This window comes from Cryobacterium sp. TMN-39-2 (assembly GCF_004402745.1).
Classification (GTDB): Bacteria; Actinomycetota; Actinomycetes; order Actinomycetales; family Microbacteriaceae; genus Cryobacterium; species Cryobacterium zongtaii.
The window spans coordinates 1-57,208 of the sequence record NZ_SOFX01000006.1; the positions used below are offsets into that span (position 1 = coordinate 1).

The following is a 57,208-nucleotide window of genomic DNA, read 5'->3' on the forward strand; positions in this document are numbered from 1 at the left end:
GCGGCACCGTCGGCGAGCTGCCCGGTGCCGTCGGCGAGGGTGCCGGCTCCCGTGGCCAGCTGGCCGGTGCCGTCTGCGAGCCGGCCCGCCCCGTCGGCGAGGCTGCTGCCGCCGTCGACGGCGGTCGAGGCGCCATCCGTCAGCCGGGTGGCGCCGTCGGCGGCGTCGACCAGGCTCGAGCGGATGTCGGACAGGCCGATGAGCAGGGTGTCGGCGGCCTGCTCGTTGACCCGTTCGACGATGGCATCCCGAATGGTCTGGGCGGCCTGGCTGCCGATCGTGGAGGCGAGATAGCTGTTGGTGTCGTTGGTGGTGAGGGTGATCGTGGCCTGGTGCGGGGTATCGGATGAGGACGAGGCGATCGAGCTGGAGAAGTCGGCGGGAATCGTGACGCTGAAGTCGTAGGTGGCGTCGGCCACACCGGCCTTCGCGGTCGCCGCGGTCACGGTGTGCCAGTCGAAGGTGCCGTCCTCGATGAGCTGCTCGGCGACGTCGGTGCCGTAATTGGTGGCGGCGCCGTCCAGCTCCGAGCCGGTGTCGGACACGACCAGGGCCACGGGCACCCGGTCCAGGCCCGCGTACGGGTCCTGGTTGGCCCAGAGGTAGAGGCCGCCGTAGAGCACGGGCACCAGCATCAGCGCGACGAGTGCCACGCGGGACATGGTCGTGGCGGTCAGGCGCGCCAGCTCGGCACGGATCATGGCGAAGATCTTCACAGTTCGTCGGCTCCAGCGGTGGTGAGGGATGAGCGTACGAGTCCGGCGGGCAGTTCCCCGGCCGGCTCGAGGTTGGTCAGTTCCAGGTCGGCGATCGCGTGAGCGGAGGCGTCACCGGCGATCACGAGGACCGCATACCCCCGCGCGGCCAGGCCGCCCGCGACGTCCCACCAGCCCAACGGGTCGCCGCCGTGGCGGTCGGGCGAGGTGAGAACGAGGCCCAGAACGCCGTCGCGAAGCACAGCCAGCTCGGTGAGCAGGCGGATGCGGTCGTCGGGCGCGAGGTCGCCCATGTCGGAGCGTGCCTGGTCGGCGAGGCCGAGCTCGGTGAGCACCCGCGTGACCGTGCGGCGGCGGCCGAGGCGGCCGGCGAACATGAGCTCTTCGGCCACCACCTCGTCAACCTTGAGGTCCGCGGCCGGCTCCGAGACCCCGAGGGCGTCGACGAGGGCGATCTGGCGGCGCAGTCCCGCATAGTCGGTGTTGCCGTCCAGGGTGACCGTTCCGGCATCCGGCCGCATCCGCCCCGAGGCGATCAGGCCCAGAACAGTGGGGCGGCGTTCGGTCTCGGCGCGAGCAAACGTGACGGCGCCGCTGGCGAATTCCAGGGTCGTTTCCGGCAGGGCCGAGTTCTTCGGTCCTTTGGTGACAGCAGTGAGGTTAACGCGCATGCGAGCGCCTCCAGGGGGGAGAGGGGCCCGACCAGCGCCGGACCGAATTCTGGGGGAAAAGGGCACCGCGGCGCTGCGACAGGGTCACACTCTAATTCACCCACTCTGACTTGGGCTGACTGGTCAGTGTGAGTTCGAAAGCTCTCAGAGAACACCCAAGCCAGGGGTGCGCTTGCATCCGTTGAAAGAGCGGATCTATACTGACTAGTCGGTACAAAGATGCCGACGAGAGAGGAACGACGTGCAGGCGACACTGATAGCGGATGAACTGAGCGTGAGTCACAAGCGGGGCGTGGTCTTCGGGCCGCTGAGCTTCAGCGCCGACGACGGCCTCACCGTGATCTGCGGTCCGGCCGGCAGCGGCCGCACGAGCCTGCTCCTCACCCTGGCCGGGCGGATGAAGCCCAGCTCCGGCAGCCTGTTCGTGCTCGGGGAGGACCTGCCCCGTCACGCCAGGCGAATCCAGCGCCGCACGGGCGTGTCAGGGTTCCACGGCATCGACACCCTCGAGGAGTCGGTCAGCGTGGCCGCGGCCATCCGCGAACGCCACGCCTGGCTCGCCCCGTGGTGGTCCTTCATCCGCGCGGTCGACGATGCCGAGGTCGCCCGTGTCTGCGGCCCCGTCTTCGGTGACATCCCCGTGCCCGCCGCCAGCACCATGATCTGGGACCTCGACGAGGTGGAGATGGTGCTGCTGCGCGCGTCGCTGGCCATGATGAGCCGGCCCGACGTGCTGTTCTTCGACCAGGTCGAGCAGGTGCACTCCGCCGAGGCCCGCCGCCAGCTCTGGTACCGGCTCGGCGCGATCGTGCAGGCCGGCACCCCCGTGATCGCCTCGGCGATCGCACCGGACTTTGAAATGTGGGCGGAATTGGGCATCGACCCGACCGTCCTGTACATGAACCAGGAGATTCGCTAGATGTTCGCCTTCCTCTCTACGGGAACGGAGCTGCGCCGCTTCGGCAAGGGCACTCTGCCCAAGATCGCACTCGTCGTGCTGATGTTCATCCCCCTGATTTACGGCGCCCTGTACCTGTGGGCCTTCTGGGCGCCCGACAAGGAGCTCAGCCACCTGCCGGTCGCCCTGGTCAACACCGACACCGGCGCCACCCGCGACGGTGAGGAGTTCAGTGCCGGCGCCGACCTCGTCGACAAGCTCATCGACGGCAACGACCTGGGCTGGGTCGAAACCAGTGCCGCGGATGCCGCCACCGGCGTCATCGACGGCGACTACTACTTCTCCGTCACCATCCCCGCCGACTTCTCCACCGACGCGATCTCCGCCGGCACCGACACCCCCACCGCGGCCGAGGTGCAGGTCGACTACAACGACAGCAACAGCTTCCTCGCCTCCACCCTGGGCAAGCAGGCCATGGTGCAGCTGCGCGACGCCGTGTCGGTGAACATCGGCGACCAAACCGTCAGCGCGATGCTCGTGGCCGTGAACGAGGCCGGCGACGGCATCCGCAGCGCGGCAGACGGCGCCGGCACCCTCGCCGACGGCCTCACGACGGCCGAAACCGGCACCGGCACCCTCGTCGACGGGTTGGGCGACCTCTCCGCCGGCGCCGTGGAGCTCGACGACGGCGCCGCGCAGGTGGCCGACGGCTCCTCCACGTTGGCCACCGGGCTCGGCACGCTGTCCACCGGAGCGGCGACCCTGTCCGACTCCTCGGTGAAACTCGCCGACGGTGCCACCGCGGTCGCCGACGGATCCCAGAAGGTGTCCGACGGCTTCGCCAAGGCCGCCACCGGGGCAGCCACCCTCTCCGACTCCTCCGACCAGCTCGCCGCCGGGGCCACCTCCATCGCCACCGGTGCCGGGCAGCTCGCCACCGGGACGACCACGCTCTCCGATGGTCTGAAGAATCTCGAGGCGGCCATCGCTGCGGCCCCGGCCGGAACACCGGCCTCCGCCTTCCTGCCCTCGGTGACCAAGCTCGCCGGCGGCGCCGACACCCTCAACACCCAGACGCAGGGTGCCGCGACCCAGATCTCGGCCTACGCGACCTCCAGCGGGCAGTTCGCCGCCGGTCTGGGCCAGCTCTCCGACGCCCTCACCGGTGGTGCCCCCGGCGCCGCCCAGGTCGCATCCGGAGCCTCGGACGTCGCCGCCGGCGCCGGCGCCCTCTCTGCCGGGGCCGGCAAGCTCGCCACCGGCGCGGCGACCGCGGCCACCGGATCGGCGACCCTCGCCGACGGCGCTGACAGCCTGGCCGCCGGAACCGGCACCCTCGTCGACGGCAGCACCAAGCTGGTCGACGGCGGGACCGAATTGCAGTCCGGCACCGTGCAACTCGCCGATGGCGGCCACACCCTCGCCGATGCCCTTGCGACCGGCGCGGCAGCCGCGCCGGACGACAGTGACGCGCAGATCGCCACGAAGGCCTCGGTGATCGCGAACCCGGTCGACCTCAAGCAGACCTGGGAGAACGCCTCCGACAGCTTCGGAGAGGGGTTCGCGCCCTTCTTCCTCGCCCTGGCCACCTTCGTCGGTGCGCTGATCACCTGGCTGATCCTGCGGGCGCTGCCCACCCGGGCGCTGGCCAGCGCCGCCTCCGGGCTGCGCGCCACGATGACCGGGTTCCTGCCGGCCATGGCGATCGGCCTCAGCCAGGTCGTGATCATGGTCCTGGTGCTGGTCTACGGCATCGGGCTCACCCCGGCGCACTGGCTGGGCATGTCGGTCTTCATCTACCTCACCACTCTGGCGTTCCTGGCGCTGCAACAGATGTTCATCATCCTGTTGGGCACCGCGGCCGGCCGCGTGGTCAGCCTGGTGCTGCTCATGCTGCAACTGAGCTCGTCGGGCGGAACCTACCCGGTGGAGACCACGCCGGAGTTCTTCCAGATCCTGCACCCGTGGATGCCCGCCTCGTACGTGGTCACCGGGCTCCGGCAGCTCATCACCGGAGGAATCGACTCTAGACTGTGGCTCTCCGTGCTTGTGCTCGTGGGCATCCTGGTCGGCTCGATCGCCGTCAGCGCCTGGAGCGCGTCCCGGCAGCGGATGTGGACGATCACCCGGCTGCACCCCGAGATGACCATCTAGCCCTGAGCCCGCACCGAGTGCACTGAGAGGACCGGCCCATGCCCCGCGCGATCGGAACCAAACGAGCGATCCTGGATGCCGCGCTGGAGCTGGCCGCCACCCGCGGGATCACCGGCACCACGATGGATGACGTCGCGGAGCGCGCCGGGGTGGCCAAGGGCAGCCTGTATTACAACTTCAGCTCGAAGGACAACCTCTTCGAGGCGCTGTTGCAGGAGGGGGTCGGCGCGCTCGCCGATTCTCTCCGCGAGGCGCGCACCGGCCTGCACGGCCGGGCCGCGCTGGAAGCGTTGATCACGGTGCTGCTCGACCGGATCGAGGCCAACGCGGGCCTGGCCAAGCTGATGGCGGCCGAGATCTTCCGCACCGACCGGGCCTGGCAGAAGACCCTGTTCGCCCTGCGGCACGACGCCCTCGCGGTCTTCGCCGAGGCGATCGCCGAGACCAAGCCGGCCACCGCGGCGGCCGGCACCAGCGGGCTGATGGCGTCCAGCGTGTTCGGTGCCGTGCTCATGGCCGGCCTGGAATGGCTGGTCTTCGAGCCCGACCGGCACCGCGACGAGGTCTCCGCGGCCATCCTCGAGTCCCTCTCCGGCGGCCTGCTCGCCTGAGCCCCCTGTCGCGAACTGTGACCTGAGCCCCAGAATCGGGCGAATGTGGTGCTTAAGTCGCAGCTCGCGGGGCTGAATCGCGGGTCGCGGTAGTATCGAGTGTGACCGGCGCAAATCTGATCGACCAGCCCGAGACCCTCCTACCCGCGGAACCGGAGGTGACCGAAGCGCTCAGCCGAACCGCAACGCAGGATATTGCGACCGTGGTGGCGGCGCATCCGAAGTCATCGCTGGCCTGGTCGGCGCTTGCCGACTACACGCACAGCCAGGGTCGCCTGCTCGAGGCCTACGCCTATGCCCGGGTGGGCTACCACCGGGGCCTCGACGCCCTCCGTAAGGCCGGCTGGCGTGGCCAGGGCCCGATCCCGTGGGCGCACGAACCCAACCGGGGCGTGCTCCGCGCGCTGTTCGCCCTCCGCCGTGCCGCGGCCGAGATCGGCGAGACCGACGAGTTCGAGCGTCTCACCGCGTTCCTTACGGGCGCGGACCCCACCGTCATCACCCGGTTGCGCTCGCAGCACACCGAGACCCAGATGTTCCCGGCGATTCAGCCCGCCGTTTCGCCCGGCGACGACCCGGCCCCGCCGACCGCCGCCTTTGTTATTCGAGGAGACAACTAACCCATGCCAGCAATTGTTCTGATCGGCGCCCAGTGGGGCGACGAAGGTAAGGGTAAGGCCACCGACCTCCTCGGCAGCCGTGTCGACTACGTCGTCAAGTTCAACGGCGGCAACAACGCCGGCCACACCGTGGTCGTGGGTAACGAGAAGTATGCGCTACACCTGCTGCCCTCGGGCATCCTCACCCCCGGCGTGACCCCGGTGATCGCCAATGGCGTCGTCGTCGACATCGAGGTTCTCTTCGAGGAACTCGACGCGCTCAGCTCCCGCGGCGTGGACGTGTCGAAGCTGCGCGTGAGCGCCAACGCGCACGTCATCACGCAGTACCACCGCACCATGGACAAGGTCACCGAGCGGTTCCTGGGCAAGCGCCAGATCGGCACCACCGGCCGCGGCATCGGCCCGACCTACGCCGACAAGATCAACCGGGTCGGCATCCGCATCCAGGACCTGTTCGACGAGAACATCCTGCGCCAGAAGGTCGAGGGCGCCCTCGGCCAGAAGAACCACATGCTGGTCAAGGTCTACAACCGCCGCGCCATCACGGTCGACGAGATCGTCGACGACCTGCTCAGCTACGCCGAACGCCTGCGCCCCATGGTCGCCGACACCGCGCTGCTGCTGCACCAGGCGCTCACCGAGGGCAAGACCGTTCTGTTCGAGGGCGGCCAGGCCACGATGCTGGATGTCGACCACGGCACCTACCCGTTCGTCACCTCGTCGAATGCCACCTCCGGCGGCGCGGTGACCGGTTCCGGCATCGGCCCGAACCGGATCGACCGCATCATCGCGGTCGTCAAGGCGTACACGACCCGGGTCGGCGCCGGTCCGTTCCCCACCGAGCTGTTCGACGAGTCCGGCGAGTTCCTTCGCGCCAAGGGCTTCGAGTTCGGCACCACCACCGGCCGCCCGCGCCGGTGCGGCTGGTACGACGCCCCGATCGCCCGCTACACAGCCCGCATCAACGGTGTCACCGACTTCGTTCTCACCAAGCTCGACGTGCTCACGGGCCTGGAGACCATCCCGGTCTGCGTCGCCTACGAGGTCGACGGGGTGCGCTTCGACGAGGTGCCCGTGTCGCAGTCCGACTTCCACCACGCGAAGCCGGTCTACGAGGAGTACCCCGGTTGGACCGAGGACATCACCATGGTGCGTCACTTCGAGGACCTGCCCAAGAACGCCCAGGACTACGTGCTCGCCCTCGAAGCAATGAGCGGCGCCCGCATCTCCGCGATCGGCGTGGGCCCCGACCGCGAGGCCATCCTCACCCGTCACGACCTCATCGACTAACCCGCACCGCACGCGAACCGTGAGCACGGCCCCGACCCCGAGTTTTTGGGGCTCAGCTCACGGTTCGGCGAAGGGAGAACCCACGTGACCGCGTTTCCACCCCAGGCGAGGCTGCTGACGGGGCGCTTCGTGTGCCTGGAACCGCTCAGCCGGGCACACCTGCCCGAGCTGCATCGCGCCATCGCGCATCCGGCCGTCTTCGCCGGTGGTTACGGCGGCGGTCCGCACGGCCTACCCGCCGACCTCGATGATTTCGTGGCCTTCGCCCTCAATTACTACCAGTGGGATGCCCACCCCTACGCCGTTCGCGTCGTCTCCGGCCCACACGCCGGCAACCTGGTGGGCACCTCGACGCTGGGCGACATCGACCTGCCCAACGAGGCACTGCACCTGGGCTGGACCGCATACGCCCCGCAGGTCTGGGGCACCGCGGTGAACCCGGAGACCAAGCTGCTGATGCTCGGTGCCGCCTTCGACAGCGGCTTCGGCCGGGTCAAGATCCAGGCCGACGTGCTCAACTCGCGCTCCCGGGCCGCGATCCTGGGCATCGGCGCCCAGTTCGAGGGCATCAACCGGCGGGTGCAGCGCCGGGCGGACGGGTCCTGGCGGGATACCGCCGTGTACTCGGTTCTCGCCGACGAGTGGCCTGTCGTGCAGGCCGGGCTGCACAAACGACTCGACGTTTTCGGCGGCAAAGTCGTGGAGTACCGCGACCCGCGGGCACCCCGCCGTCGGGTCACACCCAGCTGATTTACGGTCATCCGCCCGCGATTTTCGGACATCACCGTCGGCGCGGGTCACGGTGCCCGCCGGGCACCGCGCCCGTGGGCTAGGGTCAGCGGGTGACTGATATTTCCAGCCCCAACAACCCCAGGGTGGCCCTGCAATTCCTCGGGATGGGGGTGGTCTGGGGCGCCAGCTTCCTGTTCATGAAGGTGGCACTCGACGGCGTGAGCTTCGGCCAGGTCGCCTGGTCACGCCTGGTCTTCGGGGGGCTCACGCTGGGCCTCATCGTGCTGGCCACCCGCCCGCGTCTGAACAACGGTCCGGTGCTGCCCCGGGAGGGCGTCGTCTGGCTGCATTTCCTGGTGATCGCGCTCACCGGATGCGTCGTGCCGCACCTGCTGTTCGCCTGGGCCGAGCAGTACGTGTCGTCGAGCCTGGCCAGCATCTACAACGCCGTCACGCCCATCATGACCGCGGTGATGGTCACCGCCGTGTTCAGGGTGGAGAAACTCGCCCGCGACCAGGTGATCGGCGTGCTGATCGGCATCATGGGTGTGGTCGTGATCATCGCGCCATGGCAGTATTCGGAGCTGAACGGTGACCTGTGGGGCCAACTCGCCTGCCTGGGCGCGGCGCTCTGCTACGGCTTCACCTTCGGGTACACCCGCAAGCACCTCAGCGGCCGGCCCATCGCGGGCACCACCTTCGCCTTCCTGAACATCGGCCTGGCCGGCGTCGTGATGCTCGTGCTCACGCCCGTGCTCGCCTGGCAGCCGGTGTCCCTGACCATGCCGATCGTGCTCAGCCTGCTCACCCTCGGGGTGCTCGGCACCGGATTCGCGTACATCTGGCACATCAACGTCCTGCGGGCCTGGGGGCCGACGACCACCTCCACGGTGACCTACGTCACCCCGGTGGTCGGTGTGCTGCTCGGGGTGCTGGTGTTGGCCGAAACGTTCTCCTGGCACGAACCGGCCGGGGCCGTGCTTGTGCTGCTCGGCATCCTGCTGACCCAGAAACGGCTGCGGCTGCCGCTGGCGGTGCCTCGAACCGCCTCGTGAGCGGCGCCGCCCGGCGCGGGCATCCGGGCCGGTGCAATATCGTAAGGACATGGCTGTAAACGAGGAATTGCCCGCTGAAGCGGGGCAGGACGCGATCAACGAGTTGCAGAGCATCCGCCAGAGCATCGACAACATCGATGCCGCGCTCATTCACCTGCTCGCCGAGCGGTTCAAGTTCACCCAGAGCGTGGGAAGGCTGAAGGCCGAGCACGGTCTGCCCCCGGCCGACCCGGCCCGGGAGTTCTTGCAGATCCAGCGCCTGCGCGGCCTGGCCGAGGACGCCAGACTGGACCCGGCGTTCGCCGAGAAGTTCCTCAATTTCATCATCGCCGAGGTCATCCACCACCACGAGAAGATCGCCGGCGACTCGTCCGGGGGCGCCAGGGCCGCGGGCGCAGCCGCGTCTCGCCCCGCCGACCCGGCCCACCCCTCCACCTCAGCGTGAGCTGGAACCCGCGCGCGCTGCCCGACCAGTCCGGGCGCACCTTCGTGGTCACGGGCGCCAACGCGGGCCTCGGTTACTTCACGAGCGAGCAGCTGGCCGGCGCCGGCGCCCACGTGGTGCTCGCCTGCCGCAACCCGGCCAAGGCCGCGGCCGCCATCGCCGCGATCCGCGGACGGGTGCCGGGAGCCTCCGTCTCCGCTCTCGCCCTCGACGTGGCCGATCTCGGCTCGGTGCGCGGCGCCGCCGACCGGATACTCGAATTCCCGCGGCTGGACGGCCTCATCCTCAACGCCGGCATCGTGCACCCGCCGCAGGACCGCTCCGTGAGCCTGGACGGTGCCGAACTGGTGCTCGCCACCAATTACACCGGGCACTTCCTGCTCACCAGCCTCGCGCTGCCCGCCCTGCAGCGCACCCCCGGCAGCCGGGTGGTGTCGCTCGGCTCGATGATCTCCCGGCTGATGGACTCGTCGCTGGATGACCTGCAGCTGGAGGTCACCTACAACGGCTGGAAGGCCTACGCGCAGTCCAAGATCGCCATGCAGGTGTTCGGCTTCGAGCTCGACCGTCGCCTGCGCGCTGCCGGCCAGGGCGGCCCCGACGGCGTGCAGAGCCTGGTGTCGCACCCCGGATACTCGATCTCTGGACTCACCCCCGGCATCCGCGGGGTCAACGAGGTCAGCCGGGCCAAACGCTTCGCCGACACCCTGCAGGGCTTCATCGGCGCCCAGAGCAAAGACGCCGGCGCCTGGCCCACGGTGCGCGCGGCGATCGACCCGGATGCCCGCGGTGGCCAGTACTACGGCCCGCGGTTCCTCACCCGGGGTGCGCCGGCCCTGCAGCACCCCACCCGCACCTCACTCGACCGTGGCATCGCCGAGCGCCTGTTCACCCGAACCGAGGCCCTCGTCGACCAGCCCTTCGCCCTGCCCGCACAACTCGGGCCGCTCTAGCCCTGCTATCTCGCGAGAGCGGCCGCGTGGCTACCTCAGCGGGCTGAGGCAGCCACCTTCCCGCTTTCGCGACCCTTGAGTTTCCGAGAAACGACCACGGGGCCGCTTTCGTGCCTCAGGGGCGCCAGCCTGCGGCTTCCAGAGCCGTGGTGATCTTCCGCAGGGCGGGTGAGGGCGACATCCTCAGGTGCGATTTGTTGACGCGGATGACGCGCCAGCCGGCCTCCATGATCGCGTCAAGACGGTCAACGTCCCAGTGATATTGCTCCTCGTCCGCACGGTGCTGCTCGCCGTCATACTCCACCAGGACCCGGTACCCGCGAAAGACCAGATCTCCGGTCGCGATCTTGCGGCCGCGCCTGTCGAAAATCTCACCGTTGACCTCCGGTTCGGGTAGCCCGGCCCGCACGATCATCAGCCTGGTCGCTGTCTCCTTGGCTGAGTCCGTGCGGGGACGCACCGACTCGAACGCTTCACGCAGCCTTTTCGCACCCCGTTGCCCGGTGTAGCGCAACACGCCAGCGCGCAGCTCAGCCATGGTTGCCAGCGGCCGCTTGCGTCTCACCAGCGCATCTCCCACCTCAATCAGGGTGTCCAACGCCAACAGAGTGGACAGCTGACACCAGGTGTCGACCGGAGCCGTCACCGGCACTCCGCTTACGACGACGACCCGAACACGGTCGCGCTGCACGTGGTGCCCCACCACCCCGCGGCCGCCGTGCCGCAACCCGGCGATGTGTGTCGACACGTGCACGCGTGGGTCGCGGGCAAGGCGCGGTGGCAGCGGCAAGCCGTGGATCAGTGCCGCACTGGAGTGGCTGAAAAACTGCTCACTGCTGAGATGGGGCAGGTATGCGCGGACATGGGCGAGCGGGTCAGTCGGGTCCAGGGGCGGGGAGCGGATCCCGTAGTACGGCGTGGCCAGGTCGTCGCCACGCATCCGCGCCCGCGTGACGCCTTCGGCCAACCCTTCTTGATGGCTGAATGCACGACCTCGTAGAGCCGTAGGTATCTCGGTGCGCCGCTTCATCTCCAGAGGATGGACCTAGGCTCCCTCGCCGCGCCGAACTTATCCCCAGCCCGCGCCCGGCATCCCGCGAGAGCGGTCGTGTGGCTGCTTCATCCCTGTGAGGCAGCCCTTTCGCCGCTCTCGCGGGAGGTGGGGGTAGGGGTGCTTTCGCGAGAGCGGTCGTGTGGCTGCTTCATCCCTGTGAGGCAGCCGTTTCGCCGCTTTCGCGGGATGCCGGACGCGGGCCGCCGCGTGCTCGGGGCATGCGGGCCTGGAATGCTGCGTTCTGCCGGGCGGGGCATTGCCCAGGCACCGCTCCGGGGGCAGGATGCCACCGTGCGGGGGTTCGTCGAACCGGTGGTCCGCCACGGGCGGTGCAACGGGACGGACGGGCATGGGCGATCGGCTTGCGATCATCGGCGGCGGAATCGTAGGGGTCGCTATCGCGCGGGCACTCGTATTACGCGGATTCGGCGACGTCACCGTGTTCGAGAAGGAAGACCGGCTTGCCGCGCACCAGACCGGGCGCAACTCGGGGGTGGTGCACGCCGGTCTCTACTATCAGCCGGGCACGCTCAAGGCGCGGTTGTGCGCCGCGGGCCGGATCAGCATCCGCGACTACTGTGCCGAGAAGAACCTGCCCTACCGGGAGGTGGGCAAGCTCGTCGTCGCGGTCGACGAGTCCGAGCTGGCCGCCCTGGCCGACATCGAGCGCCGGTCACTGGCCAACGGGGTGCCCGACCTGGCCCGCCTCGACGGGCTCGACCGCCTCCGTGAGATCGAACCATCCGTCGCGGGCATCGCCGCGGTGCACTCGCCGCACACCGCGGCAGTGGACTACGGCGCGATCACCGAGGCGATGGCCGAGGATGTCCGCAGCCACGGCGGCACCATCCTGACCGGCCACGAGGTCGTGGCGTTGCACATCGAAGGCCAGACCGTGCGGGTGCGCACGCGCGACTCCGAGTATCTCGTTGACCGAGTGATCGCCTGCGCCGGGCTGCAGTCCGACGTGGTGGCGCACCTGGTCGGCGCGGACCCGTCGCCGAAGATCCTGCCGTTCCGCGGTGAGTACTGGGCGCTGGCTGCCGCCCGCACCGACCTGGTGCGCGGCATGATCTACCCGGTGCCCGACCCTCGATTCCCGTTCCTCGGCGTGCACTTCACTCGCGGTGTCTACGATGACGTGCACGTGGGGCCCAACGCGGTGCCGGCGCTCGCCCGTGAGGGCTACGCCTGGCTGACCATCTCACCGAAAGACACCTGGGACTCGCTGCGCTGGCCGGGGGCCGGCACTCTCGCGAAACAGCACTGGCGGATGGGACTGGACGAGATCAGCGGCTCCCTGCTGAAACCGTTGTACTACCGCAAGGCCCGCCGGTTCATCCCCGAACTCAGGATGAACGACCTCACGAGCAAGACCGCCGCCGGGGTGCGCGCCCAGGCCTGGGGCCGGGACGGCGCCCTTCTGGACGATTTCGCGGTCGACCAGGTCGGCCCGGTCACCCTGCTGCGGAACGCCCCGTCACCGGCCGCGACGTCGTCGATGGCGATCGCCGATCACCTGATCGAACACTACGTTTTCGCCCGCACGACCGACTAGCCGACGGGGCGGGGCACCCTCGCCGGCGCTCGCTGCCCCTCTGCTGGCGCTACCCGCCACGGACGGGGCGGCAAAGACCTGCCTACTCGCTGAGGTTGTCGCTGAGGATCTCGAGCACGGCCGAGCGAGTCACCCGGGCGCGGTCGCCCAGGCGGGCCGCCACCACCTCCACCAGCGCTTCGATCAGGATCACATGCGGCACCCGCGACGTGTGCTCGAGTTCGTGCCGGAAGGTACCCCGGGCCGGCGCCACAACCAGGGCGACGTCGGCCAGGCTGACCAGCGGCGAGGTGGCGAACGATGTGATGATCAGCACCGTCGCTCCGGTCTGCCGGGCCGCACGCGCGGCCTTGAGGCTCGCCTCGCTCGCACCGCTGCCGCTGATGATCAGCACCGCATCGGCCCCGGTCAACTGCCGGGCAGCGATCTGCTGCCCGATCGGGTCGGCCACGAACTCGGTGGGCCGGCCGATCGCGGTGAGCCGCATGCCCACGTCCAGCGCCAGCGGTGAGGACAGCCCGCTGGCCAGCGCCAGCAACCGTCCCGCCCCCACGATGGTGCTCACGGCCCGCTCCACAGCATCCTCACCGAGCACACTCGCGATGCGCGGCAGCGTCGCGGCCAGCGCGTCGATATCCGCGCGGATGGCGCCCAGCGCGGATTCGCCGTAGTCCCGCTCGCTCACCAGCGTCTGCGCGAGCTCCCGGGTGAGGGCCACCCGCAGCTGGGCGAAACCGCGGTAGCCCAGCTTCTGGCAGGTGCGGATGACGCTCGACCGAGCCACCCCGGCCCGGTCGGAGAGGTCCTGCGCGGTCATCTCCACCACGCCCTCGGCGTCGGAGAGGATCAACCCGACCACGCTGAGCTCGCTGGGCTGCAGGGAATTTTGCACGGTGGCGATGCGGGTCGTCACAGTGGCGTCGTCGTTACCGGTCCAGCTCACGAACGGATGCTCCTTCGGTTATGCGCCGGCGCAGGGCGCCGGACACGGCATCGATGCTCATCGTCACGACAACCACCACGAGGAGCAGCATCCCCACCGTCGACCACTCGCGATACTGAGTGTACGAGGTGAGCATGTCGCCGATGCCGCCGACACCGATCAGGCCGAGTATTGCGGATGCGCGCACGTTGATCTCGAATCGGTACAACCAGAACGAGATGAAGTCGGGCATCGCCTGGGGCCAGACGCCCCAACGGATCACCTCCGGGGTCGACCCGCCCGCCGCGCGCACGGCCTCGAGGGGCCCGGGGTCGACACCCTCGATGGCCTCGTACCCCCACTTGCCCAGCGTGCCGACGCTGTTCACGGCCAGCGCGAGCGCCCCGGTAAGCGGTGTCAGGCCGGTCACCGACAGGATGGCGATGGCGATGATGATCTCCGGCACCGCCCGGATGACCGAGAACAAGAGGCGCAACGCGCCACGGGCCGGTGCGGGGGCGAAACCGCGCGCGGCGAGAAAGCTCAGCGGCAGCGAAATCACCAGGCCGATGACCGTGCCCACCCAGGCCATCTGCACGGAGCGCCAGGTCTGCAGCAGCGCCTCGCCGATTTTGTCCCAGTTCGGATTGGCGAACATCAGCCAGAGATAGCGCACGATCTCGCCGGGCAGGCTGCCCAGCCTGGCCCAGTTGATGTCGACCGACCAGAACGCGACGATCACGATGACCGTCACCACGACGGCGGCGGTCAGCCGGCCCCGCGAGCTGGGCTTGGCCGGCAACACGAGGGCGCGGGTGGCGGGCGGGGAGGAGATGAGAGCGGTCATACCAGCCTCCGTCGGATAGCGGCGCTGACCGAGTCGATGACGACGACCACCACGAGGATCTCGAGGATGATCAGCGACAGTTGGTCATAGCGGTAGAAGGTGCGCACGGCGTCGATGAGCAGGCCGAGCCCGCCCGCGCCCACGAGGCCGAGCACTGTCGAGGCGCGCACGTTGAGTTCGAGCACATACAGGGTTTGGTTCACGAACGCGGGCCAGGCATCCGTCAGCGCGATGGCGCGGTTGATCTGCAGCTGGCTGCCGCCGGCGGCGCGGCCGGCTTCGAGCGGTCCGGCGTCGTTCACCTCGATCGACTCCGACACCATTTTCACGATGATGCCCACGTTGAACAGCACCAGCGCGATAATGCCGGGCAGCGCGCCCACTCCCACCATCGCCACCAGCACGGATGCGTAGAGCAGGTCAGGAATCGACCGCACCGCGTTGAGCACGGTCTTGACCACACCGCGGGTGTACCGGTTCGGATTAGTCAGCCGCGCCGCCCAGAGGCTGAGCGGCAGCGAGACGACGGCCCCCACGAAGGTGGCGATCACGGCCATCTGCAGGGTCTCCACCAGGGGTGGAATGGTGCGCGGGAAGAACGTCCAGTCCGGTCGCAGCAGGGCGAGCACCTTGTCGGCGCCGTTCTGCCAGTTGCGCACTATCGCGTCGAAGCTGAACGCGATGCCCCACTGCGGACTCAGCGTGACTGCCGTGATGAGCAGCACCACGGCCAGGCCCAGCCAGGGTTTCCACCGTCCGCGCGGCTTCGGCGGTAGAACCAACGGTGCCAGGGCGCTCATCAGCCGAGCACATCCTCGTGTTGGATGGACCGGCCGTAGATGGTCTCGAACACGGCGTCGGAGGCGGTGGCGGCCGGGCCGTCGTAGACGACCTCGCCCGCGCGCAGCCCGATCAGCCGGGTGCCGTAGGTGCGGGCCAGGTCCAGCAGGTGCAGATTGGTGAGCACCGTGATGCCCAGGTCCTGGTTGATCCGGCGCAGGTCCCGCATCACGCCGTGCGCGGTGGGCGGGTCCAGGCTGGCGACGGGTTCGTCGGCGAGCACCAGCTTGGGCTGTTGGGCCAGGGCGCGGGCGATGGCCACCCGCTGCTGCTGACCGCCCGAGAGCGTGGACGCGCGGTCATATGCCTTCGCGAGAATACCGACGCTGTTCAGCGCCTCGTAGGCGATCTGCTTGTCGTCTGCCCGGTAGAGGCCGAGCAGGGTGCGCCAGGTGGGTGTGTGGGCGAGCCGGCCCACGAGCACGTTGTTCAGCACGCTCGCGCGCCGGGCCAGGTTGAAGCCCTGGAAAATCATGCCTATCTCGCCGCGCAGCTGCCGTAGTTCCCGGCCGCGGGCGGTCTCCAGGTGGCGTCCGCCTACCTCGAGGGTGCCGGAGCTGATCGGCACGAGCCCGTTGATGGTGCGGATCAGGCTGCTCTTACCGGAGCCTGACAGTCCCACCACGGAGACCATCTCGCCGGCTTCGATGTTGAGGGACACGTCCTTCAGCGCGACGACCCCGTTGGGGTAGCGCACGTTGACGTCCCGCATCCGGATCGACCACGGCGCGGCGGCCGGGGTGTGCACCCCGGCCGCCGCGCTTTCGTGAAGGTCAGTCATCGGCTACTGCAGTCCCAGCTTTGTGGCCGCGTCGGCGACGACGGTGAGCGTCGACGGGTCGGCGGGCGCGAGCTTGGTGATGGAGTAGATCGAGGTGAGAACGGCGGAACCCTCTTCGGTGCTGGAGTAGTCGGCCAGGGCGGTGGTGATCTTCTCCTGCAGCTCGGGGGAGAGGCTCTCGGTGAGGGCCACGCCGTCGTTGGGGATCTCGTCGGTCAGTGCGAACACGACGACCTTCTCGCCCACGTCGGGCTTGTCCTTGGCCACGATGGTGCGGGCATCCCAGAAGCTGAAGCCCACTTCGGCGTCACCGTTGTAGACGGCGAGCACGGATGCGTCGTTGGTGGTCACCGGGATCTGCTCGATGTCGGCGTCGGTGTCCAGGCCCGCGTTCTTCAGCGCGAGGACCGGGTAGATGTAGCCGGCGGGCGAGCCCGGGCCGAGCAGGGCCACCTTGGCGCCGGTGACCTTCTTGATGGAGTCCAGGCCGGCCGGGCCGGCGAGGGCGTCTGCGCCGTTGCAGAACAGCATGCCGTCGCGCTCCACCGGGGTGTCGTCGCAGTACTTGTCGGGGTTGTTGGTCATGAACTGCGCCGGGTAGGTGATGTTGCCGTTACGTTCGGTCTGCAACACCACGGATGCGCCGTACATGTCGCTGGCCTGCCAGAGCTGCAGGGACGGCAGGAAGCCGATCTGAGCCTGGTCGGCGCCCATCGCCTCGACGGCGGCCTGGTAGTCCTTGGAGACGACGCCGGTGACGGGGATGCCGAGGGCCTCGGTGAGCATGTCGGTGAGGGGCTTGGCGGTGTCGACGAGCCCGGCCTGGTCCTGCGAGGGCACCAGGGCCAGGGTGAGCGAGGCGGGGTCGGCGGCCGGGGCGGGCGTGCTGTCCGCGGCCGAGTCGCTGGTGGCGCAGCCGGTGAGGGCGACGGCGGCGAAGGATGCCGCGGCGATGAAGGAGAGTGCTTTCTTGGGGATCACTGGTCAGCCTTTTCTGTGGTGAGAACGGTGGAGGGAAGGGTGCTGGAAGCGGAGTCGAGCCAGCCGCGCAGAGCCGGGTACAGCTCGTGCAGGTGTTCGGCCCGGTAGGTCGGGGTGGCGGGGGAGGGCCGGTGGGCGCCGACGAGGGCGGTGGTCGCTCCGCGACGATAGGCAGGCGCGAGGTCGTTCTCCCAGACGTCGCCGATGCTGGCGAGGTTGGTCGAGTTCGCTCCGACGGGCAGCCTGGTGAGCAGGCTGTCCAGCAGCGGGTCGAATCCGGCGGGCTTGCCCACGTCGGTGTGCACGACGTCGAACGCCCCGGTCAGACCGAGCGCGGCGAGGGCTTCGTCGATGCGGATGGCGGGGGCGTTGGTCGCGAGCACCAGGTAGGCAGCCGGGCGCGCCTCGGCGAGGAAGTCCGCCAGGCCGGCCGGCGCGGTGACCGGAGCGGCGTTGGTGGCGAGCTGGTGCCTGCTGGCCAGGTACGCAGCGCTGCGGGCGCTCGCGCCAACGTCGTAATGCGCGGCCAGGAGGCGCACCAGGTCATACCCGTCGATCGGCTGCCCATCCGGGCAGGTTGTCGCCGAGGGGGTGCCGGAGATGCTGTCTTCGAAGCGACCCAGGAAGTCGACGGCGTGTGCGGTGGGCAGCCCGCCGGCGATGAATCGTGCGTAGGAACGAATCGGTCCGTGCCCGAGGGAGACAGTCCCATCGAAGTCGAAGACCAACACCCGTTCGCGAGAAGGCACGTTTTACTCAATCCTGTTCCAGCGCCCCGGTGGACGCATGGTTCATGTTAGGAGTGCTGTATGGACCAAATGACCGCGCCAGGTGAACACCATGTAAACCTTCGGTCCCGGCCGGTTGGCGAGCTGTGCCTACGATGGGCAGATGATGTTCGAGCAGATCGCCCGCGATGCCGAGACCGGCCGCTTCGACGACTGGGCGCTGTCCACGGTGATCGACGAAAACGTCCAGTCCCCCGTGATCTCTAAGGCCGAGTTCCTCAGGCTGCATGCTGCGGCAGGGCTTGCAGCGACCTGGCCGATCGGCAACGCCGGCCTATTACACGTCTACGGGTACCTCCTATCGACCGTGGTGACACCGTTCGGTCTCAAGGGCGACCGTTGGCGCAACGGAGAGCTGGCCGGCCATTTCAGTCTGGCGCCCACGGCATTCCTGCTCGACGCGGCGGATGCGGGAGGCCAGACGGTACTCGAGCGGGTGACGGATGCGGCGCTGCCGCACCTGGCGAACCCTGCGGGCGCCCGCGGCGACGTTCTGGTCATCGACGACGAGGTTCCCGGTGAGGCGACGTTCTTCCGCACGACCGTGGTGAGCGCACCCGGCCAGCCCGGCGCGGCCCTGATTTACGGCGTGAGTGAGGGCGACCGGATGCGCGTGGTCACGGCTTTCCCGCTGGCCCACCCGACCCCGGCGTCGCTGGACGCCCTCGCGGCGGAGCCGCCGCGGATGCGCTACAACGCCGCCCTGACCGCGCTTCCCCCGCGCACCCCGCTGCGCCGCCGTCCCTGAGGCGCGCACGGCCCCGCGCTCGCGGTTGCGGCTGCGCGCGAGAGCGGCCGATCGGTTGCCCAGCGGTGCCGAAGCAACCCTTCCCCCGCTTTCGCGGATGTCGCTCCCCACGAGAGCGGCCGTTCGGTTGCTTCAACTCTCCGAGGCGGCCACACGCCCGCTTTCGTGGATCTTGCCGCTCGCGAGAGGCGCAGCGGTTAGGCGAACGCGTTCGGCAGGGTGCTGCGGTGACGGGACTGCAGCTCGGTCAGCGGCACTGTGAAGTAGTCCTGAATCTCCAGGACCGGGGCGGTGGCATCCGTCACGCCGATGCGCAGCACCGGGTAGTCGCGGCCCTCGCAGAGACCCATGAACTTCACGTCGTCCTCACGCGGGACCGAGACCAGTACGCGGCCGGTCGACTCCGAGAACAGGGCCACGGCTGCGTCGACGCCGTCGCGCTCGAGGATGTCGCCGAGCCAGACCCGCGCGCCGACACCGAAGCGGAGCACGGCCTCGGCGAGGGCCTGCGCGAGGCCACCCGTCGAAAGGTCGTGCGCGCTGTCGATGAGGGCCTCGATCGACGCGGCGTGCAGCAGGCCGGCGAGGTCGGCTTCACGGCCGAGGTCCACCACCGGCGGCATGCCGCCGAGGTGGTCGTGCACCACTGCACTCCACGCGGAGCCGTCGAGCTCCTCGCGGGTGATGCCGAGCAGGTAGATGTTGTGTCCGTCGTCCTGCCAACCGCTGGGCACCCGGCGGGCCACGTCGTCGATCACGCCGAGCACGGCCACCACCGGCGTCGGGTGGATCGGCTGGTCGCCGGTCTGGTTGTAGAACGAGACGTTGCCGCCGGTGACCGGGATCTCCAGCTCGAGGCAGCCATCTGCGAGGCCCTCAACGGCCTGGGAGAACTGCCACATGACCTCGGGGTTCTCCGGCGAGCCGAAGTTGAGGCAGTCGCTGATGCCCACCGGCACCGCGCCGGTGACGGCCACGTTGCGGTACGCCTCGGCCAGGGCCAGCTGCGCGCCGCGGTACGGGTCGAGCTGGCAGTAACGGCCGTTGGCGTCGGTGGAGATGACGAAGCCGAGGCCGGACTCCTCGTCGATGCGGATCATGCCGGCGTCGTCGGGGAAGGACAGGGCGGTGTTGCCCATCACGTACCGGTCGTACTGGTCGGTGATCCAGCTCGGGTCGGCCAGGTTGGGCGAGCCGAGCAACGCGAGGAACTGTTCCTGCAGTGTCGCGGCATCCGTCGCCCGCGGCAGCGCAGACGCGGAGTCGGCCTGCAGGGCGTCGATCCAGCTGGGGTAGGCCACCGGGCGGTCGTAGACCGGGCCGTCGACGGCGACGGTGCGCGGGTCGACGTTGACGATCTCTTCACCGTGGAAGTCGATGATCAGGCGGCCGGAGTCGGTGACCTCGCCGAGCACGCTGGTCTCCACGTCCCACTTCTCCACCACGGCGAGGAAGCCGGCGAGCTTCTCCGGCGTGACGACGGCCATCATGCGTTCCTGGCTCTCGCTCATCAGGATCTCTTCGGCCGTGAGCGAAGGGTCGCGCAGCAGCACCTTCTCCAGCTGGATGTACATGCCGCCGTCGCCGTTGGAGGCAAGCTCGCTGGTGGCGCAGGAGATTCCCGCGGCGCCCAGGTCCTGGATGCCCTCGACGAGCTTCTCGCGGTACAGCTCGAGGCAGCACTCGATGAGTACCTTCTCGGCGAACGGGTCGCCCACCTGCACGGCGGGGCGCTTGGTCGGGCCGCCTTCGCTGAAGGTGTCCGAGGCCAGAATGGATGCGCCGCCGATGCCATCGCCGCCGGTGCGGGCTCCGAAAAGCACCACCTTGTTGCCGGCGCCCGAGGCGTTCGCCAGGTGCAGGTCCTCGTGGCGCAGCACGCCCACGGAAAGCGCGTTGACCAGCGGGTTGCCCTGATAGACCTTGTCGAACCAGGTTTCGCCGCCGATGTTGGGCAGGCCCAGGCAGTTGCCGTAGAAGCTGATGCCCGAGACCACACCGTGCACGACACGGGCGGTGTCGGGGTCGTTGATGTCGCCGAAGCGCAGCGCGTCCATCACGGCGACCGGGCGGGCGCCCATCGAGATGATGTCGCGCACGATGCCGCCGACGCCGGTGGCGGCGCCTTGGAACGGCTCGATGTAGGAGGGGTGGTTGTGCGACTCGATCTTGAACGTGACCGCCCAGCCTTCGCCCACGTCGAGCACGCCGGCGTTCTCGCCCATGCCCACCATTAGGTTCTTCTTCATGGCGGGGGAGACCTTGTCGCCGAACTGGCGCAGGTACTTCTTCGAGCTCTTGTATGAACAGTGCTCACTCCACATGACGGAGTACATGGCGAGCTCACCCGACGTCGGGCGGCGGCCCAGGATGGTGCGGATCTCGGCGTATTCGCCGGGCGTCAGCCCGAGGGCAGCGTACGGCTGCTCCTTCTCGGGAGTGTTGATCGCATTGGTCACGGTGTCAGCGACGCCGCGGGAGGATGTATTGGAAACAGCGGTCACGAGTGGCGTTCTCCCAGAGATAGCGGATGCTTGACCCGCTTAGTCTACCGGGCGGGGTGTGCTTCGATCCGGCTCCGAGCCCGCTCGGGCCTGGCTGCCAGCCCCGCTTGAGCCGGGCCCGGCAGCCCGCGCCCGCGGCTGCGGACAACGCGCGCTACCCTCGAGCCATGACATTCGCGAATGTAGGCACGCTTGAGACAGTTCCCGGCAAGCGCGACGATCTCGTCGCGCATCTCGTGCGCCGAAACGACAGCCTGGCTGTGGCCGGGTGCCTCTCCTACGAGGTCGGCGTAAACGACGACGACCCGAACACAGTGTTCGTCGTGGAGCTCTGGGAGAACGCGGCAGCACACCGGGCGTCACTGGCTCTGCCCGAGGTGCAAGCCTCGATCGGCGCAGCCCGCCCGCTGCTCACAGGCACGTTCGGCGGTTTCCGCTTCGACGTCGTCGGGTCGCCGCTGCGCGACTGACGTCAGCGCCGGCCGGCGAGGGGGAGCGCGGTTAGGCGCCGCCGCCGGGCGGGCCCATCACGAGCAGCGCCGTGAACACGGCAACCAGGCCCACCACGAGCACGGATGCCAGCAGTACCGGTCGCGCCAACCCGAACCGCAACATCCGGCTCACCACGGTGTGGTCACGGGGGTCGTCCGTGGCCTCCCGGCGCCAGGTGCCGTCGAGCAGGTCGCGGCGCTCGAGCCAGCGGTCGAACGGGATCGTCGCATACGGCACCACGGCGGTGGCCACGGCGAGCAACATCAGCCGGGGCCGCCAGCGCTGGTTCACGCCCACGAGCACGGCCGTGATCCCGTAGGCCAGGAACACCAGTCCGTGCACGAAGCCGCCCACCCGCACGGCGCCGTCACCGAAGTCGCCGGGGGTGAAGACGTACTTGAGCAGCATCGCGGTGATCAGGATGGTCCAGGTGATCGCCTCGGCGATGGACAGGATGCGGTAGAGCAGGCGGGGTGACACGGGGGAGGACTCCGTAAGACAGAGGTGGGCAGGTAGGGTCCCAGCCTGTCATCTTCGTCTGAGCGGAGCATCCGTCGAAGGTTTGACCCTTAGTCAGACCACTGTGCCAGCATGAGGAGATGACGTACCTTCCCGCAGACACCCGTTACGACTCCATGCCCTACCGCCGCACCGGGCAGAGCGGCCTCAAGCTGCCCGCGATCTCGATGGGCCTGTGGCAGAACTTCGGCGATGGCGCCCCGGTTGAGACGCAACGCGCCATCCTGCGCCGCGCCTTCGACCTCGGCATCACCCACTTCGACCTGGCCAACAACTACGGCCCGCCCTACGGCAGTGCCGAGACGAACTTCGGTCGCATCTTCGCCGAGGACTTCTCCGCCCACCGCGACGAGACCGTCATCTCCACCAAGGCCGGCTACGACATGTGGCCCGGACCGTACGGTGACTTCGGCTCGCGCAAGTACCTGCTGTCCAGCCTCGATGCGTCGCTGAACCGGATGGGCCTGGACTACGTCGACATCTTCTACTCCCACCGCGCCGACCCGGAGACCCCCCTCGAGGAGACCATGGGCGCGCTGCACACGGCCGTCACGAGCGGCCGGGCGCTGTACGCCGGCATCTCCTCGTACTCACCCGAGCGCACCCGGCAGGCCGCCGAGATCCTCGCCGACCTCGGCACGCCGCTGCTGATTCACCAGCCGTCCTACTCGATGTTCAACCGCTGGGTCGAAGACGGCCTGCTCGACACCCTCGACGACCTCGGCGTCGGCTGCATCGCCTTCTCCCCGCTGGCCCAGGGGCTGCTCACCGACCGTTACCTGAACGGGGTGCCGGAGGGCTCCCGCGCGTCGCAGGCCGGTTCGATGAGCCGCGACATGGTGAACGACGCGACGGTGGGGCGCATCCGTGCCCTGACCGAGATCGCGGATGCGCGTGGCCAGTCGCTCGCGCAGCTCGCGCTGTCGTGGGTACTCAGGCGCCAGACCGTCACCTCGGCCCTCGTGGGCGCCTCCTCGGTCTCGCAGCTGGAGGCCAACGTCGCGGCGATCGACAACCTCGTCTTCACCGACGAGGAGGTCGCCGCGATCGACGCACATGCCGTCGACCTGGGCATCAACCTCTGGGAGCCGTCCAGCGCCGTCTAGTCAGCGCCGTCTACTCCACCGAGTTGCCCCTTGACGGACGAATTGCCCCGGCGCACCGGGGCAACCCGTCCGAAACGGGGCAACTCGGCCCCGAGAAAACTACGCGTTGACCAACGAACGCTCGATCACCGAGGTGAAGAACGCGAGCCCGTCCACGCCGCTGCGCATCGCGGCAGCGGTGTCGGGGCCGAAGCCGGGCTCCACGGCGTGCTCGGGGTGCGGCATCAGGCCAACGACGTTGCCGCGGGCATTGCTGATGCCGGCGATCTCGTTGAGCGAGCCGTTCGGGTTCACGTCGAGGTAGCGGGCGATCACGCGGCCCTCGCCTTCGAGGCGGGCCAGGGTGTCGGCGGAGGCGATGAAGCCGCCCTCGCCGTTCTTCAGCGGAATGGTGATCTCCTGGTCGGCGGTGAAGCCGTTGGTCCAGGCGGTGTCGGTGTTCTCGATGCGCAGGCGCTGGTCGCGGCAGATGAACGCGCCGGCCTCGTTGCGGATCAGCCCGCCCTCGAGCAGGTGCGCCTCGGTGAGCATCTGGAAGCCGTTGCAGATGCCGAGCACGGGCATCCCCTTGTTCGCGGCGTCGATGACCTCGGCCATGATCGGCGACAGGCTGGCGATCGCACCGCAGCGCAGGTAGTCGCCGTAGCTGAACCCACCGGGCAGCACGAGGGCGTCCACGCCGTGCAGGTCGTGCTCGCCGTGCCACAGGGCCACCGGCGTCGCGCCGGCCAGGCGAATGGCGCGCTGGGCGTCGCGGTCGTCGAGCGAGCCCGGGAAGGTGACGACGCCGATGCGCATCAGTGCGTTTCCCCGGCGGCGACCTCGAGCACGAAGATGCTGGTGACGTCCTCGATCACGGAGTTGGACAGCACGGTGTCGGCGAGTTCCTGCACCTCGGCGAGCAGCGCGGCGTCCGCGGGGCCCTCCACGGTGAGTTCGAACCGCTTGCCGACGCGCACGCCGGTGAACTCGGTCTTGCCGAGGCGGCGGAGGGCGCCGGCGACGGCCTTGCCCTGGGGATCGAGCAGTTCTGCCTTGGGCATAACTTCTACGACGATGGTTGGCATGGCTCACTCCGTAAAACGTCGGGGGCGGATGCGTCGATTCTACAGGCCCGCAGGGGAGCCGAGTCCGGCCTGGCCGAGCAGGATGCCGCGCAGCACGTCACGCACGGCCGCGACGCCGTCATAGGTCTCCACGAAGCTGGTGCTCAGCGGCGACAGCCCGATCCGCAGGCCCTCCGGCGCGCGGAAGTCCGGTATCACGTCGTGCTCCCAAAGGATCCGAGTGACCTGGCGCATGGCGGGATGGTCCACGGTGATGTGGCCGCCGCGGTGGGTGTGCTCGCGTGGGGACGCCACGGTGACGCCCATCGGCACCAGCCAGGCATCCACCAGGTCCAGCGCGAACTCGGTCAGTGCCACCGACTTGGCGCGCACCTCGTCGATGCCCACCTCGTCGATCATGGCGATGGTGTCCTGCATGGCGAGCATGCCCACGATCGCGGGCGTGCCGCTCATGAAGCGGCGGATGCCTGCGGCCGGCACGTACTCCGGCCCCATCGCGAACACGTCGGCGGCGCCCATCCAGCCCTGGATCGGCTGGGTCAGGTCCGGTTGCAGCTCGGCGCGCACATAGCCGAACGCGGGGGCGCCGGGTCCGCCGTTGAGGTACTTGTAGCTGCAGCCCACGGCCAGGTCGACGCCGTCGAGGTCGAGATTCACCGGCACGGAGCCGGCCGAGTGGCAGAGGTCCCAGAGCACCAGGGCGCCGGCCTCGTGCACGGCGGCGGTGATCGCGGGCACGTCGGCGAGGTAGCCGGAGCGGTAGGCCACGTGGCTGAGCACCACGAGCGCGGTCTGCGGGCCCACCACGGCGCGCACCTGGTCCACGGTGACCCCGCCGGTGCTGCTCGACTCGATCCAGCGCAGGGTGAGGCCGCGCTCCGCGGCGATGCCGGCGAGCACGTACCGGTCGGTGGGGAAGTTGTCGGTGTCGAGCACGATCTCGCTGCGCTGCGGCAGCGAGTCGACGGCGGCCCGGGCGAGCTTGTAGAGGGTCACGGTGGTGGAGTCGCCGATGTACACCTGGCCGGGGCCGGCGCCGAGGGCGGCCGTGCCGAGCGCGTCGCCGATGGTCAGCGGCAGTGCCATCCACTCGTCGTCCCAGCCGCGGATCAGCCGGGTTCCCCAGGCGGTGCCGAGGAACTCGGTGATGCGCGCCACGCTGGCGATGGTGGGGCGGCCCAGGGAATTGCCGTCGAGGTAGACGATCGACGGGGCGTCGGGGCCGGCCGCTGCGGTGTCGTCCAGGCCCACGAACCGGCGGCGGTAGTGGCCGAGCCCGTCGATGCGGTCCATCCGCCGGGCGAACGCGAGGTGGGCGTCGAGGCCCTCGGCGACGGTGCTGTCGTGCTGGGTCATGTTCTGAGGTCCTCGAGGTCGGGCCGGGGGAGCGCGCGGGCGGCGAAGCGGCGGGGTGACTTCGGCCGGATCCCGCGACTAACGGTAACCCGCGAGGTCGGCATCGTGGGGGCGACCGGCGGTGTCATGCCGACCGGGGTCTTCAGCGGCCCACGATTCCGAGTCTGTAGGCGAGGATCACGGCCTCGACCCGGTCGCGGAGGCCCTGCTTGAACAACACCCGCCCCACGTGCGCCTTGACCGTCGATTCGCTGAGGTGAAGTTCCTCGGCGATCTCGCCGTTGGTCGCTCCCAGGCCGATGAGACGGAAGACCTCGCTCTCGCGCGCCGTGAGCGTGCTGAGAAGTGTTGCCGGTTCGGGGGCGACGACCGCGGCCAGGTGGGGGGCGGCGACCTCGATCAGCTTCGCGGTGATCCGCGGCGAGACGACGGCGTCGCCGTGGTGGACGGCGGTGATCGCTGCGACCAGGTCGGCCGGACGGGTGTCCTTCAGCAGGAACCCGGACGCTCCGGCCTGGAGGCCGCCGAAGGCATACTCGTCGAGGTCGAATGTCGTCAGCACCAGCACCCGGGTGTCGGGCACCAGTGACGTGATCCGCCGGGTGGCTTCGATCCCGCCGATGCCGGGCATCCGCACGTCCATCAGCACAACGTCTGGGCGCAGTCGTACGGCCGCATCCACGGCGGCCTCGCCGTCGCCGGCCTCGCCCACGACGATCAGGGTGGGCTCTGCCTCGAGCACCAGAGAGAACCCGTACCTGACGAGTTGCTGGTCGTCCACCAGGAGTACTCGGATGGCGTCGGTCATGCTCTCTCCTTCGTCCAGAACAGTCGCACGAGAACGCGCCAGCCGCCGCCGGCAGCCGGACCGGCCTCTACCGACCCGGCAAAGAGCGCGGCTCGTTCACGGATGCCGAGAATCCCACGACCCGGCGGCTGTCCGCCGGGCGCGGCCGGGGCATCATCCTGCACCACGATCGTGACCGACTCGGCCGACCACGTCACGCCCACCGTCACCTGCGTCGCGCCGCGCGCGTGCCGCAGTGCGTTCGTCAGCGACTCCTGCACGATCCGGTACACGGTCAGCCCCACGGCCGGGTCTGCGGATGCCGAGCCGGCCAGGTCCAGCCGCACCGGAAGCCCGGCTTGCCTGAACTGTGCGCCCAGGTCGGTCAGCTGGAGGGCCCCGGGTTGGGGAGCGTGCTCCAGCGTGGGCGTCTCTCCGTCGGTGCGTACCGCCCCGAGCAGCCTGCGGAGCTCGCCCAGGGTGTGCCGGCCGGTCTCGGCCACCTGCGCCATGGCCGCCATGGATTCCGTCGGACGTTCGGCTGCGGCCACCCGCGCCCCTTCCGAGAGAGCGACCATCACCGAGACGCTGTGCGCCATGACATCGTGCATCTCTCTGGCAATGCGTTCACGCTCCCTGGCGCGCGCGATCTCGGCCTGCTGATCCCGTTCCCGCTCGAGCTGAACGGCCCGGTCGACCAGCGCCGCGACGTATCGGCGTCGCTGTCCGGCGTTGACCCCGAACAGATGCGCGACCAGGAGCGGAACCAGCATCACGATCGCGGCGTTCAGCCAGTCGTTGAGCGGGTCCGCTGAAACGGGTGGTGCCGTGGGTTCCCAGAGTGGCAGGCCGTCCCTGGTGCGCTCGATCAGGATCCACGCGGCACCGCTGGCGACCACCGACGTCGCCAGGTAGCAGGCCCACGCCGTCACCGCGGAGCGGTAGGTGCCGACCGCGAACAGGGTGATGAGCGGGAGCACTGTTTCCGCACCAGTGCCTCCCGCCAACGACAGCACGCAGAGCACGGTGGCGGCCACGAGCATCAGGACCGGCCGGTGCCGGCGGAGCAGTACCGTGGCGATGCCCGCGAGGAGAAGCATCACCGTGAACCACGCCGGGGTGCGCAGCGGCGGGTTCGCGGAGATGAGGGCCAGCCCGGCGGCGAAGAGGCCGTAGAGACCGGCGGTGATGGCATCCGACAGCCACGGGAAGCGCAGCAGAGTCCGGCGCAGGGCGCCGGGCGGTGACGGCAGCACGAAACCGTTCGGCGGTGACGTCGCATCGCCGAACGGTCCTCTCCGTGTGGGTGTCAGGGTTCCTCCTTGCGAGGCAGCATCGCGCCGGTCTGCAGCGAAACGGCAGTCCACGCTAACACCACCAATCCGCTCGACACCGGGCTGAGTCTTCGTGCGGCGATCAGGCGTCCCGGCGACGTAGCCGGATGGCGCCCAGCACGATGAAGACACCAGCCCAGACAACGGCGACCGTCAAGCCGGCAGCCGGGCTGACATACCCGTCGACGAGATCCAGGAACACTCCATCGACATCAAGGGCGTTGCTCATGGCGTCGCCGGCCTTCGACATCGAGAGGAGGTGGAGGTTCCGCACCAGTGTTGACGCGGGGAGGACGGACAGCACCACCGGCAGCAGGAGGATCACCGAGAGGACTGTCGCGACGCTGGCAGCGACAGAGCGCAGCAACGTCCCGATGCCCAAGCCGAGGACAGCCGAGAGACCGACATACACGGATCCACCGATGAGGGCGAAGAACACCCCGGGGGCGGTCAACCCGATCTCGATCTCGAGGGCGGCGAACATCGGGTGCGTCACGGCCCACGAACCGAACAGGGCGACGAGCGCCGCGGACGTCGCGGTGCAAAACAGCACGATGGTCTTCGCGGCGAGCACGGTCACCCGGGAGGGAACGGCGATCAGCGTCGAGTGAATGGTTCCGCTCGAGTACTCCCCGCTGATCACGAGCACCCCGAGAATCCCGGCAATGAGCTGCCCGAACAAGACAGTGCCGATCGTGATCTGATCGAGCGTGAACCCCACCGAGGGCCCTGACGGCAATCCGGCGTCTTTCATGGTCATGGCCAAGAGGACGCTCACGCCGAGCCCGAAAACGATGATCGCGAGCACAAGCCCAACGGTCGAGCGAAGACTGGTGAGTTTGATGAACTCCGAACGCAGGACGCCGGCGAAACTCAGACTTTCCTGACCGGGGATGAAGGTCACACGCTGTTTGTCGATGGTGGTCATTGGTGGGCTCCTGTTGCTGCTGGATTCGACGAGCGGTATTCAACTTCTCCGGCGGTGAGGGCGATGTACGCCTCTTCGAGCGAACCCGACACCGATGCGACCTCGTGCAGCACGACGCCGGCCGTGGACGCTGCGACGGCGACCTCTTCGGCGGTCATCCCCGAGATCTCGATCGCACCATCCGTCAGCATCGAGACGACGACACCAGGGCCGGCGATAGTTTTCACCAGGCGTTCTGCGTCATGCGTGCGCACGCGGGTCACCGAACGGGTGGCTCCCGAGATGATGTCCCCGATAGCCCCCTCCGCCAGGATCCTGCCGCGTCCGATCACGATGAGCCGGTCGGCGGTCTGCGCCATCTCGCTCATCAGGTGCGAGGAGAGGAGCACGGTGCGCCCCTCCGCCGCCAGGCTTCGCATGAGCGTCCGCACCCAGCGGACGCCCTCGGGGTCCAGGCCGTTGACCGGTTCGTCGAGAATGATCGTCGCTGGGTCCCCCAGCAGGGCGGTGGCGATTCCCAGCCGTTGGCCCATCCCGAGCGAGAATCCGCCGACGCGTCTACCGGCAACGGAGTCCAGCCCGGCCAGGCCGATGACCTCGCGCACCCGGGCCGCACCGATGCCGTGCGTCGCCGCAATGGAGAGCAGGTGCTTGTAGGCCGAGCGGCCGCTGTGAGCGGCCTTCGCGTCGAGCAAGACGCCGACCTCCCGGAGCGGTGCGCGGTGCTCATGGTACGGGCGTCCGTTCACTTCGACGCTGCCGGCGGTCGGCCGGTCGAGACCGACGATCATCCGCATCGTCGTGGACTTCCCCGCCCCGTTCGGACCGAGGAACCCGGTCACTCTGCCGGGCAGCACCTGGAAGTCGATCCCATCGACGGCGGTTCGTTGGCCATAGCGTTTCGTGAGCGTGCGTGCCTCAATCATGTGTGTTCTTTCGCATGCCAATCACGCTAGGAGCCCGGCGCGCGCACCACATCGGCCCACGGTCCACAGTTCGTGGCCGGCGCCCGGTACCCCAGTACTGGGTGCAGCAGGGCGGGCCGACCCGCCAGGCCGCTGGGCGCCGCCCCGCCGGCCCGGGTTGCGGGGAGGCTTCCCTCCGCGACCTCGCAGGAAGGGGATCTAGAATCGACCCCATGACTACCTCTGCCCGGCCCCCGCAGGACGCGTCCCAACCGCGGCGCCGCGACGCCCGGCAGAACCGGGAACGCCTCATCGACGAAGCCCGCAGCATGATCGCCGAGCACGGCGTCGACGCCTCGCTCGAAGAGATCGCCCGCCGCGCCGATGTGGGCGTTGCCACCCTGTACCGCAACTTTCCCACCCGCGACGACCTGGTCAGGGCCCTGTACGACATCGCCCTCGCCGAACTGTTCGCCGTGCGCGGCGAGATCGAGGCGGCACCGTCGGCCTGGGCGGGTGTGGTGCTCTACACCGAGCGTCTGGCCGAATGGCTGGTGGCTGACCCGTCGCTGCCGCCGATCCTCAAGCGGATGGCGACCATCGATCCCACGGCGCGGCCGTCAGTTGAGCTCGAGAGCTTCATCGCCGCCCTCGTGCTGCAGGCCAAGAAAGACGGCGAGTTGCGCCCGGATGTCGACTCGATGGACCTGGCCGTGCTCGTCACCATGATCGGGTCGCTGGGCACCCTCGGCGGCGGTTACACCGGCCAGTGGCGCCGGCAGCTCTCCCTCGTTCTCGACGGGCTGCGGATGCCGGAGAAGCCCCGCCCCAAGCTGCCCGGGCGACCGCTGAGCGTCAAGGAGTTCCAGGCCACGGTGCACGGCCTCACCCGCCGCGCCAAACGCGCCGCCCGAGGCTCCCGCTCCGCCACCTGATCCACCCGCCCCGGTCGGGCCCATGCCCACTGGCGGCACGTGTTGGTGCCCGCGGCAGGTGTAGTGCCCCGCGGCCCGTGTCTCAACCCGTGCCACCGCGCACACCCCGTGCCGCCGGATCGACGGAGTGCCGCGAGGTCCCCGCTACGCGGCGGTCAGCAGCCCAAGCAGCTCCCGGTACCGGGCCGCGGTCTGCGCCACGATCTCGGCGGGCAGCTCCGGCGGGGTGCCGGTCTGGTCCCAGTTCGCGGCCAACCAGTCGCGCACGATCTGCTTGTCGAAGCTGGCCATGCGCTCACTGGGGGTGGTACCGTCCAGCCATCGCGCCGCATCCCAGTACCGGCTGGAGTCGCTGGTGAGCACCTCGTCGCCGAGAGTCAGCAGACCGGTGGCGCGGTCGGCGCCGAACTCGAACTTGGTGTCGGCCAGGATCACGCCGGCGGTTTCCGCGATCACGGAGGCCCGGTTGAAGATCTCCAGCGATGCGTCCCGCAGCGCCGCGGCCACGTCGGCGCCCACGAGCTCCACGGTGCGCTCGAACGAGATGTTCTCGTCGTGCTCGCCCATCGGGGCCTTCCACGCCGGCGTGTAGATCGGTTCGGGCAGCCTGTCGCCGTTCTGCAGGCCGTCGGGCAGCGGGATGCCGCAGACAGTCTGGCTGGCGACGTACTCGAGCCAGCCGGAGCCGGTGAGGTAGCCGCGCACGACGCACTCGATCGGGTACATGTCCAGGGTCTTGCAGAGCATCGCCCGGCCGGCGACGGCGGCGGGGATCAGGCTCGACGCATCAACCCGGTGGTCGGGCACGAGGTGGTTGGGAACGCCGTCGAGCTGGTCGAACCACCACAGGCTCAGGGTGGTGAGCAGTTCGCCCTTGCCGGGGATGCCCGGTTCGAGGACGTGGTCGAACGCGCTCACCCGGTCGCTGGCCACGACGAGGACCCGGTCGGCGTCGGCCAGGCCGGTCGCACCGTCCGGCACGTACAGGTCGCGCACCTTGCCCGAGTAGACGTGCTGCCAGCCCGCCAGGGCCAGAGCGGCCATCAGTTCGCGACCTTGGCGGCGATGTCTCCGCGGTGCTGAGAACCCTCGAGCCCGATCAACCCGACGGCCTCGTAGGCACGCGCGCGGGCCTCGGTGAAGTCGGCGCCAACGGCCACGACGCTGAGCACCCGGCCGCCGGTGGCGACCAGCGCCGAACCGTCCAGGGCGGTCGCGGCGTGCGCGATGGTCACACCGGTCACGGTCGCGGCCTCGGCCAGCCCGGTGATCACGCGGCCGGTCACGGGGGTCTCCGGGTAGTTCTCGCTGGCGATCACCACGGTCACGGCGGCGTCGGTGGAGAACTCCGGGCGGGGCAGCCCGGCCAGTTCCCCGGTCGAGGCGGCCAGCAGCAGGCCGGACAGCGGCGTCACCAGGCGCGGCAGCACCACCTGGGTCTCCGGGTCGCCGAAGCGTGCGTTGAATTCGATTACCCGGATGCCGGCATCCGTGAGAATCAGCCCGCAGTAGAGCAGCCCGATGAACGGGGTGTCCTCGGCGGCGAGCCGGCGTACGGTGGGCAGCGCGATCGTCTTGATGACCTCGTCGACGAAGGCGGTCTCGCTGCCGAAGCCGGCATCGAGCCAGGGCAGCGGCGAGTAGGCGCCCATGCCGCCGGTGTTGGGGCCCTCGTCATTGTCGGCGAGGCGCTTGTAGTCCTGGGCGGGGGAGAGCGGCAGCACGGTGTGGCCGTCGCTGAGGAAGAAGAGGGACACCTCCTGGCCGGAGAGGAACTCTTCGACGAGCACGGCGCCGTGCTGCAACCAACGCACCGCGTGGGCGAGGGCGTCATCACGGTCGGTGGTGACGAGCACACCCTTGCCGGCGGCCAGGCCGTCGGCCTTCACCACGTAGGGAGCACCGTACTCGTCGAGGGCGCCCTGCGCCTCGGCGAGGTTGCCTGCGCGCACGGCGCGGCCGGTGGGCACGCCGGCCTCGTCCATGATGCGCTTGGCGAAGGTCTTGCTGCCCTCGAGGGCGGCGGCGGCCTGGCCCGGGCCGAACACGGGGATACCGCGGGTGCGCAGGGCGTCGGCGACGCCGGCCACCAGCGGCGCCTCGGGCCCCACCACGACGAGGTCGATGTTGTGTTCCTGGGCGAAGTTCGTCACCACATCTGAGTCGGTGGGATCAAGATCGACCACGGGCACGTCGGCGGCGATGCCGGCGTTGCCGGGGGCGGCGATCACGTGGGGTCGCGGCTCCTCACGCAGGAGGGCAGTGACGATGGCGTGCTCGCGGGCACCGGAACCGAGGACCAATATTCTCACCGGATCAGGCTACCCGGCGAACACGGTCGTGCGCACCCGAGCGCCTGCGGGGCGTCACAGAACCGTCAGGAGGCGGCAGACTGGGAGCATGGCACGCGCGAGGATCGATGACGGGTTGGGCAGAACCGCCGTGAAGGCGTACCTGGCCGACGAAGCGGGCGCGACCCGCGATACCCGAGCGCTCGCCGTGCGGTACACCCTGCAACTCCTCGCCGAGCAGGCCGAGGGCAACACCGTCGAGGTGCGGGTTCCCCCGTTCGGCGCCACCCAGTGCATCGCCGGCCCCCGGCACACCCGCGGCACCCCGCCCAACGTCGTCGAAACGGATGTCGCCACCTGGCTCGGCCTGGCCACCGGCACCCTGGCCTGGAGCGACGGTCTCGCCTCCGGCCGCATCCACGCCTCCGGGCAGCGCGCCGACCTCAGCGCGGAGCTGCCGCTGTACCCCTAGCCGCACCCTGTGCCCCGGATCGGCAACAGTTGCGGTGCGCGGCTCAGGCCAGGACGGCGCTGACCTCGGCCAGCGACGGCATCGAGCTGGTGGCGCCGTGTCTGGTCACCGAGATCGACGACGCCACGGTGGCCCAGCGCACGGCGTCGATCATCCGCTCCTCGGTGATGCCGGCGGCGGACACGGCGCCGGGCGACTGCACCGCAGCCAGTCGCGCCACCAGCGCGCCCACGAAGGTGTCGCCCGCGGCGGTCGTGTCCACGGCCGTGACCGGTCGGGCGGGTGCCAGCCCCAACACCGTGCCGTCGTAGGCGAGGATGCATCCCTCGGCGCCGAGGGTCACGATCGCCCAGGTGCGGGCGTTACTGAGCACCTCGGCGGCGCGGGCCGGATCGCTCTCACCGGTGAGTTCGGCGGCCTCGATCTGGTTGGGCACGACCAGGTCCACCGACGCCAGGAAACCCGCGGGCAACTCAACGACGGGCGCGGGGGTGAGCACTGTGAAGACGCCGTTCGCCCGGGCGATCGTGATGGCCGCCGCCAGCGCCGCCACCGGAAGTTCGCACTGCATCACCAGGAACGAGGCCCGCTGAATCGTCGATTCCTGCTCCGCGGTCAGCGCGGTCACCGTGGCGTTGGCGCCGGACACCACGACGATCGAGTTCTCGCCGGAGTCCACGACGGAGATGTGCGCGGTGCCCGTCGGCGCCGACACCTCGGCCAGGCCGACCGCACCGATGCCCTCGCCGGCCACGAGGTCCCGCAGCTCGCGGCCGTAGCCGTCCGCGCCGATGGCGCCGATGAAATCGATGTCGCCGCCCTGCCGGGCCGCGGCCACGGCCTGGTTCAGGCCCTTGCCGCCGGGCACGGTGCTGAAGCCGGTGCCGAACATCGTCTCGCCGGGCTTCGGTAGGCGGGGCTGGCGCACCACGAGGTCCATGTTGGCGCTGCCGAGCACGGCGATCCGGTTGGTCCTGCTGAAATCGTTCACCGGCCCAGTCTGACGGATGCCGCGTGCGACAATAGAAGCGTGAGCTCCGCAGATCAGCACGACGACGCCGAGACGCGACAGCCCGGCAGCGTTCAGCCAGCCGCGATCCGGCCCGGCCCTGCCGTCGTCGCCGGAACCCCGGCACCCGTCGAACCCACCGAGACCGTCGTGTCGGAGGACACTCTCGTTGTGCGTCGGTCGCCCAGGTACACCAGCTTCATGATCGTCGGCGCCGTCGTCGGCGCCCTCCTGGCCCTGCTGCTCACCGTGATCTATCCGCGGAACGCCGACTTCGATCCGGCCCAGGTCTTCGGATTCCTGCTGCTGGGCGGCGTCGCGATCGGTGTCGCGGTCAGCTGCCTCGTCGCCATGGTGCTCGATCGAATCGTCGGTCGCTCCTCAACCACGGTCGTCGTCGATAGACTTGACGCGAACTCAACACGCGCCTTCGAGAATGCGGATCCTGGATCCGACCCCCAACCTTCCAACGAGAATTCCTAGTAAAGGGGCTGCGGCTTGCCCGGTGGCGACGGACGACTGAATCATGATCTTCTTCCTGGCGAGAAGGGTCCGCAGGATGCCTGTGGAGTCTTCGGCGTCTGGGCTCCGGGCGAAGAGGTAGCCAAGCTCAGCTACTTCGGCCTGTACGCCCTGCAGCACCGCGGCCAGGAATCGGCGGGTATCGCGACCAGCGACGGCTCGAAGATCCTCATCTACAAGGACATGGGCCTGGTCTCCCAGGTCTTCAACGAGGCCTCGCTCAGCACCCTGCTCGGCCATCTCGCGGTGGGGCACACCCGCTACTCCACGACCGGGTCGTCGAGCTGGCAGAACGCCCAGCCCACCCTCGGCCGCACCGCAGCCGGCACCGTCGCGCTCGGCCACAACGGCAACCTCACCAACACCGCCGAGCTCCTCGAGCTGGTGCGCGAGCGCTACCCCAAGGTTGACGGCGAACTGGCCCGCGGCAACACCACCGACACGGCGGTGATCACCGCCCTGCTCACCGGCGACCTCGACCACACCCTCGAAACCACCGCCATGGAGGTGCTCCCGCGCCTGCGCGGCGCCTTCTGCCTGGTCTTCATGGACGAAACCACCCTCTACGCCGCCCGCGACCCGCAGGGCGTGCGCCCGCTGGTGCTCGGCCGGCTCGAGCGCGGCTGGGTCGTCGCCTCCGAAACTGCCGCCCTCGACATCGTCGGCGCCAGCTTCGTGCGGGAGGTCGAACCCGGAGAGCTGATCACCATCGACGAGGACGGCCTGCGCAGCCAGCGATTCGCCCAGGTCAAGCGCGCCGGATGCGTGTTCGAGTACGTCTACCTCGCCCGGCCCGACACCACCATCGCCGGCCGCGGCGTGCACGAAGCCCGCGTCGAGATGGGCCGCCAGCTCGCCGCCGAGTATCCCGTCGAAGCCGACCTCGTCATCCCCACCCCCGAGTCCGGCACCCCCGCGGCAATCGGCTACGCCCAGGCATCCGGCATACCGTTCGGCCAGGGCCTGGTCAAGAACACCTACGTGGGGCGCACCTTCATCCAGCCGTCGGAAACCATCCGCCAGCGCGGCATCAAGCTCAAGCTCAACCCGCTCAAGGCCGTGATCAAGGGCAAGCGGTTGATCGTCGTCGACGACTCCATCGTGCGCGGCAACACCCAGCGCGCCCTGGTCAGCATGCTCCGCGAGGCCGGCGCCGCCGAGGTGCACGTGCGCATCTCCAGCCCGCCGATCACCTGGCCGTGCTTCTACGGCATCGACTTCGCCTCCCGTGCGGAACTCATCGCCACCGGCCTCGGCGTCGATGAGGTGCGGCAGGCCATCGGCGCCGACTCGCTCGGCTACCTCTCGGAGGACGGCATGATCGCCGCCACCGAGCAGCCGCGAGAGAGCCTGTGCACAGCCTGCTTCACCGGCGTGTACCCGATCAAGCTGCCCGAGACCCAGCACCTGGGCAAGAACCTCCTCGAGCGCGACTTCTCCACCTCCGACGGATGCGATCCAGGTCCCGACGCCGAGTTCGAGAGCGTGCTCACCCCTGACCCGGAGCGAGCCACCGTGCTCATCGAACACGGTCAGGTCCCGTTCGGCGATCCCGGAAGACCAGAATGAGCAACGCAAGCTACGCCGCCGCCGGAGTCGACACCCATGCGGGTGACCTCGCGGTGTCCCTGATGAAAACCGCCGTCTCGGCCACCCACGGTCCAGAGGTGCTCGGCGGCTTCGGCGGTTTCGCCGGTCTCTACGACGTGTCGTTCCTCACCGGCTTCACGCGCCCGCTGCTGGCCACCTCGACGGATGGCGTCGGCACCAAGGTCGCCATCGCCCAGGCGCTCGACAAGCACGACACCATCGGCCAGGACCTGGTGGGCATGGTCGTCGACGACATCATCGTCGTCGGCGCACGCCCCCTGTTCATGACCGACTACATCGCCTGCGGCAAGGTCGTCCCCGAGCGCATCGCGTCCATCGTCGAGGGCATCGCCAGGGCCTGCGCCGCCACCGGCACCGCCCTCGTCGGCGGGGAGACCGCCGAACACCCGGGCCTGCTCGGACCCGACGACTACGACGTGGCGGGAGCCGCGACGGGTGTCGTCGAGGCCGACCAGGTTCTCGGCGCCGAGCGCGTGCAGTCGGGCGACGTCGTCATCGCGATGGCCTCCTCCGGTCTGCACTCCAACGGTTTCTCCCTGGTGCGGCACATCCTCGCCCAGCGCGGCATCGGCTACACCGACACCTCCGCCGAGCTCGGCGGGGTCGTCGGTGAGGCGCTGCTCGAGCCCACCCGGCTCTACACCGGCCCGCTGCTCAGCGTGCTTTCCGACCCCGAACTGGCCGGCGTTGTGCACTCGCTCAGCCACGTCACCGGTGGCGGCATCGCCGCCAACCTGGCCCGGGTGCTGCCCGTGGGCAGCTGGGTCGAGGTCGACAGGTCCACCTGGTCACCTCCTGCGGTCTTCAGGGTGCTCGGCGACATGGCCGGCTCCACGCTGGAGAGCGCAGAAGGCACCTGGAACCTCGGCGTGGGCATGTTCGCCGTCGTCGCGGCACACGCCGCGTCATCCGTGATCGCCCGCCTGCAAAACGAAGGCATCCCGTCCTGGGTCGCCGGCCGAGTCTCGATGGCGCCGCACGACCTCACCGGCTTCGAGCAGGGAGCCAAGGGCGTCAACGGCGGGGCCGTTCGCCTGGTCGGCGGCTACGCCGCCTGACCCCGTCTCACCCGGCCGCCGGGCGCGACAACGGACCGCCCCGAGGCAACTGCCTGGGGGCGGAACCGACGCTGAGAGTTGCCCGGGAAGCGGTCGACGGGCGCGCCAACACGACAGCCGCGCACGAGAACGTGCGCGGCTGATCGAGTAACGGGCTAGGCGCGCTTCTTCTCGTCTTCGGTGTCGTAGTGGTCGACATAGTCGTCCGACTCGTCCGACGTCGTCTTGTTCGCTTCGTACTCCGGCCACTTGGCCAGGTCCTCGTCGAGCCGCGGGTCGGTCACCGGATGCCCGGTGAGCTCGCGTTCGAGCGCGTTGTAGTTGGTGTCCGGGCTGAAGTACTTCAGCTCGCGGGCAACCTTGGTGTGCTTTGCTTTTTGACGGCCGCGCCCCATGCGTGACCCCCTAACGATGCCAGGCCGGGTGAGTGATGAGTCACCCGGGAGTTGCCGAACGGAATAGTGAAATCTAGCCGCTAGTTTAGCATGGTGGGCCTCTCGCCCCGATGCCGCGGTTCCGCGGTCAGAACCCCAGGGAAGAGGACGCATGGTGAACGCCACGGCTGTGCCGGTGGTGATCATCGGTTCCGGCCAGGCCGGACTCTCCGTGGCGTACCACCTCAAGCGGTTCGGGCTCACGGCGGGGCGTGATTTCGTGATCTTCGACCGCGGTGCGGATGCCGGTGGCGCCTGGCAATACCGCTGGGAGTCCCTGCGCCTCGGCGCTGCACACAGGGTCAACGACCTCCCCGGCCTGAACGAGCTCGGCCTGAGCTTCGAGAACGCCGACCGTTCCCGGCCCGCGCGGGACGTGGTGAGCGAGTACTACCGACGCTTCGAGGAGCATTTTGAACTCAACGTCGTGCGCCCGGTCTCGGTTCAATCGGTGTTCAACCGACGAGCCGACCTCGTCGTGCGCACAACGTCCCCGGTCTACGGCGAGCGGGAGACCCTCGCCGGCTTGCTCGTCAATGCCACCGGCACCTGGGGCGCACCGTTTGTGCCGCACTACCCGGGCGCCGGGCGGTTCGCCGGCCGCCAGCTGCACACCGCGGGCTTCAGGGATGCCGCCGAATTCGCCGGTCAGCGGGTCGTTGTGGTCGGTGGCGGCACCTCCGCGATCGGCTTCATGCTCGAGTTGGAGGGTGTCGCGGCGAGCCTGACCTGGGCCTCGCGTCGCCCGATCGATTGGGTGCACACCGAGCATCTTGATCTCGAGGGGGCATCGGCCGCGGTGGCCATGCAGGACGACGCCGCCCGCAACGGCCGCGCGCTGCCGAGCATCGTCAGCGGCACCGGCGTACCGGTCAGCCGACGCATCCAGGGCGGTATCGACAGGGGCACCCTGGTGGCGCGGCCGATGTTCGTCGGCCTGGAGCCGACCGGGGTGCGGTGGGCCGACGGCTCCGTCACCGAAGCGGACGCGATCATCTGGGCCACCGGGTTCCGGCCGGAGCTGCGCCACCTGGCACCGCTCAAGCTGCGCGATCAGGCGGGCGGGCTCGTGGTCGGCGCCGGCTCCTCCTGGACGGACCCGCGGATCTTCCTGGCCGGCTACGGGCCACAGGCCAGCACCATCGGCGCCCGACGGGCCGGCCGGACCATCGCTCGGCAGGTCTTCGCCCTGCTCTGACGCGTGCTTACTTGCGCTTGCGCCGGTTCGGGTTGACCGGCCGGGGCCGCGGTTTCATGGGCGGGCTGGCCGGGCTCGACTTGGGGCCGACATCCTCTGTCTGCACTGCGACGCTCGTCGTGTCCATGCCCGCCGGAGCGAGGGGCTTACGCGGGATCGGGTGCGAGCGCACGGGCTCACCGCGACGCTCCTGGCCGGGGATCGGTCGGGACCTGCGCCCGTAGATGAGCTCAGAGGAGTCCAGCAGCCACGGCACCAGCGCTATGGTCACGCCGTGCACGAGCATCAGCTTCTGACGCAGTCGGCGGGCCTTGTGGTTGTGCAGCAGCGACTCCCACCAGTGCCCGACGATGTAGATCGGCGTGTACACGGTGACAACCTCGGAGCCGTACTCCTCGCGGCGGTCCTTGATGTAACAGATCAGCGGCCAGCTGATGTCGCGGTACGGCGACGCCACGATGTTCAGCGGCACCTGGATGTTCTGCTTGGCCCAGTCGATGATGAGGTCCTCGGTCTCCTCCTCGTCGATCGACACGTGCACGGCCTCCAGGCTCACGTGCCTGGCCGCGATGGCGTAGTCGAGGGCCTTGAGCACGGGCTTCTGCATCTTGCCCACGAGCACGATGGCGTGGTCGCCCTGCGAACCGAACGTTGTGATCGGGTCGACCTCGATCTCCTTGGCCACGTCGCGGTAGTACCGGTTCACGCCGATCATCAGCACGAACAGGATCGGCATCATCAGGAACACCAGCCAGGCGCCGTGGGTGAACTTGGTGATCGTGACGACGATCAGCACCACGCCGGTGAGCGCGGCCCCGAAACCGTTGATCGAGAGGCTCCGGATGATCGAACCCCGGTTGGGCGGATCCGTCTTCAACAGGGTCAGCCAGTGCTTCACCATGCCGGTCTGGCCGATGGTGAACGAAACGAAAACGCCGATGATGTAGAGCTGGATCAGCACCGTGAGGTTGGCCTGGTAGATCACGATGATCACGATGGCGGCCAGAGCGAGCAGCACAACGCCGTTCGAGTAGATCAGTCGGTCGCCGCGGGTGCTCAGCGACTTGGGCGCGTAGGAGTCGCGGGCCAGCACGCTGCCGAGCAGCGGGAACCCGTTGAAGGCCGTGTTCGCGGCCAGCAGCAGGATCAGGGCCGTTGCGCCCTGCAGGATGAAGAACATCAGCGAGTTGTTACCGAAGGTGGCCGCAGCGATCTGGGCGATCAGGCTGCGCTGGGGCTGGGTCTCGCACTCCGCCCAGCCGATCAGGTCGCAGGGGTTCTCCGCGTAGTGCACCTTGGAGAACAGCGCCAGCGCGGTGAGCCCCACGAACAGCACAATGGCGATGCCGCCCATCAGGGTCAGGGTGATCTGGGCGTTCTTGATCTTGGGGCGCTTGAAGGCCGGCACGCCGTTGGCGATGGCTTCTACGCCGGTCAGGGCGCTACATCCGCTGGCGAAGGAGCGCAGAAGTAGCAGGATGAACGCCGTCTGGGCGAGGTTGTGGGCCTCCACCTCGAATCCCGCCGACTCCGCGACCGGCGCGTCGCCCAGGGCCACACGGCCCAGGCCGACGACGATCATCAGCAGCACGCTGCCGATGAACAGGTAGGTGGGCAGAGCGAAGGCCTTGCTCGACTCGGCGACTCCCCGCAGGTTGACGGCGGCGAGCACGATGACAAAAAGCACGGCCAGTTCCACCCGTAGTGGTGCCAGCCCGGGCAGCGCCGAGATGATGTTGTCCACGCCGCTGGACACCGAGACCACGACGGTCATCACGTAGTCCACGAGCAGGGCGGATGCGACGACGAGGCCGGCCTTCTCGCCGAGGTTCTTGGAGGCGACTTCGTAGTCGCCACCACCGTTGGGATAGGCCTTGATGAGTTGCCGGTAGGAGGCCACCACCACCACCAGGAGCAGCACGACCACGGCCGCGACCCAGGGTGCGAAGCTCAGGAAGGCGAGCCCGCCGAGGGTCAGGATCATCAGCAGTTCCTGCGGAGCGTACGCGACGCTGGACAGCGGGTCGCTGGCGAAAATCGGCAGCGCCAGGTGCTTCGGAAGCAGCTGCCCGTCCAGGTGTTCGCTGGCGAGCGGTTCGCCGATTATCCACCGTTTCGGTGATCGGGCTTCGGGTGCTGGGGGGTTCCCCTCTGGTGTCACGAGGGACGACACTACTCCGATGCACCTCGCTGTCAAGTTGTCGGCACATTGACAGGATCAGCCGGGCGTTTTCGCAGCTGAAGTCCGGTCGTTCGTTCGCATCGTTCCGGCTGATGGGCCCGTAGTTCCGCACGCTGTGCCTGGAGAGTCCGGGCCTCCACCGTGCGTCCGGACTCTCCCAGCTGCCGCGCAGGTTACCGCGTGAGCGAGTCGCGGATGCTGGCGCGCACGGCGTCGAGCTGGCGCCGCAGTTCCGGCACGGTGTCGACCGGCATCGTCGAACGGTAGGCCTGGCGGCGCAGGTCGGCGCGCACCTGCTGCCGGAACTCGTTGAGCACCATGTCGGCCTCCCTCAGCGCCAGGTTCGCGTCGCCGGTGGGGCGGGCGTCCGCCGTGGACTTCGTCGGCTCTGGCGGCTTCTGGCGGGCGGCCGAGGCCAGGTCGGCGCGCAGGCTCTTCATGGCCTCGGTGACCCCCGTACGAACCTCGTCGGCGAGGCGACGCACCGAGTCGGTGACCTCGCTCTCGATATTGGCCAGGTCGTCGGCGCGGGCGGCGAGCTCGGCGCGGCCGGCGTCGGTGATCTCGTATACGGTCTTGCGGTCGCCGGCCGTCTTGGTGACCAGTCCCTCCTCCTCGAGCTTTGCCAGGCGCGGGTAGATGGTCCCGGCGCTCGGGCTGTAGGTGCCGCCGAAGCGGTCGCTCAGTGCCTGGATGAGCTCGTAACCGTGCCGAGGACGCTCGGCAAGCAGGCTCAGCAGGTAGAGGCGCAGGCTGCCGTGGGCGAAGATCGGGGTCATGATGACGCTCCGTCACCCGCGGTCTCGGTGCTGCCGGCCGTGCTGCCCGCGTCGTTGACGCCGGCGCCGTGGCGGCGGATGACCGAGATGTTTCCGGATACCGAGTTCGCGCGCAGGTCGAGCCAGGCACCGTCGAGGTTGCCGGTGCTGCCGTCGTACCCCTTGCCGAGGGTGCCGCGGATGGTCTGGTTGTCCAGCTGCAGGGTGCCGGAGACGGTGTTGATCTTGTAGCGGGTCGGCACGTCGGCGCCGATGCGCACGGTCAGGCTGCCGCTGACGAGGTTGGTGGAGACCTGGTCTGGTACGCCGTCGATATCGAGGAAGACAGCGCTCGTGACGCCGTCGACGGTGAACCGGCCGATGTCGCCGCTCGCGGTGACGTCGCCGGATACAGTGTGCGCCACGATGTTGCCGGTGTGATTGCGAACCGACATCTCCCCGTTCACGCCGTTGAGCTCGAGGTCGCCGATGATGTCGTCGACCACGAGGTCGCCGGAGACCGTGCTGAGCTTGGCGTCATTGCGCAGCCCCGTTACGAGGGCGTCAGCTGTGACGACGCCGAATTTCATGGCGACATCGCGGGGGACGGTGATGCTCACCTCGGCCTTGGCGCTGCCGCGGAAGGAGGCGAACACGTCGATGAAGTTGTCCCAGCGCAGCTGGGGGTGATCGATCTCGAGGGTGTCATCGACCACCGAGATCTTGAGGTCCTTGCCCGAGACGCTGTGCACCTCGATGCGCGCGCCCGGTTCGTCGCTGCCGATCACGTCCACTTTTCCACCGATCAGGCCCACTTTGAGCGAGCGAACCAGCTCAACATCGATGACCTTCGTCTGCCCGGGGGCGACGAGCCATTTTTCCTGCGTCATAGTCTTCTCCTTCGCGATATATCGCGTTCAATGCATCTCAAGATATATCGCGTCTTGACTCCCGGCAAGGCCCTCACGGCAAACCCGAAGGTAGTCCGGTCAGCCCGGTCAGCCCGGTCAGTCCGGTCAGCCCGGTCAGCCCGGTCAGTAGGGGAAGATCGTCAGCCAGTCGCGGTTGTGGGCGTGCACCAGCACGAGGAACACCGCGAGGTCGAAGAGCAGGTGCACGCAGACCACGTAGGTCAGCGATTTCGTGATCGAGAAGGTGTAGCCCTGCAGCAGGGCGAAAGGGATCGTCAGCAGCGGCCCCCAGCTGCGGTAGCCGAGTTCCCACAGGAACGAGACGAAGATCACCATCTGCAGGAGGTTCGCCGTCCAGAAGGAGAAGTGCCGCCTGAACAGGGCGAACACCGTGCAGATGAAGAACAGTTCGTCCCAGATGCCCACGAATCCCACGCCAACGAAGAGCCGGCCGAGCTCGTCGGGCGCGCTGATGCTCGGCCAATTCAAGTAGGCGCCGGAGCGGATGAAATAGCTCGGCAGAATGAGGTACCCCAGCAGCAGCACACCCACCAGGTACCAGCGTTCCAGAGTGGTCCAGCGCTGCCCGGTCTTGATCGGGAACCAGACCTGGCGGTCCCCGAAGGCGCGCCGTGAGATGAGGTAGGGCACGGCCACCGCGGCCGAGAGCACCACCCCCATCAGTGCCATGTTGGAATAACTGATGTCGGCCTCGACCGAGATGGTGCTGATGATCAGGAGCCCGACCGCTATGAGGAGCAGGTCGCGGAACAGCGCCCGGTCCACCAGCACGGCCACGAGCAGGGCCGCCGCGAGCGTGGCGTAGCCGGGCAGCGGCATCCGCAGTGCGAACAACAGCACCGCCGAGGTCGAAATCAGTGCCGCCGCCAGCAGGCGAAGCGGCGCGTTCGCGGATGCCCGCTCCGGCGTCGCCGGAGCATCCACGGCGGCTTCGTCTCCCATCATGCAATTCTGGCCGAAACCACCGCCAGGGTAAACAGTGCTCCGCCGGGCCGCCGGGGGAGGCCCCCTGCCGGACCGGGCCATCGGGCACTAGGTTCGGTGAATGGCGACGAACCCTTCTCACGAGCCGGGCCCGACCGGCGCCCTCGAACCCGGCTCACTCGAGCCTGGTGACAACGGTCACCTGGATCCCGTCGTGCTGGCCGCCCGCCTCATCGCAATCGATTCCACCAACCCCGACCTCTGCCCGGACGGCGCCGGCGAGGCCGAGATCGCCGACTGGTGCGCCCAGTGGCTGGCCGCGCGAGGTTTCGAGGTGCATCGGCTGGAGGAACGCACCGGCCGGCCGTCCATCGTCGGCATCAAGCGCGGCACCGGCGAGGGTGCCTCCCTGATGCTCAACGCCCACCTCGACACTGTCGGGGTCGACGGCTACGAGGGCGACCCGTTCTCCGGCGCCCGGCACTCCGACCGGGTGCACGGTCGCGGTGCCTTCGATACCAAGGGAGGCCTGGCCGCCGTCCTGGTCGCCGCGCACCGGGCCACCCTCACGCCGCTGGCCGGCGATCTGCTGGTGACGCTGGTGGCCGACGAAGAATTCGGCAGCCTGGGCACCGAGGAGGTGCTGCGGCGGTTCACCGCCAACGCGGCCATCGTCGTGGAGCCGAGCGAGCTCAGCCTCACCGTCTGCCACCGTGGTTTCGCCTGGTTCGAGCTCACCCTGCACGGGCGGGCGGCCCACGGGTCGATGCCCGGCCAGGGCGTCGACGCCATCCGGCATGCCGGCCTGGTGCTTCAGGGCCTCGATGAGCTCCGGGCCGGCATTGAGCAGAAACCCGCGCACCCGCTGCTCGGCCACGGCAGCGTCCGGGTCGCCACGATCACCGGCGGTACGGATGCCGCGACCGTCGCCGCGAGTGCCACCCTCACCATCGAGCGGCGCACGCTGCCCGGCGAGACCCCGGAGCGGATCGAGGCCGAGCTGCGGCACCTCCTCGATCGCCTGGCCCGTGACACCGCCGACTTCCGCTACGACCTCACCCGTCTCGTCGCCCGCGGCGCATTCGAGGCCGATCCAAACTGGCCCATCGTGCGCCTGCTCGACGAGCAGGCCGAACGGGTGCTCGGCCACGCTGTCGTGCAGAGGGGCGAGCCGTTCTGGACCGACGCCGGCCTGGTCCGGGAGGCCGGCATCCAGTGCCTGCTGTTCGGGGTCGACGGCGCCGGAGCGCACGCCCGTGTCGAGTGGGCCACGGAGTCGTCGATCCATCAGGTCGCCGAGATCCTCGAAGACACCATCGTCGCATTCTGCGGTTGACATTGACGCAGCGTCAAGAATTATCCTGGACGTCGTCGGGCGGCCCGCCCGACGCCGCTACCGAAAGGAGCGCGACACAGGTGGACCACTCGATCCAGGACATCGCCCGGCTGGCCGGAACCACGAGCCGCACCCTGCGCCACTACGGCGCCGAGGGGCTGCTCCCACCGAGCCGGATCGCAGCCAACGGCTACCGCTACTACGACGACCGGGCGCTCGTGCGGCTGCAACGCATCCTGTTGCTGCGCGCGCTGGGCCTCGGGCTGCCGGCGATTCGTGGTGTGCTCGACCGCGAGACCGACGAAGCGGCGGCCCTGCGATCGCACCTCGGCTGGCTCGAGCAGGAACAACACAGTTTGCAGCGTCAGATCCGGTCGGTGCGAACCACCATCACAGCTTTGGAGAGAAAGGACCAGCTCATGGCAGAGGCGATGTTCGACGGCTTCGACCACACCACTCATAAGGAGGAGGTCGAACAGCGCTGGGGAGCCGACGCCTACGCCGGCGGCGACAGGTGGTGGCGGGGCATGAGCCCCGCGCAACGTGCCCAGTGGCAGGCGACGACCGCCGCGCTCCAGGCCGACTGGCAGGAGGCCGCCGCACGACAGATCGCCCCCGCCGGTGCCGAGGCGCAGGAATTAGCCAGGCGGCATGTGGAGTGGCTCGATGGTGTGCCCGGCATACCGCGAGAGAACGGCCACCCGGCCGCCGCCTACGTGCGCGGGCTCGGCGAGATGTACGTCGCCGACGACAGATTCGCGGCCCACTACGGCGGCCAGGCCGGGGCCGGCTTCGTGCGTGACGCCCTCGCGGCCTACCTGGACCGCACCCTCTAACGAGGCGGCGTCCATCCCGCGAGAGCGGGAAAGTGGTCGCTTCCGCCGGCCGAGGTCGCCACAGGGCCGCTTTCGCGAGCTACGCGGGATCGAACGCGGGGGTCGGCGCCTCACGACGGCTGCGGTCCCTGGCGAACAGAGGCAGCGTCCACTGACAGAGCGGCCCCACCAGGAGGGCGAACAGCACGGTGCCCACCCCGACGTTGCCGCCGAGCACCCAGCCGGTCGCGAGAACCAGCCCCTCGATGCCGGTGCGCACCGTCCAGATCGGCCAGCCGGTGCGGGCGTGCAGCCCGGTCATCAGGCCGTCGCGCGGACCGGGGCCGAGTCCCGCACCGATGTAGATACCCGAGGCGATGGCCAGCAGCAGCAACCCGGCGGCGAACAGCAACACTCGCAGCCACAGGGCGAGGTCTGCCGGCACCAGCCACAGGCCCACATCCGCCGCCGGGCCCACAAGCACAGCGTTCAGGACGGTGCCGATGCCCAACCGCTGCTTGAGCGGGATCCACAGCAGCAACACGATGCCGCTGATGATCGTGGTGATGACTCCGAAACCGAGGTGCAGTTGCCCGTCGATGCCCTGGGTCAGTACGTCCCACGGGGCCACCCCGATCGCGCCGCGCACGATCAACGCGATACCGATCCCATAGAGGAAGAGGCCAATGATGAGCTGAATCACACGACGGGTCATAAGAGTCAATCCAATTGCATCAGCACCCTGTCCTCAAGTAGCCAATTTGCCTAGAGTGGCTTCATGTCGTCGAACCAGCTCACCGCCCGCGGCCTGGAGTCATTGCTGGGCGACTGGCGCACGGCGGGCAGCGCCTACCGGGCGTTGGCCGACCGCATCCGCCTGCTCACCCTCGACGGCCGCATCCCCACCGATAGCCGGCTGCCCGCGGAACGCGACCTCGGCATCAGGCTGGGGCTCAGCCGCACCACGGTCACGGCCGCGTACCGGCAGCTGCGCGAGGCCGGTTATCTGCACAGTGTGCAGGGCTCCGGCAGTGTCGTCCGTCTGCCCGGGGTGACCGTCGTGGCGGATGCCGCGGTGCCGGCCGGCGTGCTCGATCTCGGCCAGGCGGTGCTGCCCGCCTGGCCCGGCCTCGCCGAGGTGGCCGCGCTCGCCGCGGCGGACCTGCCGGCGCACCTGACCGGCTCTGGCTTCGACCCCGTCGGCCTGCCCGAACTGCGCCGGGCCATTGCCGACCGCTACCGGGCCAGGGGGCTGCCCACCGAGCCCGAACAGATCATGGTCACCGTCGGCGCCCAGCACGCCATCGCCCTGCTCGCGCGGGTGCTGATCAGCCGGGGCGACAGGGTCCTCGTCGAGACGCCGACCTACCCGCATGCCTACGAGGCGCTGCGGGCGGCCGGCGGTCGCCTGATGCCGGTGTCAGTCACCGCCGCGCTGCCCGGCGCGGACGCCGGCTGGGACGAGTCGGCGTTGTTGCAGACGATCCAGCGCAGCAATCCGGTGCTCGGCTACCTGATGCCCGACTTCCAGAATCCCACCGGGCAGACCATGCCCGTTGCCCAACGAGAACGGGTGCTGGCCGCGGCTGCCCGGCAGGGCACCGTGCTGATCAGCGACGAAACCATCGGCGAACTCGACATCGACCGGCCGGGGGAGTTCGGCCCGTTCGCCGCCTCGGCCGACCCCGACCGGCCCGACCTCGCCGTCACCGTCGGGTCGGTGGGTAAAACGGTCTGGGGCGGTCTGCGGGTGGGCTGGATCCGGGCCGACCCCGGCCTGATCCGCAAGCTGGCCGCGGCCCGGCTCGCCAACGATCTCGGCACCCCGGTGCTGGAGCAGCTCATCGTCACGCGGCTGCTGCGGGAGCTGCCCGAGATTCTCGAGTCCCGCCGGACGCTGTTGCGGGCGGGGCGGGACCGTCTCGTGACGGGTCTGAGCACGCGGTTTCCCGACTGGCAGGTGCCCCACGTGGACGGCGGCGTCACCCTGTGGGTCAACCTCGGCCGGCCGGTCAGCTCCCAGCTCGCCCTCGCGGCGCGCACCCAGGGGCTGCTGCTGCCGGCCGGCCCGCGCTTCGGCATCGACGGAGCGTTCGAGAGGTTCCTGCGCATCCCGTTCTGCTCCGGTCCCGACGAGATGCCGCGTGCCCTCGACGCCCTCGGGCTGGCCTGGGAGTCGCTGCTGCGGCATCCAATGCCCGACACCGGGTACCTCGCCGATGTGGTCTGACCGTAACCAGACCGTCACATCTCACGGCTGCCGGCCCCGCTGGTGGCTACTGTGCAATGGGATACTGATCGGGTGTATTTTCTCTCGGTCTTGAGCATGAAGAACCGGGCGCTCATCGCGCTCATCACCATCGTCGCGGCCGTTTTCGGCTCCCTCGCGCTGACCAGCCTCAAGCAGGAGCTGATCCCCTCCCTGCAGCTGCCGACGCTGCTGATCTCGACGAGCTACCCGGGTGCCTCGCCCGAGGTGGTCAACGATGACGTGTCCACGCCGATCGAGACCGCCATCCAGGGCATCGAGGGCCTGGAATCCACCTCCACCACCAGCAGCACCAACTCGTCGCTGGTCAACGCCACGTTCACCTACGGCACCGACCTGGTCAAGGCCGAATCCAAGATCAGCCAGGCCGTCAACCGCATCAAGACCACCCTGCCCGCCGACCTCGACCCCCAGGTGATCAGTGGCAGCATCGACGACTTCCCGGTGCTGTCGCTCGCCGTGTCCGGCGGCGACGCCGACACCATCGCCGACCAGCTCACCCGCGGCGTCCTCGGCGACATCCGCGACATCGACGGGGTGCGCGATGCCGCCCTCGTCGGCGACATCGGCCGGCGCGTCACCATCACGCCGGATGCCGCGGCCCTGGCCGCGCGCGGCCTCAGCGCGAGCGCTATCCGGGACGCTCTGCAGCAGAACGGGTCGCTCATCCCGGCCGGTTCCCTCACCGAGAACGACACCACCCTGTCTGTGCAGGCCGGCACCAAGCTCGGCTCCGCCGAGGAGATCGCCGCGCTGCCTCTGATCGCCGGCGCCGCAGCCGGCCTGTCGCCCGCGGCGGCCGGACCGGTCTCGATCGGCGACGTCGCCGCTGTCGCGGTGGTCGAGAACCCCGTCACCAGCATCTCCAGGGTCGACGGCGAACCAGCCCTCACCATCTCGGTGACCAAGGTGCCGGCCGCGAACACCGTCGACGTCTCGACCGCCGTGCGCGCCATCCTGCCGCAGCTCGAAGACGCCGTGCCCGGCACCACCATCACCGTGGTCTTCGACCAGGCCCCGTTCATCCAGGAGTCCATCGACGCGCTCACCCAGGAGGGCATCCTCGGCCTGGTCTTCGCGGTCCTGGTGATCCTGGTCTTCCTGTTGTCGGTGCGCGCCACCCTGGTCACCGCGATCTCCATCCCCACCTCGGTGCTCATCACGTTCATCGGCCTGCAGTCGGTGGGCTACTCGCTCAACATCCTCACGCTCGGCGCCCTCACCATCGCGATCGGCCGAGTCGTCGACGACTCCATCGTCGTCATCGAGAACATCAAACGGCACCTGGTCTGGGGCGCCGACCGCGCCGAGACCATCGTGCGCGCGGTCCGAGAAGTGGCCGGCGCCATCACCGCCTCCACCATCACCACCGTCACGGTATTCCTGCCGATCTCGTTCGTCGGCGGCTCCACGGGCGAGCTTTTCCGACCGTTCGCGCTCACGGTCACCATCGCCCTGCTCGCATCGCTGTTGGTCTCACTCACGATCGTTCCGGTGCTGGCCTACTGGTTCCTGCGCGCGCCGAAGCCCGCCGCCGCCGAGCCGTCCCCGGACGGTCAGGCAATCGCCGCGTCCGCCGCCATCAGCGCCGCGCCAGTCACCGCCCCGCCAGTCACAGCCATGCCAGTCGCAGCCGTGCCACTCACAGCCGCGCCGGTCAGCGCCGGGACCGCACCGGCCGCCGTCGCACCGACCACCTCGTCCACGCCGACCACCCGCAACCGGCACGCCGCGCCAGACGCCGACGGCTTCGACGAACGCGATGCCCGCGAACAGCCCAGTCGTCTGCAGCAGGGTTACCTGCCGGTCATCCACTGGACCCTCAGGCACTACGTGGCCACTCTCTTGCTCGCCGCACTGGTCCTGGTCGGCACCGTCGCCATGCTGCCCTTCATGAAGGTCAACTTCCTCGGCTCGACCGGCCAGTCCACCTTCCAGGTCAGCCAGGAGCTTCCGGTGGGCACCAGTCTCGCCGCCCAGGATGCCGCCTCCACCGCGGTCGAAGACACCGTCCGCGCCGTCGACGGGGTGAGCATCGTGCAGGTTTCCATCGGTGGCGGCAGTGCGTTCGCGGCCTTCGCCGGTGGAGGGTCGTCCTCCAGCACCGTCACCTACTCGGTGACCACCGACGATTCCGCGGATGCCGACGCGGTCCAGGTCGAGGTGCGCGAGCAGCTCGACACCCTCGACGACGCCGGCGAGATCACGGTCTCGTCCGGGGGCGGCTTCGGCGGCTCGTCGGACATCGAAATCGACATCACGGCGGCGTCCGGCGCCGACCTGCAGACCGCATCCGACGATATTCTCGCGGTCGTCGGCGAGCTCGACTCCCTCACCCAGGCCAGCAGCAACCTCGCCGCCTCCCGCCCGTACGTGGCCGTGACCATCGACCGCAGTGCGGCGGCCGCCGCCGGGCTCAGCGAATTGGCCCTCGGCACGCTGGTGTCACAGGCGATGCAGCCCAGCACGATCGGCTCGATCGTGATCGACGAGGCCACCCTGTCGGTCTACCTGCAGTCGGGCTCGTCCCCGACCACCACGGCGGAGCTCGCCGCCCTGCAGATCCCCACTCTCGCGGGGCTGGTCCCGCTCGACAGCCTGGCCGCCGTGCAGCAGGTCGACGGACCGTCCACCCTCACCACCACCAAGGGGCTGCGCACCGCGACGATCTCGGCCACGCCCAACAGCGACGACCTCGGTACCGCCACCGCCCAGGTCACGACGGCCCTGGCCGACACCGAGCTGCCCACCGGCGCCACGGCGAGTCTCGGCGGCGTCTCGGCCGACCAGACTGACGCGTTCCAGCAGCTGGGCATCGCGATGCTCGTCGCCATCCTGATCGTCTACATCGTCATGGTCGCCACCTTCCGGTCGCTGTTGCAGCCGCTGCTCCTGCTGGTATCGGTGCCGTTCGCGGCGACAGGGGCGATCGCGTTGCAGGTGGTCACGGGCATCCCGCTCGGCGTCGCCTCATTGATCGGCGTGCTGATGCTCATCGGCATCGTCGTGACCAACGCCATCGTGCTCGTCGACCTGGTCAACCAGTACCGGCGCCGGGGGCAGAGCGTCTACGACGCCCTGGTGCACGGCGCGTCTCGCCGGTTGCGGCCGATTCTGATGACGGCGCTCGCCACCATCTTCGCCCTGTTGCCCATGGCCGTCGGGCTCACCGGACACGGCGGCTTCATCTCGCAGCCGCTGGCGCTCGTCGTCATCGGCGGCCTGGTGTCATCGACGGTGCTGACCCTGGTGGTGCTGCCGGTGTTGTACCTGGTGGTCGAGGGCGGCCGGGAGAGCCGTCGGATGCGACGTTCACTGCGCTGATCTAGCCGATCCCGAGTCCGATCCCGCGGTCGGTGAAGAAGGGGAGTGGGTCGAGAGCTATGGCGTCGACGCGCACCTCGAGGTGCAGGTGGCAGCCGGTGGAGGAGCCGGTGCTGCCCACTCCGGCGATCACCTGACCGGCCGTGACCCTCTGGCCGGCAGCCACGAGGGTGGCGTCGTCTGCGATGTGGGCATAACCGGTGGTCACCCCGTCGCCGTGGTCGATCAGCACCCAGTTGCCGTAGGTCCCGAATCGGCCCGTCTGGGCGACGACACCGTTGCTGGCGGCGTACACCGGGGAGCCGCACGCGGTGGCGAGGTCGGCACCCGAGTGGAACGGCAGAACGCCGGGTAACGGCAGCTCAGGTCGGGGGCCGAATCCGTCGGTAAGGCTTCCCACAGCAGGAGTGGCCCAACCCTGGTCACTCAGCCGGGCACCGAGGGTGCCGGCCAGCTGGCTGACCGCCTGAGTAGCGCGGTCCGCAGAGGCCTGGACGGAATCGGCCAGCGCCGCCTCGGCGTTCGTGCTGGCGGTTGCGAAGGCCGCGGTGGCCTGGCTCAGCGACACCTCCGCGGTCGCGAGGGCGTCCTGCTGCTCGGTGACGGTAAAAGCCAGCGCCGCCGTCTGCGCGGTGGCGAGGTCGGCCTGCAGGGTGGCCGCACGTTGGCTGTCCCTGTCGACAAGGGCTCGGATCTCGCTCATATTGCCCGCCAGCATCGAGATCCGGTCGACGGTTCCCAGCCGGGAGAGCAGGTCCGCCGAGCCCCGATCGCTGAGCAAGGCGTCCAGTGCTGCCGTGCCGGAGCCCTCTTGCACCATCGTTCGCACCAGGTTGGCCATCGTGCGCGTCGATACCTCTGCGCGAAGTGCGGCCGCGTCGGCCAACACGCGAACCTCCTCGAGCCTGGTGAGGGCGGCGGTCTTATCGGCCATCGTCGCCGCGAGATCGAGTCTGGCGGCGTCGTAGGCCGACTGGGCGTTGGCGCGGGCGCCCTCCGCGGCCGCGAGAGCGGATGCTGCGCGGGCGGCATCGAGCGAGGGAGCCGCCACCGCGGTGCTCAGCGGCCTCGTCGCGCGGCCGGGCGAGCGTGGGGCCGGAGACGACGGCCTTGTTGATGTCGAGGGGATGTTTTCTGGGCTCGTGGGGGGCGTGAGTGGAGACGTCGGGGGCGTGGAGTCGGTGGGCGGATCCGTGGGTTGGGGGGTTGGCTGCGGGGTCGGCGTAGGCTCCGCCGTCGGCTCCGGGGTGGGCGTCGGCTCCGGGCTCGTCGGGTCACCCGGCGTTGGCGGACTGGTCGGGCTGGGGCTGAGCGGCGGCCCGGACGGCTCCGGGGACACGCCCGGCTCCGAAGGTTCGTCGATCGGTGACTCCGTCGGTTGCGGAGTCGGGGTCGGGGTGGGCGGTGGGGTGTCCGTGGGTGTGGGTGTGGGTGTGGGTGTGGGTGTGGGTGTCGGATTGTCGCTTGGCTGGCGCGTGCCGGTAGTCGTGCCCGTGGCAGCGGCGAGGGTTGACGCGGCGTCCATGCTTGTCGGCGCGCCCGCCGTGAGGACCGTGGAACCCAGCACGAGCAGACCCGCAATGGCGGTCGTTCGCAGTCGGCGTGCGCGCAGGACTCGGTGTGCAGCGCAGCCACGCGACGTCAGGGCCATGTCCGAATCGCAATCCCGAGCGGTAGAAAGTTGGCCGGTCAACCGGCAGTGGCGCCAGTATCGCACCGCGCCCTGGCGGCCGCTACGCGTCCGGCCGTACCGATGAATCGGCCGTTCCAGCGCTCCAGATCGAGCTGGAGTCGGATGACAGAACTGGCCTCACTGGCCCTACTGGGACTGCGGGTCCTACTGGTCCTACTCGCACTGCGAGGTCCTACGGGTTCAACTGGCGCTACTGGTATTTGCGGTGTCGTGACCCGCCGTCCGGTCAGGTCCTGTCGGTCGGCTCCTGTTTCCGATGTTGCTCCTGCGTGGCTGGGTTCTTGCTGGGCATTTCGATGAGTGTTTGGCCGGGGTCGATGGTTGCCGGTGGTCGTAGCCAGTATTGGTCCTGGTGTTCGAGGATTTGCCAGCCTTGGTTGTGTAGTAGTCGGTGGTGGGGGTTGCAGAGCAGGATGCCGAGCCGGAGGTCGGTGCTGCCGTGGTCACGGGCCCAGTGTTGGATGTGGTGGGCTTCGGTGAGGGTGGGTGGTTTGTCGCAGTCGCCCCATCGGCAGCCGCCGTCTCGGGCGGCTAGGGCGATGCGTTGTGCGGGGGTGAAGAGGCGTTCTTCGCGGCCGACGTCGAGGGGTTGGCCGGTGGGGTCGAAGGTGATGTCGATGGTGCCGGAGTCGCAGATGAGTCGGTCGATGGTTTGCTGGGACACGGGTGCGGGGTTGCCTTCGAGGTAGCCGTGTCCGGTGCCGTCCGGTAGTGGGGCGAGGATGTCGGCCGGGTCCTGCAGGTGCACCTGTTTCCCGGGCGGCGGTGTGGGGGTGGGGCTGAGGGTTGTGAGGATGCGGACGGCGGGTTTGCGGCCGCCGAGCATGCGGTGGGGGTTGGCCTTGGTGCCGGCTGTGAGCAGGTCGAGGAAGTTGTCAGCGGTGAGTTGGTCGGTGCTGCGGGGGTCATCGCGCACGGATTGGGCCCATTCGGCGCGGGCCGGGTCGACGAAGTGCACTCCGCCGCGGCGGGGGCTGGTGAGGCTGTCGAAGGTGGAGACGATGAATTCGCCCTGCTCGGGCGGGAACAACCCGTTGATGCAGACCTGCCCGGTGGGTAGTTTCCAGACTCGCAGGTAGCGGTCGTCCCAGGCTTTTTGTTCTCGGACCGCGATGCCGGCCTCGTCGAGGCTGTCGCGCATCCGGCGGGAGCGTTTGAGGAGGTGGTCCACGGTCATCGTGCGCGCTTGACCGAGCAGGGTGTGCACGGCGTCGGTGAGGGCTGGCCCGGTGACGACGGTGTCGACGTCGCCCAGCCCGGTGCGGATCGCGTGTGCCGCGGCCACCGACAGGGTGCCGTCGGCGATGGCGTGCGAGATGGGCGTGTACCAGGGCAGCAGGACCGGCTCGCCACCGGCGAAGGCCGCCTCGGGTTCGTCAGTCTCGGCGGGTTCGCCAGGCTCGCCGCCCTCGTCGGTCCCATCGACGAGCCGGCGGGCGGCTTCCTCCTCGGCCGCTGCTACGGCTTCGGCCTCGGCGGCTTCGGTGCGCGCGAGCATCCGGCCCACGTCGACCAGCTTGCGCGCATCGGTCTTCGTCGCCCCGGTCACCTTCTGAATCAACGCGTCGGGCGACAGGAAGCCTTGCTGAGCGGCCAGACCCTGCTGGCCCAGCTCCGGCCGGGACCGGTACGCGAGAGTCTTCGCCAGCCACACCGCCCGGGTCTCGACCAGGTTGCGCAACCGGGCCAGATCACGTTGACCGGTCAGAACCTGCGTATCCGACAGGGCGTCGTAATCGGCGCTGCAGCAGCCCAACCCCGACACGGCCTCGACCGCCACCGCCAGCGCATCCGCCGACCCGTCAGCACCGGCCACAGCACCGACCACAGCACCGACCACAGCACCGGCCACCGGTCCGGGCGGAGCGCCGGGACCAGGGGTGAATACATCTTCGATGGTGGACACGCAAGCAGAGTATCCCGACATCGAACCCGTGTGTGATAAAACCTCGAGTTGTGGATAACTCTTTTCGAGCCGTGCGCCGGGCTCAGTCCGTGTCGAGGTGCTCGTGCAAAAAGGCCGACACCGCACCGCGCATCGCCGCATCGAGGATGCCGATGGAGTGCAGGCTGCCCGGCACGGTGACGAGCTGGTTGACGATGCCGAGGGCGTTGAGCTCCGCGGCGAAGCCGGTGGACTGGCTCAGCGGAATGAACTCGTCAGTGGACGCCCCGACGAAGACGGGCGGGTCGGTGCGATCCAGCGACCTGACGGCCGACGCGTCCCGGGCCGCCCGACAGTCCAGCAGCGATTCGCAGTCCAGGTAGTCGAGCACGATCTGCTCAAGCCCAGAGGAGCCGCCGGCCACCACGATGCCGTCGTAGCTCAGGTCGACGGGCCCGGAGAGCTCGGCAACTGCCGCGACCCGGCTGCCGTCGGTGAGCGATCCACTGCCGCGGGCACCGAGCAGCGTGGCCAGGTTGCCGCCCGCCGAGCCGCCGAAGGCACCGATTCGGTCGGGGTCGACGCCGTAGCGCTCGGCATTGGCGCGCATCCACTCGACGGCGCGGCCCAGGTCTTCAATGGCAGCCGGAAAACTCACCGCCGGCACCAGCCTGTAGTTCACCGAGTACGCCACGAACCCCTCGGAGGCGAGCCATTCGCAGACATTGCGCCAGTCGCTGTTGCCTTTGTCGCCGCGAGCCCAGCTGCCGCCGTGGATGGAGAGCACCGCCGGCCGGAGGGTGGCTTGAGAGGGCGTCTCGGTGTCCGTGCCCGGTTCCATCGCGCCAGCGGTGGCCGGATCCGCGGATGCGTCGTCGGCGGGAGCCGCCGTCGGCTCGGGCTCAGCGGACGGATCGGGCGCGGCCGTTTGGCCGGCCGCCGCGTCCCCGGTGCCGCCGTCCACGTCAGCGGTTGACCCGGCATCCGCTTCCGGCGGCGAGCAGACGTCGAGGGTGAGCTGGGTGCCGTCAGGCTGGGTGGCGTAGACGACGTCCTCATCGATCACGGCGTCCCCGGGCGCGGTGAAGGTGCGGATGCCCACGATCGCCGTGGTGTCGACCTCGCTCGCGGTTCCGCCGGCCTGTGCGGGCGCCACCGGGCGCAGGTTCCAATGCAGGCCGCCGAGCAAGGCGGTGGCCACGACGGCCATGCCGCCGGCATAGGCGACGAAGAGAACGAGAAAGCGTCGGGAGCCGAGTCCGATGATGCGGCGACCGTTACTCACGGATGCTCCTGAAATGTGCTGGGTGCGGGTGCTTTCGAGAATAGATCGGTCGGGCCCGGCCCGCTAATCGGCGGGCGTCAAAACGCCGGCCGGGCGCGTCGCAGAGCGGCCCGACGGCGGCCTCAGCGGGGCGTCAGGCCTTCGCGGGGACGTCGCGGGTAATCCCCGGGCTCAGAGCGGCGAGCATCCGGGTGACGTCGAGGGCCGCCGCGCTGGCCGCGACGATGGCTTCCGCACCCAGGTCACGGTGCTCATGGATCGCCTGGGTCATGGCGGCTGCGGCATCCTCGGCCGCCCGCAGGGTGTCGAGACTCGGTTCCCCGGTGTCCCATTCATTGACCAGGGTGGCCGTCGCCCGCACCGCCGCACTCAGCGCCGGTCGCAGCGCCGCCGGCAGTTCCACGGGCACCGGTGTACCCCAGGCCGCCCCAGCGAGCACGTCGGTGAGGTCGCGCACATAGAAGGTCGCGTTCTCGAGCGCCGCCAGGTCGTCATAGTCGGTGCTGAGATCGTGCGGCCGGATGCGCGCCCGCGGGTTGATCCGGCGGCTCTCGTCGGCCTCCGCCAACGCGCGACGCACGGCGGTGCTGGTGCTCGCCAACGTGGCGCCCTG

54 protein-coding genes (1 of these 54 cut by a window edge) are annotated in these 57,208 nt (G+C 69.2%); 23 read left to right on the plus strand and 31 right to left on the minus strand.

Annotated features, from left to right (window positions below; all coding sequences use genetic code 11):
- Both E3O57_RS01225 and E3O57_RS01230 read right to left on the minus strand, forming a co-directional pair.
- On the minus strand, nt 1-716 hold a 716-nt coding region (locus E3O57_RS01225; protein WP_166804753.1), incomplete at its 3' end, for a YhgE/Pip family protein.
- Nucleotides 713-1,387 (minus strand): hypothetical protein, encoded by a 675-nt coding sequence (locus E3O57_RS01230; RefSeq protein ID WP_103478574.1) that lies wholly within the window; start codon nt 1,385-1,387, stop codon nt 713-715. The genes E3O57_RS01225 and E3O57_RS01230, both read right to left, overlap by 4 nt.
- A 241-nt stretch (nt 1,388-1,628) precedes the next feature.
- On the opposite strand from E3O57_RS01230, the gene E3O57_RS01235 reads away from it, so the two are divergent.
- From E3O57_RS01235 to E3O57_RS01275, 9 genes are all read left to right on the plus strand, one after another.
- Nucleotides 1,629-2,306: an ATP-binding cassette domain-containing protein gene (locus tag E3O57_RS01235; RefSeq protein WP_103430657.1), complete on the plus strand. Its 678-nt coding sequence runs from the start codon at nt 1,629-1,631 to the stop codon at nt 2,304-2,306.
- A complete protein-coding gene (locus E3O57_RS01240; protein ID WP_103478573.1) occupies nt 2,307-4,439 on the plus strand; it encodes a YhgE/Pip family protein in 2,133 nt (710 codons plus the stop codon).
- Nucleotides 4,440-4,477: 38 nt separating this feature from the next.
- A complete protein-coding gene (locus tag E3O57_RS01245) occupies nt 4,478-5,050 on the plus strand; it encodes a TetR/AcrR family transcriptional regulator (RefSeq protein ID WP_088457405.1) in 573 nt (190 codons plus the stop codon).
- 101 nt (nt 5,051-5,151) lie between these two features.
- A complete protein-coding gene (locus E3O57_RS01250; RefSeq protein WP_088457404.1) occupies nt 5,152-5,670 on the plus strand; it encodes a DUF3151 domain-containing protein in 519 nt (172 codons plus the stop codon).
- Nucleotides 5,671-5,673: 3 nt separating this feature from the next.
- A complete protein-coding gene (locus tag E3O57_RS01255) occupies nt 5,674-6,960 on the plus strand; it encodes an adenylosuccinate synthase (RefSeq protein WP_088457403.1) in 1,287 nt (428 codons plus the stop codon).
- Between the two features lie 84 nt (nt 6,961-7,044).
- A complete protein-coding gene (locus tag E3O57_RS01260; RefSeq protein ID WP_088457402.1) occupies nt 7,045-7,710 on the plus strand; it encodes a GNAT family N-acetyltransferase in 666 nt (221 codons plus the stop codon).
- 92 nt (nt 7,711-7,802) lie between these two features.
- Entirely contained in the window at nt 7,803-8,747 is a 945-nt protein-coding gene (locus tag E3O57_RS01265; RefSeq protein ID WP_341476109.1) for a DMT family transporter, read from the plus strand.
- Between the two features lie 49 nt (nt 8,748-8,796).
- Nucleotides 8,797-9,192, plus strand: a complete 396-nt coding sequence (locus tag E3O57_RS01270; protein WP_103478572.1) for a chorismate mutase — start codon at nt 8,797-8,799, stop codon at nt 9,190-9,192.
- Nucleotides 9,189-10,145 carry an SDR family NAD(P)-dependent oxidoreductase gene (locus E3O57_RS01275; protein WP_103478571.1) on the plus strand — a complete coding sequence of 319 codons (957 nt, stop codon included), beginning with the start codon at nt 9,189-9,191 and terminating at the stop codon, nt 10,143-10,145. The genes E3O57_RS01270 and E3O57_RS01275 overlap by 4 nt, the downstream gene beginning before the upstream one ends.
- Before the next feature lie 115 nt (nt 10,146-10,260).
- Here the strand turns inward: E3O57_RS01275 and E3O57_RS01280 are convergent, their stop codons facing one another.
- Nucleotides 10,261-11,175 (minus strand): endonuclease domain-containing protein, encoded by a 915-nt coding sequence (locus E3O57_RS01280; RefSeq protein ID WP_103478570.1) that lies wholly within the window; start codon nt 11,173-11,175, stop codon nt 10,261-10,263.
- A 373-nt stretch (nt 11,176-11,548) separates the two neighbouring features.
- Between E3O57_RS01280 and lhgO the strand changes: the two genes are divergently transcribed.
- Entirely contained in the window at nt 11,549-12,757 is a 1,209-nt protein-coding gene (lhgO, locus tag E3O57_RS01285) for an L-2-hydroxyglutarate oxidase (protein WP_103478569.1), read from the plus strand.
- An 82-nt stretch (nt 12,758-12,839) separates the two neighbouring features.
- Here lhgO and E3O57_RS01290 read toward each other — a convergent pair whose 3' ends face one another.
- From E3O57_RS01290 to E3O57_RS01315, 6 genes are read right to left on the minus strand one after another with little or no spacing between them, the layout of a single operon-like run.
- On the minus strand, nt 12,840-13,700 hold the full coding sequence (locus E3O57_RS01290) for a MurR/RpiR family transcriptional regulator (RefSeq protein WP_088457397.1): 861 nt from the start codon (nt 13,698-13,700) through the stop codon (nt 12,840-12,842).
- A complete protein-coding gene (gene phnE, locus E3O57_RS01295) occupies nt 13,684-14,526 on the minus strand; it encodes a phosphonate ABC transporter, permease protein PhnE (protein ID WP_103478568.1) in 843 nt (280 codons plus the stop codon). Before phnE (E3O57_RS01295) ends, E3O57_RS01290 begins: the two co-directional genes overlap by 17 nt.
- Complete coding sequence (gene phnE, locus E3O57_RS01300; protein ID WP_088457395.1) at nt 14,523-15,326, minus strand: phosphonate ABC transporter, permease protein PhnE; 804 nt, start codon at nt 15,324-15,326, stop codon at nt 14,523-14,525. Before phnE (E3O57_RS01300) ends, phnE (E3O57_RS01295) begins: the two co-directional genes overlap by 4 nt.
- Entirely contained in the window at nt 15,326-16,147 is an 822-nt protein-coding gene (phnC, locus tag E3O57_RS01305) for a phosphonate ABC transporter ATP-binding protein (protein WP_103478567.1), read from the minus strand. The genes phnE (E3O57_RS01300) and phnC overlap by 1 nt, the downstream gene beginning before the upstream one ends.
- A gap of 3 nt (nt 16,148-16,150) precedes the next feature.
- Complete coding sequence (gene phnD, locus E3O57_RS01310) at nt 16,151-17,125, minus strand: phosphate/phosphite/phosphonate ABC transporter substrate-binding protein (protein WP_103459405.1); 975 nt, start codon at nt 17,123-17,125, stop codon at nt 16,151-16,153.
- Entirely contained in the window at nt 17,125-17,877 is a 753-nt protein-coding gene (locus E3O57_RS01315; protein WP_174776294.1) for an HAD family hydrolase, read from the minus strand. Before E3O57_RS01315 ends, phnD begins: the two co-directional genes overlap by 1 nt.
- Nucleotides 17,878-18,019: 142 nt before the next feature.
- Here E3O57_RS01315 and E3O57_RS01320 point away from each other — a divergent pair, with 142 nt between their 5' ends.
- Nucleotides 18,020-18,664: an amino acid deaminase gene (locus E3O57_RS01320; protein ID WP_103478565.1), complete on the plus strand. Its 645-nt coding sequence runs from the start codon at nt 18,020-18,022 to the stop codon at nt 18,662-18,664.
- A 197-nt stretch (nt 18,665-18,861) separates the two neighbouring features.
- Here the strand turns inward: E3O57_RS01320 and purL are convergent, their stop codons facing one another.
- On the minus strand, nt 18,862-21,168 hold the full coding sequence (gene purL / locus E3O57_RS01325; RefSeq protein WP_103459388.1) for a phosphoribosylformylglycinamidine synthase subunit PurL: 2,307 nt from the start codon (nt 21,166-21,168) through the stop codon (nt 18,862-18,864).
- Nucleotides 21,169-21,335: 167 nt separating this feature from the next.
- Between purL and E3O57_RS01330 the strand changes: the two genes are divergently transcribed.
- Nucleotides 21,336-21,638, plus strand: a complete 303-nt coding sequence (locus E3O57_RS01330; RefSeq protein ID WP_103478564.1) for a putative quinol monooxygenase — start codon at nt 21,336-21,338, stop codon at nt 21,636-21,638.
- A 31-nt stretch (nt 21,639-21,669) separates the two neighbouring features.
- On the opposite strand, the gene E3O57_RS01335 is transcribed toward E3O57_RS01330, so the two are convergent.
- Nucleotides 21,670-22,140 (minus strand): DUF3817 domain-containing protein, encoded by a 471-nt coding sequence (locus tag E3O57_RS01335; RefSeq protein WP_103478563.1) that lies wholly within the window; start codon nt 22,138-22,140, stop codon nt 21,670-21,672.
- A 119-nt stretch (nt 22,141-22,259) separates the two neighbouring features.
- Here E3O57_RS01335 and mgrA point away from each other — a divergent pair, with 119 nt between their 5' ends.
- On the plus strand, nt 22,260-23,285 hold the full coding sequence (mgrA, locus tag E3O57_RS01340) for an L-glyceraldehyde 3-phosphate reductase (RefSeq protein ID WP_103478562.1): 1,026 nt from the start codon (nt 22,260-22,262) through the stop codon (nt 23,283-23,285).
- 99 nt (nt 23,286-23,384) lie between these two features.
- On the opposite strand, the gene purQ is transcribed toward mgrA, so the two are convergent.
- The 7 genes from purQ to E3O57_RS01375 form a co-directional block, all read right to left on the minus strand.
- Nucleotides 23,385-24,083 (minus strand): phosphoribosylformylglycinamidine synthase subunit PurQ, encoded by a 699-nt coding sequence (gene purQ, locus E3O57_RS01345; protein WP_088457386.1) that lies wholly within the window; start codon nt 24,081-24,083, stop codon nt 23,385-23,387.
- On the minus strand, nt 24,083-24,352 hold the full coding sequence (gene purS, locus E3O57_RS01350; protein ID WP_088457385.1) for a phosphoribosylformylglycinamidine synthase subunit PurS: 270 nt from the start codon (nt 24,350-24,352) through the stop codon (nt 24,083-24,085). Before purS ends, purQ begins: the two co-directional genes overlap by 1 nt.
- Before the next feature lie 39 nt (nt 24,353-24,391).
- Nucleotides 24,392-25,708, minus strand: a complete 1,317-nt coding sequence (locus E3O57_RS01355; RefSeq protein ID WP_103478561.1) for a kynureninase — start codon at nt 25,706-25,708, stop codon at nt 24,392-24,394.
- 142 nt (nt 25,709-25,850) lie between these two features.
- A complete protein-coding gene (locus tag E3O57_RS01360; RefSeq protein WP_103430642.1) occupies nt 25,851-26,516 on the minus strand; it encodes a response regulator transcription factor in 666 nt (221 codons plus the stop codon).
- A complete protein-coding gene (locus E3O57_RS01365; RefSeq protein WP_103478560.1) occupies nt 26,513-27,751 on the minus strand; it encodes a sensor histidine kinase in 1,239 nt (412 codons plus the stop codon). The genes E3O57_RS01360 and E3O57_RS01365 overlap by 4 nt, the downstream gene beginning before the upstream one ends.
- 160 nt (nt 27,752-27,911) lie before the next feature.
- A complete protein-coding gene (locus E3O57_RS01370) occupies nt 27,912-28,757 on the minus strand; it encodes an ABC transporter permease (protein ID WP_103478559.1) in 846 nt (281 codons plus the stop codon).
- On the minus strand, nt 28,754-29,683 hold the full coding sequence (locus E3O57_RS01375; protein WP_103478558.1) for an ATP-binding cassette domain-containing protein: 930 nt from the start codon (nt 29,681-29,683) through the stop codon (nt 28,754-28,756). The genes E3O57_RS01370 and E3O57_RS01375 overlap by 4 nt, the downstream gene beginning before the upstream one ends.
- Before the next feature lie 212 nt (nt 29,684-29,895).
- Between E3O57_RS01375 and E3O57_RS01380 the strand changes: the two genes are divergently transcribed.
- The gene (locus E3O57_RS01380; protein WP_088457383.1) at nt 29,896-30,597 is read left to right on the plus strand and encodes a TetR/AcrR family transcriptional regulator; all 702 of its coding nucleotides are present in this window, start codon (nt 29,896-29,898) and stop codon (nt 30,595-30,597) included.
- Nucleotides 30,598-30,741: 144 nt separating this feature from the next.
- Here E3O57_RS01380 and E3O57_RS01385 read toward each other — a convergent pair whose 3' ends face one another.
- Entirely contained in the window at nt 30,742-31,641 is a 900-nt protein-coding gene (locus tag E3O57_RS01385) for a phosphoribosylaminoimidazolesuccinocarboxamide synthase (RefSeq protein WP_103478556.1), read from the minus strand.
- A complete protein-coding gene (gene purD, locus E3O57_RS01390; RefSeq protein ID WP_103459379.1) occupies nt 31,641-32,909 on the minus strand; it encodes a phosphoribosylamine--glycine ligase in 1,269 nt (422 codons plus the stop codon). The genes E3O57_RS01385 and purD overlap by 1 nt, the downstream gene beginning before the upstream one ends.
- 88 nt (nt 32,910-32,997) lie before the next feature.
- On the opposite strand from purD, the gene E3O57_RS01395 reads away from it, so the two are divergent.
- Nucleotides 32,998-33,360 carry a sterol carrier family protein gene (locus tag E3O57_RS01395; protein WP_103459378.1) on the plus strand — a complete coding sequence of 121 codons (363 nt, stop codon included), beginning with the start codon at nt 32,998-33,000 and terminating at the stop codon, nt 33,358-33,360.
- Nucleotides 33,361-33,403: 43 nt separating this feature from the next.
- Here E3O57_RS01395 and E3O57_RS01400 read toward each other — a convergent pair whose 3' ends face one another.
- On the minus strand, nt 33,404-34,351 hold the full coding sequence (locus E3O57_RS01400) for a ribokinase (RefSeq protein WP_241990258.1): 948 nt from the start codon (nt 34,349-34,351) through the stop codon (nt 33,404-33,406).
- A 39-nt stretch (nt 34,352-34,390) separates the two neighbouring features.
- Between E3O57_RS01400 and E3O57_RS01405 the strand changes: the two genes are divergently transcribed.
- The 3 genes from E3O57_RS01405 to purM are packed head-to-tail and all read left to right on the plus strand — an operon-like array spanning nt 34,391 to nt 37,560.
- On the plus strand, nt 34,391-34,852 hold the full coding sequence (locus tag E3O57_RS01405; RefSeq protein ID WP_088457379.1) for a hypothetical protein: 462 nt from the start codon (nt 34,391-34,393) through the stop codon (nt 34,850-34,852).
- A gap of 15 nt (nt 34,853-34,867) precedes the next feature.
- The gene (gene purF / locus E3O57_RS01410) at nt 34,868-36,460 is read left to right on the plus strand and encodes an amidophosphoribosyltransferase (protein WP_088457378.1); all 1,593 of its coding nucleotides are present in this window, start codon (nt 34,868-34,870) and stop codon (nt 36,458-36,460) included.
- Nucleotides 36,457-37,560, plus strand: a complete 1,104-nt coding sequence (purM, locus tag E3O57_RS01415; RefSeq protein WP_088457377.1) for a phosphoribosylformylglycinamidine cyclo-ligase — start codon at nt 36,457-36,459, stop codon at nt 37,558-37,560. Before purF ends, purM begins: the two co-directional genes overlap by 4 nt.
- Nucleotides 37,561-37,715: 155 nt before the next feature.
- Here the strand turns inward: purM and E3O57_RS01420 are convergent, their stop codons facing one another.
- Nucleotides 37,716-37,955: a DUF3073 domain-containing protein gene (locus E3O57_RS01420; RefSeq protein ID WP_088457376.1), complete on the minus strand. Its 240-nt coding sequence runs from the start codon at nt 37,953-37,955 to the stop codon at nt 37,716-37,718.
- 151 nt (nt 37,956-38,106) lie between these two features.
- Here E3O57_RS01420 and E3O57_RS01425 point away from each other — a divergent pair, with 151 nt between their 5' ends.
- A complete protein-coding gene (locus tag E3O57_RS01425) occupies nt 38,107-39,192 on the plus strand; it encodes an NAD(P)-binding domain-containing protein (RefSeq protein WP_103478555.1) in 1,086 nt (361 codons plus the stop codon).
- Between the two features lie 7 nt (nt 39,193-39,199).
- Here the strand turns inward: E3O57_RS01425 and E3O57_RS01430 are convergent, their stop codons facing one another.
- The 4 genes from E3O57_RS01430 to E3O57_RS01445 all read right to left on the minus strand — a co-directional run bounded on the left by E3O57_RS01430 (nt 39,200) and on the right by E3O57_RS01445 (nt 44,009).
- A complete protein-coding gene (locus tag E3O57_RS01430; RefSeq protein ID WP_174776295.1) occupies nt 39,200-41,353 on the minus strand; it encodes an APC family permease in 2,154 nt (717 codons plus the stop codon).
- 194 nt (nt 41,354-41,547) lie between these two features.
- Nucleotides 41,548-42,153, minus strand: a complete 606-nt coding sequence (locus tag E3O57_RS01435) for a PadR family transcriptional regulator (RefSeq protein WP_088457374.1) — start codon at nt 42,151-42,153, stop codon at nt 41,548-41,550.
- The gene (locus tag E3O57_RS01440) at nt 42,150-43,022 is read right to left on the minus strand and encodes a DUF4097 family beta strand repeat-containing protein (RefSeq protein WP_103478554.1); all 873 of its coding nucleotides are present in this window, start codon (nt 43,020-43,022) and stop codon (nt 42,150-42,152) included. The genes E3O57_RS01435 and E3O57_RS01440 overlap by 4 nt, the downstream gene beginning before the upstream one ends.
- Nucleotides 43,023-43,166: 144 nt before the next feature.
- On the minus strand, nt 43,167-44,009 hold the full coding sequence (locus E3O57_RS01445; protein ID WP_370028185.1) for a CPBP family intramembrane glutamic endopeptidase: 843 nt from the start codon (nt 44,007-44,009) through the stop codon (nt 43,167-43,169).
- A 100-nt stretch (nt 44,010-44,109) separates the two neighbouring features.
- On the opposite strand from E3O57_RS01445, the gene E3O57_RS01450 reads away from it, so the two are divergent.
- Together E3O57_RS01450 and E3O57_RS01455 are read left to right on the plus strand one after the other, a co-directional pair.
- Nucleotides 44,110-45,324: a M20/M25/M40 family metallo-hydrolase gene (locus E3O57_RS01450; RefSeq protein ID WP_103478553.1), complete on the plus strand. Its 1,215-nt coding sequence runs from the start codon at nt 44,110-44,112 to the stop codon at nt 45,322-45,324.
- 80 nt (nt 45,325-45,404) lie between these two features.
- Complete coding sequence (locus E3O57_RS01455; RefSeq protein WP_103478552.1) at nt 45,405-46,160, plus strand: MerR family transcriptional regulator; 756 nt, start codon at nt 45,405-45,407, stop codon at nt 46,158-46,160.
- A 79-nt stretch (nt 46,161-46,239) separates the two neighbouring features.
- Here E3O57_RS01455 and E3O57_RS01460 read toward each other — a convergent pair whose 3' ends face one another.
- On the minus strand, nt 46,240-46,854 hold the full coding sequence (locus E3O57_RS01460) for a YitT family protein (RefSeq protein ID WP_088457370.1): 615 nt from the start codon (nt 46,852-46,854) through the stop codon (nt 46,240-46,242).
- 63 nt (nt 46,855-46,917) lie between these two features.
- Here E3O57_RS01460 and E3O57_RS01465 point away from each other — a divergent pair, with 63 nt between their 5' ends.
- Together E3O57_RS01465 and E3O57_RS01470 are read left to right on the plus strand one after the other, a co-directional pair.
- Nucleotides 46,918-48,369 carry a PLP-dependent aminotransferase family protein gene (locus E3O57_RS01465; RefSeq protein ID WP_103478551.1) on the plus strand — a complete coding sequence of 484 codons (1,452 nt, stop codon included), beginning with the start codon at nt 46,918-46,920 and terminating at the stop codon, nt 48,367-48,369.
- Between the two features lie 72 nt (nt 48,370-48,441).
- Nucleotides 48,442-51,732, plus strand: a complete 3,291-nt coding sequence (locus tag E3O57_RS01470; RefSeq protein WP_103478550.1) for an efflux RND transporter permease subunit — start codon at nt 48,442-48,444, stop codon at nt 51,730-51,732.
- 1 nt (nt 51,733) lies between these two features.
- On the opposite strand, the gene E3O57_RS01475 is transcribed toward E3O57_RS01470, so the two are convergent.
- The 4 genes from E3O57_RS01475 to E3O57_RS01490 all read right to left on the minus strand — a co-directional run.
- Nucleotides 51,734-52,783 carry a M23 family metallopeptidase gene (locus E3O57_RS01475; RefSeq protein ID WP_103478549.1) on the minus strand — a complete coding sequence of 350 codons (1,050 nt, stop codon included), beginning with the start codon at nt 52,781-52,783 and terminating at the stop codon, nt 51,734-51,736.
- 868 nt (nt 52,784-53,651) lie between these two features.
- Nucleotides 53,652-55,331, minus strand: coding sequence for an HNH endonuclease signature motif containing protein (locus E3O57_RS01480; protein WP_166804754.1), 1,680 nt, complete (start codon nt 55,329-55,331; stop codon nt 53,652-53,654).
- Nucleotides 55,332-55,413: 82 nt separating this feature from the next.
- Nucleotides 55,414-56,595: an alpha/beta hydrolase gene (locus E3O57_RS01485; protein WP_103459364.1), complete on the minus strand. Its 1,182-nt coding sequence runs from the start codon at nt 56,593-56,595 to the stop codon at nt 55,414-55,416.
- Between the two features lie 133 nt (nt 56,596-56,728).
- On the minus strand, nt 56,729-57,208 hold the end of the coding sequence (locus tag E3O57_RS01490; protein WP_103459363.1) for an aromatic acid exporter family protein. 627 nt of this gene lie beyond the right edge of the window; 480 of the gene's 1,107 nt are visible here — the last part of the coding sequence; its start codon lies beyond the right edge, outside the window — the gene reads right to left on this strand; the stop codon is at nt 56,729-56,731.

Bases quoted from the DNA above. Each gene is read 5' to 3' on its own strand.
- E3O57_RS01255 (WP_088457403.1), top strand. From the start codon at position 5,674: ATGCCAGCAATTGTTCTGATCGGCGCCCAGTGGGGCGACGAAGGTAAG.
- purS (WP_088457385.1), bottom strand. From the start codon at position 24,352: ATGCCAACCATCGTCGTAGAAGTTATGCCCAAGGCAGAACTGCTCGAT.
- E3O57_RS01240 (WP_103478573.1), top strand. From the start codon at position 2,307: ATGTTCGCCTTCCTCTCTACGGGAACGGAGCTGCGCCGCTTCGGCAAG.
- phnE (WP_103478568.1), bottom strand. From the start codon at position 14,526: ATGACCGCTCTCATCTCCTCCCCGCCCGCCACCCGCGCCCTCGTGTTG.
- E3O57_RS01460 (WP_088457370.1), bottom strand. From the start codon at position 46,854: ATGACCCGTCGTGTGATTCAGCTCATCATTGGCCTCTTCCTCTATGGG.
- E3O57_RS01450 (WP_103478553.1), top strand. From the start codon at position 44,110: ATGGCGACGAACCCTTCTCACGAGCCGGGCCCGACCGGCGCCCTCGAA.
- E3O57_RS01320 (WP_103478565.1), top strand. From the start codon at position 18,020: ATGATGTTCGAGCAGATCGCCCGCGATGCCGAGACCGGCCGCTTCGAC.
- E3O57_RS01280 (WP_103478570.1), bottom strand. From the start codon at position 11,175: ATGAAGCGGCGCACCGAGATACCTACGGCTCTACGAGGTCGTGCATTC.
- E3O57_RS01440 (WP_103478554.1), bottom strand. From the start codon at position 43,022: ATGACGCAGGAAAAATGGCTCGTCGCCCCCGGGCAGACGAAGGTCATC.
- E3O57_RS01360 (WP_103430642.1), bottom strand. From the start codon at position 26,516: ATGACCGACGCCATCCGAGTACTCCTGGTGGACGACCAGCAACTCGTC.
- E3O57_RS01385 (WP_103478556.1), bottom strand. From the start codon at position 31,641: ATGGCCGCTCTGGCCCTGGCGGGCTGGCAGCACGTCTACTCGGGCAAG.
- mgrA (WP_103478562.1), top strand. From the start codon at position 22,260: ATGACGTACCTTCCCGCAGACACCCGTTACGACTCCATGCCCTACCGC.
- phnE (WP_088457395.1), bottom strand. From the start codon at position 15,326: ATGAGCGCCCTGGCACCGTTGGTTCTACCGCCGAAGCCGCGCGGACGG.
- E3O57_RS01245 (WP_088457405.1), top strand. From the start codon at position 4,478: ATGCCCCGCGCGATCGGAACCAAACGAGCGATCCTGGATGCCGCGCTG.
- E3O57_RS01420 (WP_088457376.1), bottom strand. From the start codon at position 37,955: ATGGGGCGCGGCCGTCAAAAAGCAAAGCACACCAAGGTTGCCCGCGAG.
- E3O57_RS01270 (WP_103478572.1), top strand. From the start codon at position 8,797: ATGGCTGTAAACGAGGAATTGCCCGCTGAAGCGGGGCAGGACGCGATC.
- purM (WP_088457377.1), top strand. From the start codon at position 36,457: ATGAGCAACGCAAGCTACGCCGCCGCCGGAGTCGACACCCATGCGGGT.
- purQ (WP_088457386.1), bottom strand. From the start codon at position 24,083: ATGCGCATCGGCGTCGTCACCTTCCCGGGCTCGCTCGACGACCGCGAC.
- E3O57_RS01355 (WP_103478561.1), bottom strand. From the start codon at position 25,708: ATGACCCAGCACGACAGCACCGTCGCCGAGGGCCTCGACGCCCACCTC.
- E3O57_RS01230 (WP_103478574.1), bottom strand. From the start codon at position 1,387: ATGCGCGTTAACCTCACTGCTGTCACCAAAGGACCGAAGAACTCGGCC.
- E3O57_RS01395 (WP_103459378.1), top strand. From the start codon at position 32,998: ATGGCACGCGCGAGGATCGATGACGGGTTGGGCAGAACCGCCGTGAAG.
- E3O57_RS01380 (WP_088457383.1), top strand. From the start codon at position 29,896: ATGACTACCTCTGCCCGGCCCCCGCAGGACGCGTCCCAACCGCGGCGC.
- E3O57_RS01445 (WP_370028185.1), bottom strand. From the start codon at position 44,009: ATGATGGGAGACGAAGCCGCCGTGGATGCTCCGGCGACGCCGGAGCGG.
- E3O57_RS01435 (WP_088457374.1), bottom strand. From the start codon at position 42,153: ATGACCCCGATCTTCGCCCACGGCAGCCTGCGCCTCTACCTGCTGAGC.
- E3O57_RS01465 (WP_103478551.1), top strand. From the start codon at position 46,918: ATGTCGTCGAACCAGCTCACCGCCCGCGGCCTGGAGTCATTGCTGGGC.
- lhgO (WP_103478569.1), top strand. From the start codon at position 11,549: ATGGGCGATCGGCTTGCGATCATCGGCGGCGGAATCGTAGGGGTCGCT.
- E3O57_RS01370 (WP_103478559.1), bottom strand. From the start codon at position 28,757: ATGACCACCATCGACAAACAGCGTGTGACCTTCATCCCCGGTCAGGAA.
- phnC (WP_103478567.1), bottom strand. From the start codon at position 16,147: ATGACTGACCTTCACGAAAGCGCGGCGGCCGGGGTGCACACCCCGGCC.
- E3O57_RS01425 (WP_103478555.1), top strand. From the start codon at position 38,107: ATGGTGAACGCCACGGCTGTGCCGGTGGTGATCATCGGTTCCGGCCAG.
- E3O57_RS01330 (WP_103478564.1), top strand. From the start codon at position 21,336: ATGACATTCGCGAATGTAGGCACGCTTGAGACAGTTCCCGGCAAGCGC.
- E3O57_RS01375 (WP_103478558.1), bottom strand. From the start codon at position 29,683: ATGATTGAGGCACGCACGCTCACGAAACGCTATGGCCAACGAACCGCC.